The sequence below is a fragment of the Saccharopolyspora sp. NPDC045941 genome (genome assembly GCF_056431445.1).
Genome location: NZ_JBWKKU010000001.1, coordinates 334,601 through 379,285 on the forward strand (window position 1 = coordinate 334,601; position 44,685 = coordinate 379,285).

General features: G+C 70.7%; 46 protein-coding genes and 1 tRNA gene (1 of these 47 running past the window's edge). 27 read left to right on the forward strand and 20 right to left on the reverse strand.

Translation table 11 applies throughout. The features are described from left to right. From AC07FN_RS01540 to AC07FN_RS01550, 3 genes are all read right to left on the reverse strand, one after another. A protein-coding gene (locus AC07FN_RS01540) for a DJ-1/PfpI family protein (protein WP_478393877.1) crosses the window boundary here: on the reverse strand, window positions 1–301 show its 5' end (the start). It extends 329 nt beyond the left edge of the window; 301 of the gene's 630 nt are visible here — the first part of the coding sequence; the start codon lies at window positions 299–301; the stop codon falls past the left edge of the window. Beyond that, window positions 301–1,374 (reverse strand): hypothetical protein, encoded by a 1,074-nt coding sequence (locus tag AC07FN_RS01545; RefSeq protein WP_478393831.1) that lies wholly within the window; start codon window positions 1,372–1,374, stop codon window positions 301–303. Before AC07FN_RS01545 ends, AC07FN_RS01540 begins: the two co-directional genes overlap by 1 nt. A gap of 84 nt (window positions 1,375–1,458) precedes the next feature. Next, window positions 1,459–2,463 (reverse strand): Gfo/Idh/MocA family protein, encoded by a 1,005-nt coding sequence (locus AC07FN_RS01550; protein ID WP_478393832.1) that lies wholly within the window; start codon window positions 2,461–2,463, stop codon window positions 1,459–1,461. A gap of 821 nt (window positions 2,464–3,284) precedes the next feature. Here AC07FN_RS01550 and AC07FN_RS01555 point away from each other — a divergent pair. Genes AC07FN_RS01555 through AC07FN_RS01575 form a run of 5 tightly spaced genes read left to right on the forward strand, consistent with a single transcriptional unit; the run spans window position 3,285 to window position 7,367 of the window. Further along, entirely contained in the window at window positions 3,285–4,091 is an 807-nt protein-coding gene (locus AC07FN_RS01555; protein WP_165968501.1) for an MTAP family purine nucleoside phosphorylase, read from the forward strand. A gap of 34 nt (window positions 4,092–4,125) precedes the next feature. Beyond that, window positions 4,126–4,869: a phosphoribosylaminoimidazolesuccinocarboxamide synthase gene (locus AC07FN_RS01560; RefSeq protein ID WP_478393833.1), complete on the forward strand. Its 744-nt coding sequence runs from the start codon at window positions 4,126–4,128 to the stop codon at window positions 4,867–4,869. Continuing rightward, the gene (locus AC07FN_RS01565) at window positions 4,850–5,557 is read left to right on the forward strand and encodes an SDR family oxidoreductase (protein WP_452611855.1); all 708 of its coding nucleotides are present in this window, start codon (window positions 4,850–4,852) and stop codon (window positions 5,555–5,557) included. The genes AC07FN_RS01560 and AC07FN_RS01565 overlap by 20 nt, the downstream gene beginning before the upstream one ends. Continuing rightward, entirely contained in the window at window positions 5,554–6,486 is a 933-nt protein-coding gene (locus AC07FN_RS01570) for a hypothetical protein (protein ID WP_478393834.1), read from the forward strand. The genes AC07FN_RS01565 and AC07FN_RS01570 overlap by 4 nt, the downstream gene beginning before the upstream one ends. A 23-nt stretch (window positions 6,487–6,509) precedes the next feature. Next, entirely contained in the window at window positions 6,510–7,367 is an 858-nt protein-coding gene (locus tag AC07FN_RS01575) for a Cof-type HAD-IIB family hydrolase (protein ID WP_478393835.1), read from the forward strand. A 201-nt stretch (window positions 7,368–7,568) separates the two neighbouring features. On the opposite strand, the gene AC07FN_RS01580 is transcribed toward AC07FN_RS01575, so the two are convergent. Next, entirely contained in the window at window positions 7,569–8,762 is a 1,194-nt protein-coding gene (locus AC07FN_RS01580; RefSeq protein WP_478393878.1) for an MFS transporter, read from the reverse strand. Between the two features lie 774 nt (window positions 8,763–9,536). Between AC07FN_RS01580 and AC07FN_RS01585 the strand changes: the two genes are divergently transcribed. From AC07FN_RS01585 to AC07FN_RS01610, 6 genes are all read left to right on the forward strand, one after another. Then, window positions 9,537–10,790, forward strand: a complete 1,254-nt coding sequence (locus AC07FN_RS01585) for an adenosylhomocysteinase (RefSeq protein WP_478393836.1) — start codon at window positions 9,537–9,539, stop codon at window positions 10,788–10,790. A gap of 384 nt (window positions 10,791–11,174) precedes the next feature. Next, on the forward strand, window positions 11,175–11,384 hold the full coding sequence (locus tag AC07FN_RS01590) for a hypothetical protein (protein WP_478393837.1): 210 nt from the start codon (window positions 11,175–11,177) through the stop codon (window positions 11,382–11,384). 453 nt (window positions 11,385–11,837) lie between these two features. Further along, complete coding sequence (locus tag AC07FN_RS01595; RefSeq protein ID WP_478393838.1) at window positions 11,838–12,044, forward strand: hypothetical protein; 207 nt, start codon at window positions 11,838–11,840, stop codon at window positions 12,042–12,044. A 211-nt stretch (window positions 12,045–12,255) separates the two neighbouring features. Continuing rightward, window positions 12,256–12,330 (forward strand) — tRNA-Ile (locus AC07FN_RS01600). Between the two features lie 196 nt (window positions 12,331–12,526). After that, window positions 12,527–13,195: a YdcF family protein gene (locus tag AC07FN_RS01605; protein ID WP_478393839.1), complete on the forward strand. Its 669-nt coding sequence runs from the start codon at window positions 12,527–12,529 to the stop codon at window positions 13,193–13,195. Window positions 13,196–13,277: 82 nt separating this feature from the next. Next, window positions 13,278–14,069, forward strand: coding sequence for a hypothetical protein (locus AC07FN_RS01610; RefSeq protein ID WP_478393840.1), 792 nt, complete (start codon window positions 13,278–13,280; stop codon window positions 14,067–14,069). Between the two features lie 367 nt (window positions 14,070–14,436). Here the strand turns inward: AC07FN_RS01610 and AC07FN_RS01615 are convergent, their stop codons facing one another. Both AC07FN_RS01615 and AC07FN_RS01620 read right to left on the reverse strand, forming a co-directional pair. Beyond that, window positions 14,437–15,069 carry an NAD(P)-dependent oxidoreductase gene (locus tag AC07FN_RS01615; protein WP_478393841.1) on the reverse strand — a complete coding sequence of 211 codons (633 nt, stop codon included), beginning with the start codon at window positions 15,067–15,069 and terminating at the stop codon, window positions 14,437–14,439. Beyond that, complete coding sequence (locus AC07FN_RS01620) at window positions 15,066–15,995, reverse strand: EamA family transporter (RefSeq protein ID WP_478393879.1); 930 nt, start codon at window positions 15,993–15,995, stop codon at window positions 15,066–15,068. Before AC07FN_RS01620 ends, AC07FN_RS01615 begins: the two co-directional genes overlap by 4 nt. A gap of 82 nt (window positions 15,996–16,077) precedes the next feature. On the opposite strand from AC07FN_RS01620, the gene AC07FN_RS01625 reads away from it, so the two are divergent. Further along, window positions 16,078–16,971 (forward strand): LysR family transcriptional regulator, encoded by an 894-nt coding sequence (locus AC07FN_RS01625; protein WP_478393842.1) that lies wholly within the window; start codon window positions 16,078–16,080, stop codon window positions 16,969–16,971. Between the two features lie 150 nt (window positions 16,972–17,121). Continuing rightward, window positions 17,122–17,529, forward strand: a complete 408-nt coding sequence (locus tag AC07FN_RS01630) for a RidA family protein (RefSeq protein ID WP_478393843.1) — start codon at window positions 17,122–17,124, stop codon at window positions 17,527–17,529. Between the two features lie 147 nt (window positions 17,530–17,676). On the opposite strand, the gene AC07FN_RS01635 is transcribed toward AC07FN_RS01630, so the two are convergent. Next, window positions 17,677–18,279: a GNAT family N-acetyltransferase gene (locus tag AC07FN_RS01635; protein ID WP_478393844.1), complete on the reverse strand. Its 603-nt coding sequence runs from the start codon at window positions 18,277–18,279 to the stop codon at window positions 17,677–17,679. Window positions 18,280–18,394: 115 nt separating this feature from the next. Here AC07FN_RS01635 and AC07FN_RS01640 point away from each other — a divergent pair, with 115 nt between their 5' ends. Beyond that, window positions 18,395–19,183, forward strand: coding sequence for a TetR/AcrR family transcriptional regulator (locus AC07FN_RS01640; protein ID WP_478393845.1), 789 nt, complete (start codon window positions 18,395–18,397; stop codon window positions 19,181–19,183). Here the strand turns inward: AC07FN_RS01640 and AC07FN_RS01645 are convergent, their stop codons facing one another. The 4 genes from AC07FN_RS01645 to AC07FN_RS01660 form a co-directional block, all read right to left on the reverse strand. Then, on the reverse strand, window positions 19,184–19,972 hold the full coding sequence (locus AC07FN_RS01645; RefSeq protein WP_478393846.1) for a CPBP family intramembrane glutamic endopeptidase: 789 nt from the start codon (window positions 19,970–19,972) through the stop codon (window positions 19,184–19,186). It abuts the gene before it with no gap. Between the two features lie 90 nt (window positions 19,973–20,062). Continuing rightward, on the reverse strand, window positions 20,063–20,884 hold the full coding sequence (locus tag AC07FN_RS01650; protein WP_478393880.1) for an LLM class F420-dependent oxidoreductase: 822 nt from the start codon (window positions 20,882–20,884) through the stop codon (window positions 20,063–20,065). A gap of 54 nt (window positions 20,885–20,938) precedes the next feature. Beyond that, window positions 20,939–21,274 (reverse strand): hypothetical protein, encoded by a 336-nt coding sequence (locus tag AC07FN_RS01655; RefSeq protein WP_478393847.1) that lies wholly within the window; start codon window positions 21,272–21,274, stop codon window positions 20,939–20,941. Between the two features lie 76 nt (window positions 21,275–21,350). Continuing rightward, window positions 21,351–22,049, reverse strand: coding sequence for a class I SAM-dependent DNA methyltransferase (locus tag AC07FN_RS01660; RefSeq protein WP_478393848.1), 699 nt, complete (start codon window positions 22,047–22,049; stop codon window positions 21,351–21,353). A gap of 175 nt (window positions 22,050–22,224) precedes the next feature. Here AC07FN_RS01660 and AC07FN_RS01665 point away from each other — a divergent pair, with 175 nt between their 5' ends. Both AC07FN_RS01665 and AC07FN_RS01670 read left to right on the forward strand, forming a co-directional pair. Continuing rightward, entirely contained in the window at window positions 22,225–23,205 is a 981-nt protein-coding gene (locus AC07FN_RS01665) for a hypothetical protein (RefSeq protein ID WP_478393849.1), read from the forward strand. Beyond that, window positions 23,190–24,383 (forward strand): hypothetical protein, encoded by a 1,194-nt coding sequence (locus tag AC07FN_RS01670; protein ID WP_478393850.1) that lies wholly within the window; start codon window positions 23,190–23,192, stop codon window positions 24,381–24,383. Before AC07FN_RS01665 ends, AC07FN_RS01670 begins: the two co-directional genes overlap by 16 nt. A 4-nt stretch (window positions 24,384–24,387) precedes the next feature. Here AC07FN_RS01670 and pobA read toward each other — a convergent pair whose 3' ends face one another. After that, the gene (pobA, locus tag AC07FN_RS01675; protein WP_478393851.1) at window positions 24,388–25,560 is read right to left on the reverse strand and encodes a 4-hydroxybenzoate 3-monooxygenase; all 1,173 of its coding nucleotides are present in this window, start codon (window positions 25,558–25,560) and stop codon (window positions 24,388–24,390) included. Window positions 25,561–25,732: 172 nt separating this feature from the next. Here pobA and AC07FN_RS01680 point away from each other — a divergent pair, with 172 nt between their 5' ends. The 5 genes from AC07FN_RS01680 (at window position 25,733) to AC07FN_RS01700 (ending at window position 31,709) form a co-directional block, all read left to right on the forward strand. Beyond that, window positions 25,733–26,296, forward strand: a complete 564-nt coding sequence (locus AC07FN_RS01680; protein ID WP_207954888.1) for a TetR/AcrR family transcriptional regulator — start codon at window positions 25,733–25,735, stop codon at window positions 26,294–26,296. An 84-nt stretch (window positions 26,297–26,380) separates the two neighbouring features. Next, on the forward strand, window positions 26,381–28,762 hold the full coding sequence (locus AC07FN_RS01685) for a CaiB/BaiF CoA-transferase family protein (protein ID WP_478393852.1): 2,382 nt from the start codon (window positions 26,381–26,383) through the stop codon (window positions 28,760–28,762). Beyond that, window positions 28,759–29,817 (forward strand): acyl-CoA dehydrogenase family protein, encoded by a 1,059-nt coding sequence (locus AC07FN_RS01690; protein WP_478393853.1) that lies wholly within the window; start codon window positions 28,759–28,761, stop codon window positions 29,815–29,817. The genes AC07FN_RS01685 and AC07FN_RS01690 overlap by 4 nt, the downstream gene beginning before the upstream one ends. Window positions 29,818–29,819: 2 nt before the next feature. Further along, complete coding sequence (locus AC07FN_RS01695) at window positions 29,820–30,986, forward strand: acyl-CoA dehydrogenase family protein (RefSeq protein ID WP_478393854.1); 1,167 nt, start codon at window positions 29,820–29,822, stop codon at window positions 30,984–30,986. A 93-nt stretch (window positions 30,987–31,079) separates the two neighbouring features. Further along, window positions 31,080–31,709, forward strand: coding sequence for a LysE family translocator (locus AC07FN_RS01700; protein WP_478393855.1), 630 nt, complete (start codon window positions 31,080–31,082; stop codon window positions 31,707–31,709). A gap of 237 nt (window positions 31,710–31,946) precedes the next feature. Here AC07FN_RS01700 and AC07FN_RS01705 read toward each other — a convergent pair whose 3' ends face one another. The 5 genes from AC07FN_RS01705 to AC07FN_RS01725 all read right to left on the reverse strand — a co-directional run bounded on the left by AC07FN_RS01705 (window position 31,947) and on the right by AC07FN_RS01725 (window position 36,411). Beyond that, a complete protein-coding gene (locus tag AC07FN_RS01705; RefSeq protein ID WP_478393856.1) occupies window positions 31,947–32,174 on the reverse strand; it encodes a DUF397 domain-containing protein in 228 nt (75 codons plus the stop codon). 24 nt (window positions 32,175–32,198) lie between these two features. Beyond that, on the reverse strand, window positions 32,199–32,771 hold the full coding sequence (locus AC07FN_RS01710; RefSeq protein WP_478393881.1) for a DUF5753 domain-containing protein: 573 nt from the start codon (window positions 32,769–32,771) through the stop codon (window positions 32,199–32,201). Window positions 32,772–32,981: 210 nt separating this feature from the next. Beyond that, entirely contained in the window at window positions 32,982–33,188 is a 207-nt protein-coding gene (locus tag AC07FN_RS01715) for a YbdD/YjiX family protein (protein ID WP_452611825.1), read from the reverse strand. Next, entirely contained in the window at window positions 33,185–35,344 is a 2,160-nt protein-coding gene (locus AC07FN_RS01720) for a carbon starvation CstA family protein (protein WP_478393857.1), read from the reverse strand. Before AC07FN_RS01720 ends, AC07FN_RS01715 begins: the two co-directional genes overlap by 4 nt. Before the next feature lie 242 nt (window positions 35,345–35,586). Beyond that, window positions 35,587–36,411, reverse strand: a complete 825-nt coding sequence (locus AC07FN_RS01725) for an LLM class F420-dependent oxidoreductase (RefSeq protein WP_478393858.1) — start codon at window positions 36,409–36,411, stop codon at window positions 35,587–35,589. A 347-nt stretch (window positions 36,412–36,758) separates the two neighbouring features. On the opposite strand from AC07FN_RS01725, the gene AC07FN_RS01730 reads away from it, so the two are divergent. From AC07FN_RS01730 to AC07FN_RS01740, 3 genes are all read left to right on the forward strand, one after another. After that, window positions 36,759–37,283: a SigE family RNA polymerase sigma factor gene (locus tag AC07FN_RS01730; protein WP_478393859.1), complete on the forward strand. Its 525-nt coding sequence runs from the start codon at window positions 36,759–36,761 to the stop codon at window positions 37,281–37,283. Further along, complete coding sequence (locus AC07FN_RS01735) at window positions 37,280–38,308, forward strand: hypothetical protein (RefSeq protein WP_478393860.1); 1,029 nt, start codon at window positions 37,280–37,282, stop codon at window positions 38,306–38,308. The genes AC07FN_RS01730 and AC07FN_RS01735 overlap by 4 nt, the downstream gene beginning before the upstream one ends. Before the next feature lie 115 nt (window positions 38,309–38,423). After that, entirely contained in the window at window positions 38,424–39,116 is a 693-nt protein-coding gene (locus AC07FN_RS01740) for a hypothetical protein (RefSeq protein WP_478393861.1), read from the forward strand. A 330-nt stretch (window positions 39,117–39,446) separates the two neighbouring features. Here AC07FN_RS01740 and AC07FN_RS01745 read toward each other — a convergent pair whose 3' ends face one another. After that, the gene (locus tag AC07FN_RS01745) at window positions 39,447–40,700 is read right to left on the reverse strand and encodes a hypothetical protein (protein WP_478393862.1); all 1,254 of its coding nucleotides are present in this window, start codon (window positions 40,698–40,700) and stop codon (window positions 39,447–39,449) included. Between the two features lie 411 nt (window positions 40,701–41,111). Here AC07FN_RS01745 and AC07FN_RS01750 point away from each other — a divergent pair, with 411 nt between their 5' ends. Both AC07FN_RS01750 and AC07FN_RS01755 read left to right on the forward strand, forming a co-directional pair. Further along, window positions 41,112–41,588 carry a DUF3145 domain-containing protein gene (locus AC07FN_RS01750; RefSeq protein WP_165968583.1) on the forward strand — a complete coding sequence of 159 codons (477 nt, stop codon included), beginning with the start codon at window positions 41,112–41,114 and terminating at the stop codon, window positions 41,586–41,588. 63 nt (window positions 41,589–41,651) lie between these two features. Then, window positions 41,652–42,224, forward strand: a complete 573-nt coding sequence (locus AC07FN_RS01755; RefSeq protein ID WP_478393863.1) for a hypothetical protein — start codon at window positions 41,652–41,654, stop codon at window positions 42,222–42,224. Between the two features lie 15 nt (window positions 42,225–42,239). On the opposite strand, the gene AC07FN_RS01760 is transcribed toward AC07FN_RS01755, so the two are convergent. Next, the gene (locus AC07FN_RS01760) at window positions 42,240–43,181 is read right to left on the reverse strand and encodes an AraC family transcriptional regulator (RefSeq protein ID WP_478393864.1); all 942 of its coding nucleotides are present in this window, start codon (window positions 43,179–43,181) and stop codon (window positions 42,240–42,242) included. Window positions 43,182–43,261: 80 nt separating this feature from the next. On the opposite strand from AC07FN_RS01760, the gene AC07FN_RS01765 reads away from it, so the two are divergent. After that, complete coding sequence (locus tag AC07FN_RS01765) at window positions 43,262–44,092, forward strand: Rossmann-fold NAD(P)-binding domain-containing protein (RefSeq protein ID WP_478393865.1); 831 nt, start codon at window positions 43,262–43,264, stop codon at window positions 44,090–44,092. Between the two features lie 65 nt (window positions 44,093–44,157). Here the strand turns inward: AC07FN_RS01765 and AC07FN_RS01770 are convergent. Then, a partial coding sequence (locus AC07FN_RS01770; RefSeq protein ID WP_478393866.1) for a carboxyl transferase domain-containing protein occupies window positions 44,158–44,685 on the reverse strand: 528 nt, incomplete at its 5' end.

Sequence of the window (44,685 nt, forward strand, 5' to 3'; positions counted from 1 at the left end):
CATCGCGGAGAGCGGCCAGCAGTTCCTCGTCCAGCGCCGCATCGGCCGCCCCGCGACCGCCCGGGATCACGACCGCGTCGGCAGCGGTGAAGTAGCGCAGATCCGCTGCCACCCCGATCGGCACGCCGCCGGACGTGCTGAGGTGCGGGACCGGGCCGGCCAGCCGAACCTCCAGCTCGTCCGGCGCGACGCTCGCGGCCTTGGCCAGCACCGCGTACGCGCCGAACAGGTCCAGCTCGTTCACGCCGGGGTAGGCCAGAACCGCGATCCGGGCCGGGTGCGCTCCGTCGGCGGACCGCATCACCGACCGGTCGCCACGTCGGCGGCTTCGAGCTTGCGGAAGCCCTCTTCGACCATGTCCGGCGTGTAGCTCGGGTGCCCACCGGCCGGGGACTTCAGCACCCGCACCGCGGCCACCGGGAACCCGGGCAGCTCGGCGCGGCGGCTCGCGGCGGCGACGCGGATCAGGTCGATGATCACCCCGGCCGCGTTGCTGGAGTCCTGCACCTGCAGCTTCAGGTCCAGCGAAATCGGCGTGCCCGCCCACCCGAGGCCCTCGATGTTCAGCACGGCCACCTTGTGGTCCTTGAGGTGCCCGATGTACCCGGCGGACGGGATGACCTCGATCTTGTCCGGGCTGATGTTGTCCTGGGCCAGCGCGTTGATCTTGGAATCCCGCTTGCTCGCGCCGTGGTCGCGCAGGTTGCGGAAGTCCTCGTTGCCGCCGAAGTTCAGCTGGTAGGAGCTGGCCAGGGTGAGGCCGCGCTCGGCGATCAGCCCGAGCAGCGCCCGGTGCACCACCGACGTGCCGAAGTGGCTGGCGAGGTCGTCGCCGACGAGCGGGACGCCGGCGGACTCGTAGGCGGTGAGCATCTCGGGCGACCGCGCGACGATCTCCGGCGTGCAGTTGACGAACGCGACCTTGGCCTCCAGCGCCGCCTTCGCGTACGCGTCGGCCGCCCACTGCAGCCCGGTCGGCAGCGAGTAGAGCAGCACCTCGGCGTCGCTCTCGCGCAGCTCGGTGACGATCCGCCGGAACACCTCGGACTCCGGGTCGGCGTCCGCCTCCGCGAGGCCGGCGGTGACCTCGAACTTCGGGTCGGGCAGGTCGACTTCGAGGCGCGGGTAGTTGTTCGGCTCGGCCAGGACGGCCTCGGCGAACGGCTTGCCGACCTTGTTGGGGTGCAGGTCGAACGCGGCCACGAACTCGATGTCGCTCACCCCGAGGCCACCGATGCGGGCGCGCTTGATCCCCGGGAACTCCGACTCCGGCACGCCCTGGGCGGCCAGCTTCGCGTAGAGCTGGGCGCCCTGGAACAGCGCGGAGATGTTGTTGCCGACACCTGCCACGGCCAGTCGTAGCTTGGCGGTCATTTCTCTCCTGTCTTCAACTGTCGTGCGATTACCGGTCGCCGGCCGCCGGGCGCGGTGCGCCCGGTCGGCCGGCGACCATTCGTTTCACCTCTCGCCGTGCGCGAGCGCCTGGTGCAGGAGCTGTTGGGCGACAAGGGCATCGTCGAATCCGGCGATCAGCCCGGCGTGCTGGCCGTCCACTTCGGACAGTCGGTCGAGGATGGCCGGATACGGGTTCATGTCGTGCGCCGGGAACGCCGTGACGACGGGACCGGCCGTGCCCACGGTGCTCACCAGCAGCCGTGCGCTGCCGTCGTCGGGGGAGGCCTCGACCACCAGGACGGCGCGCGCGGCCTGCACGATCACCTGGAAGCACCGGCGCCCGGCGGCGATCCGGGAGACGAACACCCGCGCGTGCCGGTCGCCCGCGTCGGCGAGCCAGACGTCGGCGACGTCCTCCGTCTCGCACTGCACCGGCCCGGTCGGCCCGCGGCGCTCCTTGCACGCCACCGCCGTCCGCGCTCCGGTGACCTGCCAGTCTCCCGGCGCGATCCAGCGGAGGACGTCGAAGAGGTGCACGCCCTGGTCGGCCAGTGCGCCCGCGCCCGCGTGCTCGCGCCGGTGGCGCCACGGGAAGGCTGTCTCCGGGCCGGCCAGGAAGTCGTGGTGGAAGGTGAGTTCCACGTGGTGCACCTCGCCGAACTCGCCAGCCTGCAGGAGGCGCCGCAGTTCCCGCAGCGCGGGGTTGATGCGCCACTGGAAGACGACGGCGGCCCGCTGCGCGCTCGGGTGGCCGGCCAGCCGGGCGGCCGCGGCGACGTCGTGGGCGAGCGGCTTGTCCGTGATCACCGCCAAGCCGCTGTCGAGCGCGGCTGCCGCCAGCTCCTCGTGCGTGTCGGGCGGCGACGAGATCACCGCGGCGTCCACCCCGCCGTCGGTGATCGCGCCCACCACGTCGGTCGTGACCGTGCCGATCCCGTACCGGGCGGCCAATTCCTCGGCGCGTGCGCGGTTGGAGTGGTAGCCGAGCACGCGCACATCGGCGGCGCATCTGTCGAGCCATTCGAGGTGCTGCTGCCCGAATCCCGCTCCGGCCACGAGGAAACGCACGTGAACTCTCCTTCTGCAACGCCGGCGCAGCGGCCGCATGAGAAATGGGCTGCGGCGATGGGAAAAAGCGTCGCGAGCCCGCGCGGTCGAACTGCAAGAATGTTTGTTCCCATTCGAGAACGATAACCAGTGCACATTTCCGCACTTTTGTTTGAAGTTATCACCGGTGCCCACCGGCCGCAAGGGAGCCGGGGTCCTACCAGGTTTGGGCAAATGCGGTGCTCGGCCCCGCCGAAGGAGTGGTGTTTTTCCCGCACTTCCCGGAACTGGTGATGGCGGCATTCGCGATCGTCCAGTTCGGTCGAACGGGACGCCGTTTGCCGTCGTGCGGGGCGTGCCCGGCCGCGGGGTTAACGCGGCGTGCACGCCCGCGACGCGAATTCGGCGAACACCCTTCGCGGTCGCGGCCTGCGGCCGTTCCGGTGGCGACGCCCCTGTTCGGCCGCGTGCCGGGGGCCTTTCGGTGCCGCAGGGTCACCATTCGGCCACTTGAATATGATGTGGGACACTCTGCGATTTTTGTCCCCGGTTGGTATCCTGCCAGGCTTTCGAGCGGGCGTTCGGCCGCCTTCTGCTGGATGGCCGGATAATGTGTGCTAAACGGGCTCAGTGGTGGCGAACGGACAGTTTCTTGACATCGGATGCGGTGTCGGTAGCATTTGAAAAAGATGCTGGACTGGACCAACTGCGCCCATCGGTCCAACGAGTTTTCGCTCCGCCGCGCGGAGCCGTGCCCGGCTTCCGGAAATACGCGTGATGTTCGGTTCGGCGGCGTGCGCCGACGGCCTGCGCCGCCCCTCCCATTCGAGACAGGAGTGAATGTGATTGACATCGGAATCATCGGTGGGACCGGGTTCTACAAGTTCTTCGACCAGTCGGAGCAGGTGACCGCGACGACGAAGTACGGCGACCCGAGCGCCCCGATCACCATCACGGAATGGGCCGGGAAGACGATCGGCTTCCTGCCCCGGCACGGGCGCAACCACGAGTACCTGCCGCACCGGGTCCCGTACCCGGCGAACCTCGCCGCGCTGCACGACCTCGGCGCGCAGCAGATCCTCGGCTTCAACGTCATCGGCAGCCTCTCGCCGGAGGTGGGCAAGGGCCACTTCGTGCTGATCGACCAGCTCATCGACCTCACCTGGGGCCGCAACTGGACGATCTTCGACGAGCCCGGCGGCGCCCACGCCGACGCCGCGCACCCGTACTGCGAGCGGCTGCGCCGGCAGGCCATCGAGGCGCTGAAGGACACCGACGAGGTCGTGCACCCGCGCGCCACGGCCGCGGTCATCAACGGCCCCCGGTTCCAGACCAAGGCCGAGAGCCGCATGTACCGCAACTGGGGAGCCGACGTCATCAACATGACGCAGTCCACCGAGGCGTCGCTCGCACGCGAGCTGGAGCTCTGCTACGTCAACCTCTCCTACTGCACCGACTACGGCGTCATCTCCGAAGACCTGGCCCCGGAAAGCGGCGACGCGCCGGTGAAGCACGTCGACGTCGTGGCGCAGTTCCAGCGCAACCTCCACCGCGTCGAGCCGGTGGTCCGCACCGTGACGCAAGCGCTCCGGGACGACCCCTCCTGCGGATGCCGCTCGGCTCTGGACGGCTGCTGGGTGCGTGCCTGAGCCCGGCACGGCGCGATCGACGAGGAGAGGACGAATGGGCGACTCAGTGCATGACGTGGCAGTCGAGGACCTCGCGGAGGTCCAGGCCCGGGAGCCGGACGTCGTCGGGCGCAGCAAGCGGGTCTGGCGGATCGGCGAGGACGCCTGCCTCATCGAGCTGGTGCCGAGCCTGCGCAGCTTCACCTACGACCGGGACGAGCTGATCGAGTCGACCGGTTCGCTGCGGATGGACTTCTACGAGCTGGCGGCGCAGCAGTTGGCGGAAGCCGGCGTGCGGACGGCTTTCCGGCGCCGCACCGGCCCGATCGGCTACCTGGCGGACTACCGCCCGGCGCCGCCGTTCGAGGTCATCGTCAAGAACGTGGCCACTGGATCGACCACCAGGAAGTACCCCGGCCTGTTCGCCGAGGGGCACCGGTTCGAGCCGCCGGTGGTGAAGTTCGACTTCCGCATCGACCCGGAGGACCAGCCCATCGGCGAGGACTACCTGCGGGCGGCCGGGGTTCCCGTCGCGGCGTTCCACGACCTGGCCCTGCGGACCAACGCCGCGCTGCGGCGCTGGATGGCGCCGCTGGACCTCTGGGACTTCTGCCTCGTGGTCGCGGTCGACACCGACGGCGAGCCCACGGTGATCTCCGAGGTGTCGCCGGACTGCATGCGGGTTCGCGACCAGCACGGCAACGCGCTGGACAAGGACCTCTTCCGCGCGGGCGACGGCGCCGACGTGATCACGCAACGCTGGCGGGAGTTGATCGCGCATGTCCGAGACGCGCGCTGACCGCCTGCCCCGCGTCGCGCTGGTGACCGGCGCCAACCGCGGCACGGGCAAGGCGATCGCGGAGCGCCTGACGCGGGCCGGCGTGCGGGTGTGGACGCTGAGCAGGCGTCCGGCCCCGGGCCCGCGGTCGCTGCCGTGCGACCTGGCGGACGTCGATGCGGTGCGGGACCGCGTCGCCGAGGTGGTCGAGGCGGAAGGCGACCTGGACCTGGTGGTCGCCAACGCCGTGGACCGCTACTTCGCCACGGTCGCCGAGCTCGACCTCGCCCGCTGGTCGCAGGCGCTCACGGTGAACCTCACCTCCGTGCTCGCCCTCGTGCAGGCGGCGTTGCCGGCGCTGCGCCGCACGAACGGCAGCATCGTGCTGATGGGCAGCCACGCGGGCACGCGGTACTTCGAGGGCGGCGTCTCCTACAGCGCGGCGAAGGCGGCGATGAAGGCGGTGTGCGAGTCGCTGCTGCTGGAGGAGCGGCCGAACGGCGTGCGAACCACGCTGATCAGCCCGGGTGCGATCGCCAACGAGGACGACGACCGCTCGAAGCTGAAGATGACGGTGGAGTCCGTGGCGGAAGTGGTCTGGCAGGCCGCCTGCGTGCCGTCGGACACGGTGATCGGCGAGCTGGAGTGCCGTCCGTCCGCATTGGCCGCGCCCACCGTCAGCGGCATCGACCGACTCCAGGCGGTGTGACCACAGTGGACATCGGATCGAGCGGAGGCGGTGGTGTGCGCCGCCCCGGGACAGGCGTGGGCCCGGATCCCCGGACCTGGGCCCGCGAGGACATCGACGCGATCTCCCGCCGCGCCGCGCTGCTGACCGAGGCCGATCCCGCGCTGATCGGCGCGGTCGTCGAGCTCGCGGCCAGGTGGGGGCGATCGGGAGGCCGCCACCGGCCGTGGGAGGGCGACGCCATCGACGCGCTCCGCGGCCGCGGAGCCGCGGTCGACGAGGAGTCCGTGGCGCTGAGCATGCGGGCCGGGCGCGCGGTCCTGTCCGGGCTGGCGATCGCGCCGTCGCCCTACCCGAGCGGTCCCCTCGCCAGCGCGGCCGACGCGCTGGCCGCCGACGTGCTCGACGCGATCTGCTGCGAGTACGCGGGCCGGCGGTTCCGCGTGGAGGTGGACGCGGAACTCGCCGTGCTGGAGCGCTGTGCGAGCAGATCCGCCGTGCGCAGTGCGATCGCCGGCAAGCGGCAGGTGGTTCAGCGCCTCACCAAGGAGCTGCGCAGGCTTTCCGACGAGGAACCGCAACTGCCGGAAGGCGGCGAGCCGCTCGTGCACGACGACGGGGAGCACGTCTCGGTCCGGTTCGCCCCGGCGGGCTCCACCCGGAACACCGTCGTCAGCTTCACCAGCCCGGTGCGGCTCGACGTGGCGGCGGGCGGCGTGGTGGCGCTGGACCTGCTCGACACGCCGGACCTCCTCGCGACGGTGACGGTGCCGGGATCGGGGCCCGCCAAGGCGGATTACGACTCCGGCTGGCTGTGGATCACGGTCGCGGCGGAGACGGCGACGGCTCGCCGCACCGGGGTCGCCGACGTGGACGCGCTCCTCGACGGGTTCCACCTCACGGCCCTGCACGTCTACCCGCGGGAACCGCTGATCGTGAGCGACTGGTGACGGCGGGCTCGGCGGGGGTGCCGGTGCCCATCGATCTCGTCGCGACCGACCTGGACGGCACGCTGCTCACCGGCGACGGCGAGCTCGGCGACCGCGTCCGGGCGGCTGTCCGGCGCGCGCAGGAGCACGGCGTCCACGTCGCCTTCATCACCGGCCGTCCCTTCCGCGAGACGATCTCGATGCTGGCCCGGGCGGGGCTGCGCGGCTTCACCGCCGCGAGCAACGGCGCCCTGATCAGCGACGAGCGCGGGGAGATCCGGTACGAGCAGGTGCTGACCGAGACCAGCGCGGCCTGGGCCGTCGAACGGCTGCGGGCGGGGATCGGGTCGGTCTCCATCGGCGCGGTCAGCGCCGAGGAACTGGCGCTGGATCCGGACTTCCCGGCCGACCTCGCGAGCAACTGGCGCGATCAGCTGGGTGCCGGGTCCGTGCCGGACCTGGTGCGCGGCGGGCGGGTGCTCAAGCTGCTGGTCGCCCACCCGCACCGGTCGGCGGGTGAGCTGGCGACCGCGACGGCGGAGCTGCTGGGCGGCGGTTTCGCCGTCACCTACTCGACGACGCGCTTCCTGGAGGTCTCGCACCGGTCGGCGGACAAGGGCGTGGCGGTCGAGCTGATCGCCGACGCGCTGCAGGTGGAGCTCAGCCGCGTCGCGTGCGTCGGCGACATGCCCAACGACCTGCCGATGCTGGGCCGCGGCGGCCTCGCGGTCGCGGTGGCCAACGCGGCGGATTCCGTGCTCGCGGCGGCCGACCTCGTCATCCCGACCAACGAGGAGCACGGAGTCGCGACGCTGCTGGACGCGGTGGTCGAGCAGCGGAGGGCCGCCCGCGCCGACGCGCACGAGCGGCCCCCGCCGCCCCAACGGCTGTCATGGATGTGACGGGGTTCGTCGGGTCAGGCCGACCGACGCCGTGGCCCGGATCCACCGCAATTTCCATTGAAATCGAAGGCCCGATGTCCATTGAACTTGCGGGGAGTTATCCACAGGCACCGGCGTGTCGGGGTGCGACACGCCGGTGATCCGCAAGTTCCATTGAAATTGGACCCGCAATTTCAATGGAACTTGCGGGGACCGGCCGCCTCAGCGGGCGGTCGACTGCTCGGATTCCGTTGGGGTGCTTGATGATTCGGAGCCAATCAGCCGCAGGCCGACGACGTAGATCACGAACCCGACCAGCGCGAACAACGCCATGGCACCGAAGGCGAAGTTGATCGGCAGCGAGCTCACCGCCGCGCCCGCCGTCGCCGCGCCCGCCGCGTTGCCGACCAGGAAGATCGTCACCAGCCAGGCGAACGCTTCCGTGACGGTGCCCGGCGGGCAGATCCGGCCCACCAGCACGTACGAACAGGTGAGGGCCGGGGCGAGGAAGAGCCCGCCGGTGAAGGCGAGGACGGTCATCGCGATGGCGCCGGGCGTCAGCATCAGCGGCAGGTACAGCGCGGCCAGCGTGCCGAGCAGCACCAGGAGCCGCTTGCTGTCCCGGCTCTTCCACACCCGGGCCCCGTAGACGATGCCGCCGATCATCGCGCCGACCGCGTTCGCGCTCAGCAGCACGCCGTTCATGCTGGGCAGGGACACGTGCTCGGAGTAGGCGACGGCGAGGATGCTGAACGCCCCCATGGCCGCGCCGACGCCGCAGTTGCACATCAGCACGACCGTCAGCAGCGGCGAGCGGAGCGGGCCGAGCCAGTGCCGTTCGGCGTGCACCGGGCGCCAGCGCCAGACCGGCGGGGCGAGGCAGAAGACCACCACGCCGATCAGGCCGAACATCCCGGTCGCCAGCACGACGTAGGCGGAGGGGGCGATGGCGATGCCGCCGGCCACCAGCAGGGGGCCGCTGATGAAGATGACCTGCTGGGTGGAGGAGTCCAGCGCGTAGCCGGCTTCGAGCTGTTCCTTGGGCAGGATGTCCGCCCACAGGCTGCGCAGGCACGCCTCCAGCGGCGGGGTGAGGGCGCCCGCCAGCACCACCGAGGCGCCGAGCGGCAAATAGTCGTCGACGGGGAGGAACGCGGCCCCGAAGAAACCGATCGCCGAGCCGGCGGCGGAAATGAGCATGACAATCGGTTGGCCGAACCGGTCGACGAGTCTGCCGAGCAGTGGAGAACCGCCCGCGGTGCTCAAGGCGTAAATCGCGGTGAAAAGGCCGGCGACCTCGTAACCGGCCTGCTGCTGCCGGAGATGGATGGCGATCGCGATCGGAGCCATTCCGTTCGGCAATCTGCCGACAATGCTTGATCCGAGCAGGTGAGCGACATACTTCTGCCGAAGCATGGTCACGTACTGCACTGTTTCTACCTCCTGCGAGATCGGCGGCGGGAAACGACCGGCGCTCCGGTCGGCGGCCTTGTCGTGTTCTCGCCCGTTCCTGCCTAGGTGACGGATCAGTCAGGGGTGAGCGTACCGGCGGAGATTTCGCCGACGTTGGCGACCCGGTGGAGATCCTAGTCGCGCGCGAGGGAGCGGGCGAGGTTTCCGGCGGCCTCTCGCGAAATGTGATCATCTCTGCCCGGGCGCGTTCCGCTGGCCGATTCAGCCTTGATGACCTGCGAATAGTGCTGTCTCAGTGGTCTTTACCGGGAATATTCCAAAAGCGCCCTTATACGTCGATTCGGCCCTTCGCGCCACACGTTCTGGCGATTGACGCACATCGGTGTACGCCCTTTCGGCTTCGGTGTGGGGCGTCTGAAAATTCCGCTCGCCCCGACGGCGGACCGCGTAATGCGTTGCAGCGAATGGGTGAACATGGAGTTCGCTTCCGCTAACCGCCCAGCGTGGCGCGGGTGGAAGAACCAGCAGATGTCGGTTTTGTTCGACAACGCGTTCTCGTCCGTCGGGCAAATGGAGCGCTCGACTTCATTGCGGGGCTGCTGTAGGGTCGGCTCCAGTGTTGGGGAAATGTGAATTAGCCCGCTCAATGTTCCGGGAGTCTTCTCCAGCACCGGCGCCCCGTGAAAATTGACGTGGCGGCCTTTCGAAGATGAGTGCACCCCGATCTTTCCGGAGTGCGCTCCAGGCTGACGTGACTGAGGAGAGCAGGGCTTTTCGATGGGTATGGTGCACGATCTGGCGCTGGCCGATCAAGGACAACGCAAGATAGATTTCGCGTCCCGGCGCATGCCGGTTCTGCGCACGCTGACCGAGCAGTTCGCGGAGACGAAGCCGTTCACCGGTCACCGCATCGCGGCTTGCCTGCACGTCACCACGGAGACGGCGAACATGGTGCGCGCGCTGGTCGCGGGCGGGGCCGAGGTCGCGCTGTGCGGATCCAACCCGCTGTCCACCAAGGACGACGTCGCCGCCTCGATCCAGCGCGACCTCGGCGCCGAGGTCTTCGCGGTGTACGGCGCGGACCGCGACACGTTCTACGAGCACGTCCAGGCGGTGCTCAAGACCCGTCCGACCATCGTCGTCGACGACGGCGCGGACCTCACCACCACGATCCACAACGACCACGCCGAGCTCCTCACCGACGTGATCGGCGGCACCGAGGTGACGTCCACGGGCGTCCTCCGGATCAAGAACATGGCCGACGACGGCGCGCTGCGCTACCCGGTGTTCCCGACGAACGACGCGGCCACCAAGCACCTGTTCGACAACCGCTACGGCACCGGCCAGAACACCATCGACGGCATCCTGCGGGCGACCAACATGCTGCTCGCCGGCTCCACCTTCGTCGTCGTCGGCTACGGCTGGTGCGGCCGCGGTGTCGCGATGCGCGCCAGGGGCATGGGCGCCAACGTCATCGTCGTCGAGGTCGACCCGGTGCGGGCGCTGGAGGCCGTCCTCGACGGCCTGACCGTGATGCCGATGTCGCGCGCCGCCGAGCACGGCGACATCTTCGTGACGGTCACCGGGAACCGGGACGTCATCACGATCGAGCACATGCGCAAGATGAAGGACGGCGCGGTCGTCGCGAACTCCGGCCACTTCGACATCGAGATCGGCGTCGAGGACCTGCGCAAGGAGGCCGAAGAGGTCACCGAGCTCCGCCCGAACTGCGTCGAGTACCGACTCCCGGCGGGCAACCGGGTGCTGCTGCTGGCCGAGGGCCGGCTGGTCGGCCAGTCGGCCGCGGAGGCGCACCCGGCCGAGGTGATGGACATGACCTTCGCGACCCAGGCGCTGGCGCTGGAATACCTGGTGGCCAACGCGGAGTCGCTGCCCGCGGGCGTGCACGGCATCCCGAAGGACATCGAGAACCGCGTGGCGAAGGCGAAGCTGGACGCCTACGGCGTCGAGATCGAGCAGCTGTCCGACCAGCAGAAGCGGTACCTGACCGACTGGCGCGTCGGTACCTGATCGTCGCGTCCCGCAGCGGTCCCGCCCCGGTCGTCTCGACGCCCGGGGCGGCGTCGTCCCAGGACCCGCAGCGAAGTCACTGCTGATCATGCTGCTCCGGAAGCCCGAGCCCGGTGCAACTGCCAGTTTCAATGAGCGTTTTTCATCCTGGTCGGCCCGCAGCAGCGGGTCGCAAAGCTGCACGTCGGTGAGGTGTCGCATGCGCCGCAGGCGCATAGCCCACCTACGACACTGGCACCGCCGCGGGTTCTCAGAGGTTTTCCTGGCGAGGACGGCCCTGACGCCGTGTATTGGGCATACATAAGTCAGGGCACCCACAGTCCAGGGAGCCTCTGAGGTTCCGCTACTCGCACCGCCACGCAGAACGAGGTTGGAAAACCTCAATTGAAACCGGCCCACCGCAGCGGCCGGCCCCAGCCGGCCGCGAGCAACGAGACCACGATCACGACGGCGGTGCTGTCGAACGTGGGAGACCTGCCGGATGTCGTGGCCCACGCGTTCGAGCCGGCCTGCGCCGCAGTCGGTCCCGGCTTCGCCGAGCAGGAGTGGAACGTGCGCGCGCCCGGCTTGTCCCGCCGTCGCCGCTGCCCGTGACCGGCCTCTGTGGACGCACGCGGTCGGTGGCACCGGAGTTCACCCGACAAGGTAAGCTTTGAGCAGGAGCGCAACCGCGACGGCAGGCATTCGGCCGGTGGCGGGTGCGAGCAGCGCATGAGCCGGGGAGAGTCCCGCGACTGGATCTTCTGGTAGTGGGGCGGTTCCGCGTTCGTGTCACCTGTCCGAGCGAATTGGACGGCGGGTCGGATAACGATCCGGGAGCACCGCACGATCTCGTCCATGGCCGGCTCGCGGCGGTCGGTTGGAGCACGGATGATTTGTCCGGGCCCGTGAGCCGCGGGCCGGAAAGACCGACTGTGCTGGTTGATCCGCTCGATTGCTGACCGAAACGAACTCGTGATGCGTTGCGCGCAACGGAATCCCGTTGCGCTTCGTCTCTTGAGCAGTGGTGGTTCTCCAAGGGGACTGAAAGAGGACGGGGGAGTCAGTATGTCCGCACCAGGTATCGGCAAGGAATCGCACATCTCGCTGCCGGATTTCGCCTCGGTCACCAAGCTGCCGAAGCCGATCAAGGCGCTCGTCTACTTGATCATGCTCTCGGTGCTGACGGTGGCCGGGATCGGCGCGCTGATGGCCACGATCGCGGTCATCGGCCAGCTGACCGGAGCCTTCGACGTGTTCAGCTTCATCAGCTGAGCAGCAGACCGATCGGGGCCGGCGCACCGCACAGGTGCGCCGGCCCCGTTTTCGTCCGTCCGAAACCCCCGGTAGGCCGCTCGGCGTAACGCCGTGCGCAGCGCGTTCGACCGGTCCGACCAATCGGGTCGTAGGCCGGTCGGCGGGTCCACCCGCCAGCTCCAACCCCCCGCGACATCGCTACGATCGCCGGTATTGCGAAAGCAATCCTGGGGCAGTAGCTCAGCAGGTCAGAGCAGCGGACTCATAATCCGTCAGGTCGTGGGTTCAAGTCCCACCTGCCCCACAAAACACCTGGTGGAACACCGCGGTGGGCAGGCGGGGGAGATCATCTCCGGACCTTTCCCGCGCTTTTTGCGAACCGTGCTGATCCGCGATCTTGCGCTCCCGGGGCGGTCGGCATCGCCGTGCGCGGTCGCCGCCCAGCAGTGAGCATCCTGAAGGCGAGATCCCTGACCGAGCCGAAGGCGCGAAAGGCGGCCATGAACGCACCGACGCCGGCCATCCCCGAACACATCCGAGCGGACGTGCAGCGGCTCTGGGAGTACCACGACCTCCACCACGAGCTGCGGCCCTGCGACGTGGGCGTCGGTCTGGGCGGCCACGACCTCGGCGTGGCGGACCACGTCGTCGACCTCTACCGGGGCGGCTACTTCCCGCTGATCGTGTTCACCGGAGCGAACGCGCCGACAACGGTGGAGCGCTTCCCGAGGGGAGAGGCCGTGCACTACCGCGAACGCGCGCTGGAACGCGGAGTGCCGGACACCGCGATCGCGGTGGAGCCGCGAGCGACGAACACGGCCGAGAACATCGAGTACACGCGAGAACTCCTGGCGGCCAAGGGAATCCGGTGCGAGTCGATGCTGCTGGTGTCGCGCCCGTACCAACAGCGGCGAGCGTTCGCGACGGCCAGGAAGATCTGGCCGGAGGTGGAGATCATGTGCAGCTCCCAGCGCCTGCCCCTGGACGAGTACGTGCGGTCGATCGGCGACGTGAACCGCGTGATCAACATGCTCGTGGGGGACACGCAGCGAGTGGAGCTCTACGCCGAGAAGGGCTTCGCCATCCCCCAAGAAGTCCCACCCGAGGTGAACGAGGCGTACGCCCACCTCGTCGAAGCGGGCTACACGACCAGACTCGTGCACGACTAGTTCCCCTGCCGTTGACCGCCGTGCGGGTCTTGTCGTTGGACTAGCCTTCGCTGGAAGATCAACAGAAGGGGATTCCGGCTCCATGGGCGGTCAGCACTTCCACGGTTACATCGAGGCCGCCGAGGCGAACGATGCCTTACCCGATGACGAGCGGGTCAAGACGCTCGTTCCGGACCGGATCCTCAACACCCCTGTCGAGGCCGCTGACTGGCTGGCCGAGCTCATCCGGCACGTTCTCGGCGACGGCACCGACCTGTCCGGTGATCACGCCCAGTGGGTCTCCAACGCCCGTGACGGGGGGATCACCACCGCGGTGGTCGACGATGCCGCGCTGACCGTGATCCCGGTGCCCAACGGGTTGCCCTGCGTTCACGAGCGCGTCACAGGAGGCCGGAGCCAGAGCGCCGGGCGGATGCGCATCGACCGGGCTGCCGCCGCCGATGACGACTACGTCGTCGTGGCCACCGACGAGGACAAGATCGCGATGATCGACAAGATCTTGGCGGTGCCCGACGACGACCAGGTCTACCTGCTCGTCGAGCCGCCGGGAGCGTGGCGTATCGCCCCGTCCGACGAAGTGCTCGACCAGCACATCTTCGTCACTTTCGGCTACCGAGGCGGATGGGGCGCGGTCATGGCCGAGTTCCCCGAAACCGATCACACCGCCGCGCTGTGCTTCACCACCCGCGGCTCCGGCGGCGACGGCCTGCCCGCCATCACCGTCAACCAGGAGCACAACGCCACGTTCCTGCCCGGCGAGGTGATCCCCGTCGACGACGTGCGCCGGTGCCTGGTCACCCTCGCGCTGTCCGGCGAGATGGACCCCTGCGTCCCCTGGACCTGGACGCGCCAGGACGAACGCCCGACCGTCTGACTCGCGGGGAAGTCCGCAATGCCTCGACGGCCTTCCGGGCGTTGTGGCACGGTGTCGATCTAGCCGCAGAGGGGGAGCCGGTGTCGTCTTCCGGGAGTTCTGCGTCTCGCGTGGAGAAGCGGATCTTCATCAGCTACCGGCGCGAGAACACCAAGTACCCGGCCGGGCTGTGTGGGGGCGGCGAGGTATGGGCGTTGTCGCCTGCCTGGGTTTGGGCTCGTCGAGCATCGCACTGGTGCTGACCATCTTGATCCCCGTCCTGTCCTGGCCCACAGGAGAGGATCCCGGGTCGTCCGCTCCGAAAGCTGCCTAACCGGTCGTCGATCACGTGTGGCACGCAGGGTGCGGTCGGCGCTACCTCGACCGGTCAGTAGCCGACGGTGAAGTGCTTCTCGTCGCGCGGGTTCTCCAGTTCGTCGAGGACCGCCACCGCGAGGTCCTCCGCCGAGATCCGGGACGCGCCTTCCTCGTCGGTGAGCAGCGTGGTACCGCCGCGCCGGTAGGTTCCGGTGCGGTGGCCCGGTTCGAGGACCGCGGGCGGCGACAGGTACACCCAGTCGGCCGGGTGTTCGCGGCAGGCGTCCAGTTGCGCGACGCTGGCCGCGGCGATGACGCGCCACTCCGGGGCCACGTAGTCGGGGTTGTCGACCACGAGCTGCTCGGGGCGTCCCGGGGTCTGCAGCGGTCCGGCGCCTCCGATGACGACGATGCGGGTTCGGGTTTCCACGGCCGCGTCGAGCAATGCCGTGATCGTCGCGGGGACCGTGCCTTCCCGCCCCGGACGGGGGCGGGTCGCCGCCACGATCGCGTCGGCTTCGGTGAACAGCTTGCTCATCTCGTCCCGGTTGGTGGCATCGCCCCGGACGGCGTTCACGCCTCCGGGCAGGGATGCGGGTACTTCTCCGCGGAACACGGCGGTGACGTCGTGTCCTCGGTCGGAGGCTTCGGAGGTGACTCGGGAGCCGACCATGCCGGCGGCTCCGATGACGGCGATCCTCATCGTGCGGTCCTTTCTGCGGTGAAGTTCGGAGTGAGTCGCGGGGAGAACTGGCCCGCGACGATTGCGGCTAGCGAGAGCGCGAAGCCGAGCAGCTGGATCTGGCCCAGCGTCTGGCCGAGCAGCACCGCGCCGAGGAGCGCGGCGACGATCGGGGAGAACAGGCCGAGGACGGCGACCGAGGTGACCGGCAGCGTCTTGATGCCGCGGAACCACAGGACGTATGCGGCCAAACCGCCGACCAGCCCCAGCCAGAGGTAGCCGAGTGCGCCGGGCAGGTCGATCGCCGGCGGGGGCCCCTCGAAGAAGAACGTGACGGGCACGAGGAACAGGCCACCTGCGGTGAGCTGCCACCCCGCGAAAGCGGTGGGCCCGACATTGGCGGGACGTCCCCACCGCTTGGTGAGCGTCACGCCCAGCGCCATCGAAGCCGCGGCGGTGAGGCCGGCCAGGATCCCGGGGCCGTCGAACGCCGCATCCGGGCCGATCACCACCAGGCCGACGCCCACGACGCCGACGACACCCCAGGCGAACCGCCAAGCGGAGGGGCGCTCACCGAGGACCGCGACCGCCAGGACCGCCACGATGAGCGGTTGCGACGCGCCGAGCGTGGCGGCAACACCGCCCGGCAGCCGCTCGGCCGCCACGAACAACATCGCGAAGAGCATCCCGATGTTCAGCACGCCGAGCACCGCGGCCTTCCCCCACCACGTCCCGCGCGGCAGCGTCCGCGTGAGCGCCAACGCGATCAGCCCCGCGGGCAACGCGCGCAGGATCCCCGCGAAGAAGGGGTGGCCTGGCGGGAGGAGTTCGGTGGTGACCACGTAGGTCGTGCCCCACACCATGGGCGCGAGCGCCGTCAACGCGGTGCGGGATGCGATCCCGCTTGCCGCGCCGCTGTCGGCGGTCGCGGAGATCGTCTGGTTCATCACCCGGCAAGTCTCGGTCGACCAGCGTCGATGAGTCCAACACATGTTTGTCACCGGATCCATCTCGATGCACGATAGATCCATGGAGCTCCAGCAGATGCGCTACGTCGTCGCGGTCGCCGAGACGAACAGCTTCACCCGCGCCGCCGAGCGGTGCCTGGTCGTCCAGTCCGCGCTCAGCCACCAGGTGGCGCGCCTGGAACGGGAACTCGGCGGCAAGCTCTTCGAGCGCACCAGCCGCCGGGTGCGGCTGACGCCGGCCGGCGAGGCGTTCCTGCCCGCCGCCCGGCAATGCCTCGACGCCGCCGAGCGTGCCGCGGCCGAGGTCGCCGCGGCCCTCGGCGAGGTGCGCGGGCGGCTGACCGTCGGCGTGATCCCCACCGTCGCCGCAGTGGACATCCCGGCCGCGCTGCACGAATTCCGCAGCCGGTACCCGAACGTGCGCATCGGCCTGCGCGTCGGCGCCAGCGAGGAGCTCGTCGCACAGGTCAGGGATGGCGTCCTCGACGTCGCCTGCCTGGGGCTGCCGGCCACGATCGAGCCGCGCGGGGTCCGCACCCGGGTGACCGCCCGGGATCGGCTCGTCGCCGTCGTCGCGCCCGGGCACCCGCTCGCCGGGGAACCGGAGGTCGACCTCCGCCGGCTTGCCGCCGAGGTGTTCGTGGACTTCCCCCTCGGGTCGGCCGGTCGCGCCCAATCCGATCAGGCCTTCGCCGCGGCGGGCCTGGACCGCGACATCGCCTTCGAGGTGCCCGCCCCGGACCTGATGGTCCGGATCGTCCGGCGGGGCCTCGGCATCGCCATGCTCGCCTCCACCTACGTGCCGCAGCTGACGGGCGTGCAGACCATCGAGGTGTCCGACGCGCCGGCCCGCATCGAGTACCTGGTGTGGAACGACGTCGGCCCGACGCCCGCGGCGAAGGCCTTCCTGGAGATCGCCGGCGTCCCCGCGCACGACCTCGCCGACCGGTCCTGATCCGCCGTCATCGCGCTGAACTGCTCGGTCACCGCGAGGTTCCCGAGTCACCGAAAAGTGCGTTCTTCCATGTCAGCGGCCACTTTCCTACGGTTTGCGAAGAACCGGAGGAGGCGAGCCCCTGGCTCGCACGAGGAGGAAGCAGGCAGCATGGCCATCACCCTGGTGAACCCCAGCGGATTGCCGGAAATCGGCGCCTACCGGCAGGTGTCGATCGCGACCGGCTCGAAGCTGGTCTTCATTGCCGGGCAGGTCGCGTGGGACGCCAACGGGATCACGGTCGGCGAAGGCGATCTCACCGCCCAGGTCGAGCAGTGCTACCTCAACGTCGGCACCGCCCTTGCCGAGGTCGGCGCTTCCTTCGACGACGTGGCGAAGCTGACCGTCTACGTCGCCGACTGGACGCCCGACAAGCTGCCCCTGTTCATGGAAGGCGTCGCGCGGGCGGCGGCGAAGCTGGGCGTCACCCCGGTGCCGCCGGCCACGCTGCTGGGCGTGGCGGCGCTGCACGTGCCCGAGCACCTGGTCGAGGTCGAGGCCACCGCGATCATCGACTGATCAGGTGCGTTGCCGGCGGGTCGCCCGACCGGGCGAGAGCCCGCAACGGGCAAGGGCTTTCGGCCCGCTGCGGAGATCAGCGGGTCCTGTTCTGGCCGCAATTTCCATTGAAATCGAACCTTCGATTTCAATGGAAATTGCGGTGGGTCACCCGCCTGCCGGACGCGGTTCGCGCCACATGGGTTGCAGCCGGGGGCCGTCGTCGGGAAGCTCGATCGGCTCGCCCAGCGGCTCGAAGCCGTGCCGCGCGTAGAGGGCCCGGTTGCGCGGCGTGCTCGCTTCCAGGTACGTCGGCTGGGCCTCGGCGTCGGCTCGGTGGAGCCGGTGCCGCAGGATCGCGCTTCCGACGCCGCTTCCGCGGCTCGCGGCGAGCACGCCCATGGAGGACAGGAAGACGTGCGGCTCGTCCGGGTGCCGCGCCGCGACCAGCGTCAGCACGGTGGCCATGCGGCGCAGCACGGGATCGGCACCGGCCGATTCGGCCAGCGCCACCGCCTCCCGGCGGACCCGCTCCGCCGACCGCAAGGTCAGCCAGACCGACAGTCCCTCGATCGTCCCGTCCGCGCGTTGCGCGACCAGGACTTCGTCCGCGGCCAGCGCTTCGCGGACGGAGTCCCGGAACAGCGCGCCGGGGAGCTCCCGGCCGGACGCGACCCAGCTGGTGACCGCTTCGTCGGTGCAGGCCGCGGCGTAGGCCGGGACGATGCGGTCCAGTTCGGCGGGCGCGGCCCGGCGGACGATCAGCTCCATCGCGGTCCCTTCAATACGTGGTAAACAGCCCTGTTCTCCCGCCATTCTTCGGGCAGTATCGGGTGGTGGCGAGCCTTTTCGTCACGAGAAGTCGTGTGACGAAAAGGAAGATCCCATGCGGTGTGCGCAATGCGGCGTCGAGCTCGCGGCCGCCGAGCGGGGCAGGCCGCGCCGCTACTGCAGCCGGTCCTGCCAGGCGCGCGCGTACCGGGCCAGAAAGGACGGCGGCGGGCTGAACCGCCGTTTCGCGCCCAGGGGCGAACGCGCGTGCGGAGATTTGGACCGCGCGGCGATCGTGCGGAGCGCGATCCGGATCGCCGACGCCGAAGGGCTTTCCGCGGTCTCCATGCGCGCCGTCGCGGCCAGCAACGGCGTTGCGGCGATGGCGTTGTACCGGCACGTGTCCGGAAAGGACGAACTGGTCCGCGCGATGGTGGACGCCGTTGTCGCGGAATACCGGCCAGCAGATCGGGATTCCGCCGATTGGCGCGCAGCGCTGGAGCGTCAGGCGCGGCAGGAATGGGCGCTGTACCAACGACATCCGTGGGTGCTGGCGGTGCTTGCCTCGACGCGCCCGCCGCTGGGCGGCTCCGTGCTCGCGATGGTCGACCGGTCGATGACCGCGCTCGCCGGGCACTTCGACGCCGACACGAGCCTCTCGGTGTACCTGCTCGTCAGCGGCTACGTGCAGGGCATGGCTCTGCTGCTGGCCGCGGAGGAGGAGGCGTTCCGGGACTCCGGGGTCGGCTACGAGCGGTGGTGGTCGGCGCGGCGGGACCACCTGGTCGGCGCCGCAGGCGTCCGCTACCCGTGGCTGGCCGAGGTGTCCTCGGCGGCGCGGCTCGACGACTGGTTCGAGTTCGGCTTGCAACGCGTGCTGGACGGCATCGGCGCTCGTCTGTGATCAGCGGGACGAGAACCGGTACCGGGCAAGGGTTTTCGGTCCCCAGAGGGCCACGACGAGGGCCGCCGCGGCCAGCATGACGGGCGCCGCGAACGCCGGGTCGTAGGCCCAGCCGTCCTCCGACATCGAGTACGTCACGTTCATCGTCATGTGGAACAGGACCGCGGTGAACACGCTGCGCCCCGTGTTGTTGTGCAGCCACACGATGATCACCCTGGCCGCGACGGTGGAGGCGCACTGCCAGAACGCCCACGCGGGCTCGTGGAGCTGCAGGTACGGCACCAGGTGCCAGGCCGCCCACACGGTTCCGACGATGGCGCCGCCGCCGAGCGCTCCCCACCGCTGCTGCATCGGGCCGGTGGCGTAGCCCGTCCAGCCCACTTCCTCCGCGACGCCCGCGATGAAGTAGAGCACGCAGTAGATCAGCACCGCCGTCCACGAGATGCGCGGTTCGGGCAGCGGTTGCCCGGCGAGCAGCATCAGCCAGTACGACACCAGCGTGACCGCGGGCATGATCAGCAGGATCGGCGCGTACCAGATCCGCCGCCTGATGCTCGAAACGTCAACGGCGGCACGGAGAATCCTGCGCACCTCGCCGGCACCGTCGTTGATGCCGACGAGGATCGCAGCGGCCACCAGCGGGACGACGAACTGCAGGGCGCTCAACGGCAGGTTCGCCGGCAGTCGCGCGTCGGAGAACTCGCCGAGGAGCACGAACGGGGCGGCCAGGACGAAGACCAGCGCGAAGAACGTCCACGGCGACCTCGACCAAGCCCCACGCGTCGCCACGAAACCCCCCGATCCTCCACTTCGGACCAGGGAATCCTCCCGCCGCACTGACGACCGCGCATCGGGGAGAACCCCGACCCGCCCCTGACGTCAGCGCAGTGCTTCGGCGAGCGCGCGGAAGGTCGGCAGCGGGTCGCCGCCGAGTGCCTGGATGCCCACGTGGTTCGCGCCCGCCTCCAGGTGCGCGTTGATGCCTTCGGCGATCTGCTCCGCGTTGCCGTGCAGGGCCAGGGCGTCGATCAGGCGGTCGCTGCCGGGCACCGCGACGTCCTCGGCGGTGAAGTCGTACCGGCGCAGGTTCTTGGTGTAGTTGCTCAGGTTCAGGTACATCTCCACCGCCGCGCGGCCGGTGGCGCGGGCGCGCTCCGGGTCGGTGTCGAGCACGACCTTCTGCTCCGGGGCGAGCAGCGGCGCGTCGTCGAGGATCTCCCTGGCGTGCCTGGTGTGCTCGGGAACGGTCAGGTACGGGTGGGCTCCCGCGGCCCGGTCGCCGGCCAGCTGGAGCACCTTCGGGCCGAGCGCGGCGAGCACGCGGCCGGACGCGGGAACCCCGGCGGCGTCCAGCCGGTCGAGGTAGTCGACCAGCGCCTGGTACGGCTTCGTGTAGGTGTCGGTCATCTCGCGGTGGCCGGCGCCGATGCCGAGGACGAACCGGTCCGGGTGCTTCGCGGCGATCCGGTGGTAGGACTCGGCCACGGTCCGGGCGTCGGAGTTCCAGATGTTCACGATCCCGGTGGCGACGGTGATCCCGTCGGTGGCGTCCAGCAGTCGTTCCGCCAGCGCCAGGTCCGCCGGCGGCGAGCCGCCGATCCAGATCGTGCCGTAGCCGAGCCTCTCCACCTCGATCGCCAGTTCGGGGTCGAGCCCGGTGGACAGCCGCCAGATGCCGAGTTTGCCGAGTTCTGCGGTCATGGCCATGGCCAACACGGCGAGCTCTCGCGGCATTCCCGGCATCGCCCGACCGTGTCAGCGGCGGCGGGCCCGCAGGGCGACGGCCAAGCCCCCGTCGACCACCGTCAGCGCGGCCATGCCGAGCATGCCCGCCGAGGCGCGCCGACTCCGGTAGTGGTTGGCGATCACCAGGTTCAGCGCCGCCCGGCCGGCCATCCACGGCCAGCGCGGGCGACCGCGCAGCAGGCCGGGGGTCAGCGCCAGGTCGGCGATCCCGACGGCGCGGGAGAAGCCGACGTCGTCGCCGAGCCCGAGGGCCTTCGACACCGGCCGCGGGGCGACGGTCAGCCCGGCGCCCATCGCCAGGGTCACGACGCCGACGACGTCGGCCAGCTTCTCCACTCGAATCATGATCGTCAGCTTCGCCGGTGGCCCGGCGGAGGACAAGGGCGGAGGTCCGGCTCGCGGCGGGACCAACGTCCGGGCGTCAGCCGTCCTTGCGCCAGACGTAGGCGGCGGAGATCGGGTGGTTGCGGAAGCGCTCCCACTTCGGCTTCACCGCGAGCCATTCGTCGTCGATCACGCCCTCGCGCAGCTCCGCCAGCCGCCAGCCCGCCGCTAGCGCCGCCGCCACGTGGTCGCTGATGAGGTGCACGTTGGTGGTGATGGCCACCGATTCGCCGGCGTCGTTGGTGTAGTGCGTCGGCATGCCCGAGGTCATGATGAAGTGCGGGTGGAACGTCACCAGCACGAACGCGGCCTTCGGCGCGGCCAGCCGCCACGCCTCCCGGTACAGCGGGTTCAGGTCGTCCAGGTGCTCGTCGATCAGCGACGAGATCACCAGGTCGTAGGCCGCATCGGGGAGACCGGTGGCGGCGACGTCGGCCTCCACGAGCCGGTCGTGGGCGCCGCGGCGCTGCGCGAAGGCGAGCATCTCCGGCGTCAGGTCCACCCCGTCGATCGATGGGATTCCCTTGTCCCGCAGCCACTGCCCGGTCCGTCCGGTGCCGCAGCCGAGGTCGGCGGCCCGCGTGACGGCCGCCCAGGACGGCTCCTGGAGCCGGTCGAGCAGCGCGATGTCCATCGCGTCCTCGACGGTCTGCTCGTAGTGCGTGACCCATTCGCCGTATCCGGTGCGGACGTCCACGGTGCGATATCCCCGCGCGTCGAAATCGCTGAACTCCATTGGGCCGATTATTCAGCCCGGTGCTCCTGCCGCGAAACGATTTTTCCGCCGGCCGGCCCAGCGTTGCTCCGTGCGGGATCACAGGTCCGCCCCGGGTTCGGGGAACGGCTTGACTGATCACTTTCCGCGACGACATGGTTGCGGACTGCCTGTTTGTGCGGACGGGGAGGTCGGCATGGGGGAGGACGGCAGGGAGCGGCGACCGTTCCACGTTCCGGTGGTCAGGCGGCGCTGGCCGCAGCTGGGCATCGCCGCGGCCTGCGCGGTGGTGCTGGTGGTCGCCGCCTACTTCGTCGTCACGACGACGAGCGGCTGCGCTTCCGGGCTGCACCGGACGGGGCCGCTGGACGAGTGCATCGGGGTCACCGACGGGCCGGGCGAGTTCGGGCTCAGCGACGGGCGGGGCGGCTTCGACGGCAGCCTGCGGGTCGTGCAGGACAAGATCGCGGCGGAGAACGCCCGGGTGCGGCGGATCAGCCGCGAGCAGAACAAGCCCTACGTGAGCATCGCCTACTTCAGCCCGCTCACCGTCGCCAAGCCGGACACCACCACGATCGAGGCGGTCCGGCGCGGCCTGGAGGGCACCTACGTTTCGCAGCTGCGCGCGAACGCCGACGGCCGGGAGGAATGGGGCGGGAACCTGCCGCTGATCCAGGTGCTGCTGGCCAATCCCGGCAGCCGGAGCGTGCAGTGGGAGCCGGTGGTCGAGCAGCTGCGGCAGCTCGCGGAGCCCGAGGGGAACGGCCGGCTGGTGGCGGTGACCGGGCTCGGGCAGAGCCTCGCGGGCACCCGGGACGCGATAAACCGCCTGTCCCAGCACAGGATTCCGATGGTCGGCGCGATCATCACCGCCGACAAGTTCGCGACCGATCCGGCGGCGCCCGAGGCGAAGGGGCTGCTGCGGGTGGCGCCGCCGAACTCCGCGCAGGCCGGCGCGCTGGTCAGGCGCCTGGAGGAGACGCAGCTCGCGCTGGTCGTCTGGGACCGCAACCAGGACGAGGTCTTCGCCCGGGACCTGGCGAACGCGTACGAGGCCGCGTACCAGCAGCGCGGCGGGAAGCTGGTGCGCGGCGAGCCGTTCGACTCCGCGCAGCTGGCCACCGCCAACACCTTCCCGGCGATGGTGCGGATTCCTGCGCCGTGCTGCTCGCGGTGATCGGTCCGCAGTGGATGGTCATCGCCGACGAGCTCGGACAGCGGCGCCTGGAGAACCCGAACGACGTCGTGGTGCGGGAGATCTCGACGGCGCTGCACAACGGCGTGCGGGTGATCCCGGTGCTGATCGACGACGCGGCGATGCCGAAATCGGCGGAACTGCCGACCGGCCTGCGGCCGCTGACGCAGCACAACGGCGTGGTGCTCAACCCCGGCACCTCCGACTCGGAACTCGGCAGGCTCCTCGCCGCCCTCGACAAGCACCTGGCGAGCCCGAGCGCGCCGCCGGATCCCGAGCCCGAGCCGGAACCGGCGGTCAGGAGCCGGTACGACCTGCTCCACGACCTCGTGCAGGAGTGCATCACGCCGCCGGACGGCCCGGGTCGCGAGCTGCCGGTGATCCGGCTGCTCGGCAGCGGCACCGAGATGCTGGCGTACCTGGCGGAGGATTGCGGGCCGTCCGTGCCGCACACCCGGCTCGACTTCGACGCGGAGGGGCTGACGTCGCTGCGCCGGGCGGTGGTCGAGCTGGCCGTGCGGTTCGGCGGCCGGGGTTCGCCGCAGTTCCGCCACCTGATGCTGTGCATCGTCGCCGCGGGTTCGGGTTTCGGCGCCGGGACGGCGTTGTCCAAGCTGCGCAACGCGGTGCTCGCCGCGGAGCAGCCGGACTTCTCCCGGGTGACGTTCGACGCCGTGGTCGGCGCGTTGCAGGCGTCGGGAGCCCTGCTGAACTGGTCCGGCGTCCTCGCGGACGCGTTGCTCAGCGGCGGCGAGCGGGCGCAGTGGCGCAGGCGGCTGCGGGCGTTGACCGGGTTCCGGGATTCCGCCGGTGTGGCACCGGGTCCGTGGGCGGAGCCGGATGCGGTGGGTTCGCGCGAGTTCGACGAGGTGCTCCTGGCGGCCTTCCTCGCCGACCTGCGCCAGGCCCACGCGGGCCGGCGGCTGGGGCGCGCGATGAACTGCGTGGCCCTGCTGGACAACGCGGATGCGCCGCTCGGCGAGCGGTTCCTGGACCTGCTGCTCGACCTCCGGCGAGGGCTCCCGCCCGATCCGCTCGTGGTCGTCGCGGCGGGCCGGCAGTGGCAGCCGCCGCTGGACGCCCCGGAGGCCGTCGACCTGCCGACCCTGGCGGAGTGGCAGGAGAACCGGGGCTCCGAGTGGCTGCCGGTCGATCTGTGAACCGTCAGCGCAGGGGGAGGCCGACGTAGTTCTCCGCCAGCGTGGTGGCCGCCGCGGTGGAGGTGCGGAGGTAGTCGAACTGGGCGCGCTGCAGGCGCCGTTCGAAGGCCGCGTCCGGGCCGCCGAAGTGGTGCGTCAGCGAGGTCATCCACCACGAGAAGTTCTGCACCCGCCAGACCCGTTGCAGGCAGGCCGCGGAGTAGCCGTCCAGGCCGGTGGTGCTGCCGGTCCGGTGGTAGGTGGCCACCGCGTCGGCGAGCCGGTCCACATCGGACACCGCGAGGTTGAGCCCCTTCGCGCCGGTCGGCGGGACGATGTGGGCGGAATCGCCGGCCAGGAAAAGGCGGCCGTGGCGCAGCGGTTCGGCCACGAAGCTGCGCATCGCGGTGACGGTCTTGTCGATGATCGGGCCGTCGTGCAGCGTCCAGCCCGGCGTGCCCAGCCGGGTCCGCAGCTCCGCCCAGATCCGCTCGTCCGGCCACTCGTCGAGCGGCTCGTCCGGGGCGCATTGCAGGTAGAAGCGGCTCACCTCGGCCGACCGCATGCTGTGCAGCGCGAACCCGTTGGCGTGGTTGGCGTAGATCAGCTCGGCGGAGGACGGCGCGACGGAGGCCAGGACGCCCAGCCAGCCGAAGGGGTAGACGCGCTCGTAGACGGTCCGCGTCCCGGCCGGGATGGTGTCCCGGCAGACGCCGTGGAAGCCGTCGCAGCCCGCGACGAAGTCGGCGTGCAGTTCGTGCTCGACGCCCTCGTGGGTGAAGCGGACGAACGGCCGGTCGGTCGTCACGTCGTGCACGCCGACGTCGGCGACCTCGAACAGCACCTGGCCGTCGTCGCGCCGGCGGCGCTCGGCGAGGTCGCGCACCACCTCCTGCTGGCCGTACACGGTGATCCCGCGGCCGGTGAGCTCCCGGAACGGGATGCGCAGGCGTTCCTCGTCGAACTGCAGGTGCACGCCGTCGTGCACGTCGCCCTCGCGCAGCATCCGGTCGCCGACCCCGGCTTCGCGCAGCAGGTCCGCGGTGCCCTGTTCGAGCACGCCGGCGCGCACGCGGTGCTGGACGTACTCCTGGCTGTGCCGCTCCAGCACGACGGAGTCGATGCCGTGCAGGTGCAGCAGGTGGGACAGCAGCAGCCCGGCGGGGCCGCCGCCGACGATCGCGACCTGGGTGCGCAAGGCGGCTCCTCCCGTCGGGGCTGGCACCACTCCACTTCGGGTTCCCGGAGTCCGCAAGCCGTGCGGGCCGCGCCGCGCGAAAACGAGCCTGGAAGCGTTGCGCCCCCGGATCGGGTGCCAGGATGGCGTGGTGGCGAAGGCACAGCGCGTCGGACGGCCCCGGGATCCAGCGGTGGACACGCGCGCCTTGGAGGCGGCGCGGGCGGTGTACGCCGAGCGCGGCTGGAGCGGCTTCTCGCTCGACGAGGTCGCCCGGCGCTCCGGGATCGGGAAGGGCTCGCTCTACCTGCGCTGGCCGAACAAGGCGGCGTTGCTGGTCGCCGCGGTGCGGGAGCGCACCAGGTTCATCGCCGAGATCGACACCGGCGAGCTGCGGGCCGACCTGGTCGAGTTCGCCCGCGGCTGGATGGAGTACCTGGGTGCCGACGAGGGCGCGCTGACCTCCCGGCTGGGCGTGGACGCGCAGTTCTCGCCGGAGCTCGCCGAGTCGCTGACCGACGACCCGTACCCCGAGCACATCCGGGCGACCCGCGCGATCGTGCGCCGCGGCATCGAGCGCGGCGAACTGCCGCCCGGCGCGTCGGTGGCGCTGATCGCCGACCTGATCGCGGGCGCGGTGTCCAACCACGTCCGCGCCACGCCGCTGCACCTGCGCGGGCAGGTCTGGGCGGAGTCCGCGGGCTACCTGGCCGAGCTGGTCGACACCGTCCTGGCCGGGGTGCACGCCCGGTCCTGAGTCCCCCGAAGGGCTATTGCGGACGGAAGTCGTCGGAAATATGTTCGGGTACGTCGGACTCAGCGCGAAACCAGGAGGTTTCGAATGAGCCACTGCCGCGACGACGATCCGCCCGCTCCGTTGCGGGCCCTGCGCGTGGTCGACACGACCGACGGCCGGGCCGAGATGTGCGGGCGGCACCTGGCCGACCTCGGCGCCGAAGTGATCCGGGTGGAACCACCGGGCGGCGCAGGCACCCGGACCGCCTGGCCCCGGCACGGCGACGTCAGTCTCCGGGAGGCCACCTACAACGCCGGGAAGCTCGGCGTCACCCTCGACCTCGACGATCCGGGCGGGCGCGCCGATCTGGTGCGCCTGCTGTCGACCGCGGACATCTGGCTGACCACGGCGCGGGATCCGGATTTCGCCGACATCCGCCGGCGCGTGCCGACGTTGGTGATCGTGTCCGTCACCGACTTCGGGCTCACCGGGCCGTACCGCGACTTCGTCGCGACCGAGTGGGTGCTCGCGGCGATGGCGGGCGTCCTGTGCCGGTCCGGCGTGCCCGGCCGGCGCCCGCTCCTGCCGCCGCACGAGATCGTGGAGCAGGCCGCGGCGGCGCAGGCGACCTGGTGCGCGCTGGTCGGCCACTACCGGCGGCTGAGCACCGGTCGCGGTGACCACCTGGACGTTTCGCTGTACGAGACGGCGATCCAGGTCTTCGACCCGGCCTTCGGCGCCGGGCCGACCGCCGGCTACGGCCGCCAGTGGTGGGACTTCCCGCACGGGCGGCCGGACGTCGCGCATTACTACCCCGTGTACCCCTGCGCCGACGGGCACGTCCGGGTCTGCCTGCTCAGCGCCGCGCAGTGGCGGGCGATGCGGGCCTGGCTCGGCGAGCCTGCCGGATTCCAGGACCCCAAGTACGACACCATCCTCGAACGGCAGCACGCCGACGACCGGCTGCGTCCGCTGATCACCGAGCTGTTCGCCGGGAAGCGCGCGGTGGACGCGGCGGTGGAGGGGCAGCGGCGCGGGATTCCGGTGGCACCGCTGCTCGACCTCGGCGCGGTCGCGGCGGCCGAGCACTTCCGGGAGCGGGGCGTCTTCGAGACGGCGGAGATCGCCCCCGGCGTGCGCGGAGTGCTGCCGCGGAGCTGCATCGAGCCCGACGGCCGGCGCATCGGGCCCACCCGGCCCAGCCCGGCGCTCGGCGAGCACGACGAGCTCCTCGATTCGCTGCCGCCGCTGCCGCCGCCGCTCGGGTCCGGGAAGGCCGATCGCGGCGCGCCGTTCGCCGGGCTGCGGGTGCTGGATCTCGGCGTGATCGTGGTCGGCGCGGAAGCCGGGCGGCTGTTCGCGGATCTGGGCGCGGACGTGATCAAGGTCGAGAACAGCGCGCACCCCGACGCCGGCCGCGCCCCGTTCGACGGCACCGTCTCCGCAGGCTTCGCCTGGGGACATCGCGGCAAGCGCAGCCTGTCGGTCGACCTGCGCGACCCGCGCGGCCGGGAGCTGTTCGAGCGGCTCGCGGAGACCGCCGACGTGCTGCTGAGCAACTTCAAGCCGGGAACCCTGGAGAAGCTGGGCATCGGCCACCGCAGGCTCGCCGAGGTCAACCCGCGCTTGGTGGTCGTCGAGAGCAGTGCCGTCGGGCACACCGGTCCGTGGAGCGGCTGGATGGGCTACGGGCCGCTGGTGCGAGCCGTGACCGGGTTGACCGCGCTGTGGCGGGACCCCGGGGTGCCCGACGGCTTCGCCGACGGGGTCACCGTCTACCCGGATCACCTCGTCGGCCGCATCGTGGACATCGCCGCGCTGGCCGTGCTGATCGAGCGGGGGGAAACCGGCCGGGGCCGCCGGGTCACCTGCTCGCAGGCGGAGGCGATCCTCAACGCCCTGTCCGCGCAGGTGTTGCGGGAATCGTTGGAGCCGGGATCGGTGCGGCCGCACGGAGATCGGGACGAGGACACCGCGCCTTGCGGCGTGTACCCGTGCGCGGGCGACGACGAATGGTGCGTCATCGCGGTGCGCGGCGACGCCGACTTCCAGCGGCTGCGCGGTGTCATCGAGCTGCCGGACGCGGCGCACCGGGAGGAGATCGACGAACTGGTCGCCGGGTGGACCGCCCGGCGCACACCCGACGAGGTCATGCGCGAGTTGCAGCGGGTCGGCGTGCCGGCCGGGCCGATGCGCCGAATTCGCTCGTACGCAACGGATCCGGCCCTGCGGGAACGCCGGGCGTTCGGCACCCTCTACCAGCCGACCCTCGCCACTCCGCTGCCCACCGAGAACGCCCAGTGCCGGTCGGACACGATCGCCGCGCCCAGCCTGCGCCCCGCGCCGGCGCAGGGCCAGCACACGCGGGAGATCTGCACCGGACTGCTGGGCATGGATGACGCTGCCGTCGACGCGCTCGTCGACGTGGGCGTGCTGGCCGAAACCGATCCGTGGCAACCCCTTCGCACCCCGGGAGCGTCCACATGACCTTCGACTTCACCGATGAGCAGCGCGCGCTGCGCCAGGCGGTGCGCGCGCTGCTCGACGACCACAGTGCGGAACCCGCCGTGCGCGCGGCGGCTGCGAGCGCCACCGGCGTCGACCAGGACCTGTGGAAGCTGCTCGCCGAGCAGCTGGGCCTGGCGGGCCTGGTGGTGCCGGAGAGCTGCGGCGGGGCGGGGGCCGGGCCGGTCGAGCTCGCCATCGTGCTGGAGGAGATGGGCAAGAAGCTGTTCTGCGGCCCGTACCTGTCGAGCTCGGTGCTCGCCGCCACGCTGCTTACCGAACTCTCGTGCGCGGAGTTCCTGCCGGACCTGGCGAGCGGGCAGCGCACCGCGACCGTCGTGTTCGCACAACAGTCGATCGCCGCGGGGGAAAGGCTTTCCGGCGAGCAGCGCTTCGTGCTCGACGGCGCGACGGCCGACCTGCTGCTGGTGGTCGCCGGCGGGCCGCGGGTGTTCGCCGTCGACCCGGCCGCCGGCGGCGTCTCGATCCAGCCTATGTCCACTGTGGATGGTACTCGGCGGCTCGCCGAGATCACCCTCGACGACGTGCCCGCCCGGCCGGTCGGAGACCCCGGCAGCACCGCCGCGGCGGTGGAATGGACGCTGCGCACCGGGGAGGTCGCGCTCGCCGCTGAACAAGCCGGCGGGGCCCGGGCGGCGCTGGACATGGCCGTGGAGCACGCCCGGACCCGGTTCCAGTTCGGTCGCGCCATCGGCGGCTTCCAGGCCATCAAGCACATGTGCGCCGACCTGCTGGTGGAGGTCGAGTCGGCGTACTCCACCGCCTACGCGGCGGCCTGGGCGCTGGCCGAGCGGAGCCCGGAGGCCACCGCGCTGGCCGCGATGGCGCAGGCCTTCTGCTCCGACGCGTTCGTGCGAGTGGCCGCCGACAACATCCAGATCCACGGCGGGATCGGCTTCACCTGGGACCATCCCGCGCACCTCTACCTGCGCCGAGCCCGCAGCAGCGCCCAGCTGCTCGGCGACGCGGCAACGCACCGAGAGCGCTACCTCTCCGCCATCGCCGATCAGGGGTGACCATGAACATCGACTCGTTGCGCAGCGAAGTGCGGCAGTGGCTCGCCGACCACTGGGACCCGGCGACCGACCGCGCCGAATGGCTGGCCGCGGTGGTGGATCGCGGCTACGCGGTGCCGCGCTGGTCGCGCGAGAACTCCGGGCTCGGCCTGGACGAGGAATCGGCCGGTGTCGTGGAGGCGGAGTTCCGCCGGGCCGGCGCGCCGGGCAGCGGCCAGGACCGGACCAACCTGTGGGCGAACACAGTCCTGGCGTACGGCAGCGCGGAGCTGCGGCAGCGGTTCATCCGGCCGCTGCTGCTCGGCGAGATCCGGATGTGCCTGCTCTACAGCGAACCCGGCGCCGGTTCCGACCTGGCGGGCCTGCGCACCACCGCTGTCCCGGACGGCGATTCCTACCGGGTCGACGGGCAGAAGGTGTGGACGTCCAACGCGGCCGAGGCCGACTACGGCATGCTCATCGCCCGCACCGACCCGGAGGCGCCGAAGCACCGCGGCATCAGCTTCTTCTTCCTGCCGATGGACCAGCCGGGCGTGACGGTGCGGCCGCTGCGGCAGATGACTGGAGAGGCGCACTTCAACGAGGTCTTCCTCACCGATGCCCGGGTTCCGGCGGCGAACATGCTCGGCGAACCCGGCCAGGGCTGGCGGGTGCTGCAGACCGCGCTGGCCTACGAGCGGGTGGTGCTCGCGGAGTCCAACCGCGGCGCGAGCACGCGGCACGCGAAGAAGGACGGCGGGGAGGTCGACCTGATCGAGCTGGCCCGCAGGCACGGGCGGCTCGACGATCCGGTGGTGCGCCAGGACATCGCGCGGGTGCTGGCGCTGCGGGCGGCGAACCGCTGGAACAACCAGCGCGCGCAGGCCGAGCTGGAGCAGGGCACCTCGTCGTCGCTGGCATCGCTGGGGAAGCTGCTGATGTCGCGACTGCTGCACGAGACCGGCCGGGTGCAGACGGCGATCGTCGGCGCGGAGGCGATGCTGGAGGGCGCCGACCACCCCGACGGCGACGACGCGAACTTCGCCGCGATGAACGCCTACTTCACCTCGATCGGCGGTGGCACGGACCAGATCCAGCGCAACATCATCGGCGAACGGATCCTCCGCCTGCCCAAGGAACCGGATCGGTTCAGGGACGTACCCTTCCGGGAGATCCCCAAATCAGGCTGATCGCGGTCGCGGTCATGCGCGAGAGGACTTCCCAACTGACTCGGACTCCACTTCCCCGGCCCCGGTCGCACAGCGCTCGGATCGGGGGCTGAGATGGATCTCGGAATCGTGCTTGCGTTCATCGGCGCCGCGGCGGTGATCTCGCTGGTGCCCGGCCCGGACATGATGTTCATCCTGGCCAACGGCATTTCCTCGGGGCCGCGTGGCGGCGTGATCGCAGCCCTGGGCATGTCCAGCGGCATCGTCGTGCACACGGTCGTGGCCGCGCTCGGGCTGACGGCGATGTTCCAGGCGGTGCCCGCGGCGCTGGAGGTCGTGCGGATAGCCGGTGTCGTCTTCCTGCTGTACCTGGCGGTCCAGTCGTGGCGCGCGTCGGCGGTGCCGGAGGTGCAGGCGGCACCGGCGAGGTCGCTGCGGCGCATCTACGCCCTGGCGGTGCTGACGAACGTGTCGAACCCCAAGATGATCCTGTTCTACCTGGCGTTCGTCCCGCAGTTCGTCAGCGCGCAGGCGGCCTGGCCGATCCCGGTGCAGCTGCTGTCCCTCGGCGGCCTGCTGGTCGTGGTGGGCCTCAGCGTGGACGCCTCGGTGGGCCTCGGCTCGGGCTGGCTGTCGAACGTCCTGCTCCGCCGCCGGGCGATCCAACGCTGGCTGGACCGAACGGCGGCCGTGGTCTTCGGAGCCCTCGCCCTGCGAATGACAACCGAAGACCTGAGGTCGTGACACGGCCCTGATCAGCCACGTCAGCACTGTCCGAGGCTGCCCGCCTGTAGTACAACTGCGGCCGGGCAGCCGTACGTCGGTCACAGCTGGGGACTGCTGCCGCCACGCCACCGCCCGTACGCCGCAGCGCCTGGCTCAGGAGTTGGACTCTCTCGGGCGCAAACTGGATGGGCCGACCTAACCTGCGAAGCCCAGCGTCCATGAGTTCATTCGGTGCAACCGACTGCCAGTGCGCGATCAGGCGAGGCGGTCGAACTCGTTGTCCTTGAGTTGTTTCATCCAAGAGTCGACCTGGGCACGGGTGAAGAGCAGGAACCCAGCATCGGGATTCTTGCTGTCGCGGAAGGCGACTCGGCCGTCAGCTACCGTCGCCACCTCGACGCAGTTGCCGCCCCCGACACCACCGCCACCTGAGTAGCTGCTCTTGCGCCAGTTTTCAGGACGTAACGCACTCTGCTCGATCATCTTCGCGCCCTCCTTGACCGCACGTCACCCGTAGCTCTCAGCGGCTTCGGCAAGCTTGTTCACCGAGTCGACCTGCGACAGCGACTGCTCGGTGAGGATACCGAAACGGAGCGTGTAGGCACGGACGAGTTCACGATCCTCGATGTAGACCGCGCGACACGGACCTTCTGAGTACCCCACGTCAGGAATCGGATCGGGTAGCGTCAGGATCGAGAACGGGCCTTCCAATGCCGGACTCGCGCCGACCATCCTGGGCAAGACCTGCACTGTGATGTTGGCTTCTTCCGCCGCTTCGGCGAGGAAACGAAGTTGATTGCGCATCACTCGCGGCGCGCCGACCGGCCGTTGCAGCAGTCCTTCGTCGAGAATCACGTGCAGCTTAGGCGGTTCGGCCTTGCGAAGGATCTGCTGCCGGGCGAGGCGAGCTGCGACTCGTCGGTCGACTTCGTCCTCGGCGATATCCGGGTTGATCCCCCGGATCAAGGCGTGCGCGTAGTCAGCGGTTTGCAGAAGGCCTGGCACTAGGAGGGTTTCGAAGCTCCGCGACGCGACGAGGGCGACCTCCAGGTTCAGGAAAGCGTGGAAGTCCTCGGGCAGGTTCTTCCGGAACGGCGTGGGGCATGGCGTTCGGGGAGCGGTTCGAGATCATCAGCACTGACCGCGGTCTTCGCATGAGCGTGGCGTCGGCGGAGGAAGCCCGGCGTGCCTTCAGCTGGGGCAGTCATATCTCCGGCCGTGTGGTCTGGGTCGGTGAATGAGCGAAGGGCGCCTCCGCCGGTTTTCGGCGGAGGCGCCCTTCGTGTTCCATCAGCAGCAGCGGGAGCCGGGAGTTGCGTCCTGGCGGTCGACGTGGCGTCGCCAGAACTCCCGCTCCGGCAGCGGTTGCTCGTCCGGGTGGTTCCGGCTGTGGTGCTCCAGGTAGCGCTCGTAGGCGTTCTCGCCGACCACGCCGCGCACGATCTGCCAGGCCGTGCGAGCGGACTCGCGCAGCCTGGCCACGATCGTGCCGGTCATGTGCCCGCCCCGGCCTTCTCGGCCCCCGGAGTCCCGGCCGTCTCCAGCTCCTTCTGGATCCGCTTCTCTTCGGCCGTCGGGATCAGCCCGGACGGGGCGAACAGCTGCGACTCCACGTGCGGGACTTCGGTGTCCGGCAGCGGCGCGCCGGCGCGCAGCGCCTTGATCCACACCCGGACCGCGTCCAGCAGCACGATCACGATCAGCAGGGCGAACAGGATGCTCAGCACTCCGTCCACAGTGGAGTTGACCACGACCTTCTGCATCTCCTCGACCGTGTGCGCCGAGCCCTTGCTGGTCTGGCCCGCGTCCAGCGCCGCCTGGTACGCCGCGCGCTGCGCGAAGAAGCCGATCTTGGGGTCGGCGGAGAAGATCTTCTGCCAGCTCGCGACCAGCGTCACCGCCGCGTCCCACGCCAGCGGGATCACCGTCACCCACGCGTACTTCGCCCGGCCCGTCTTGATCAGGATCGTGGTGGCCACCGCCAGCGCCACCGCCGCCAGCAGCTGGTTCGCGATGCCGAACAGCGGGAACAGCTGGTTGATGCCGCCCAGCGGGTCGTTCACCCCGGCCCACAGGAAGTAGCCCCAGGATCCGACGATCACGGCGCTGGCGATCCAGTTGCCCGGCTTCCAGCTGACGTCGCCGAAGCGCTTCCAGACGTTGCCCACGGTGTCCTGCAGCATGAACCGGCCCACCCGGGTTCCGGCGTCCACAGTGGTCAGGATGAACAGCGCCTCGAACATCACCGCGAAGTGGTACCAGAACGCCTTCATCGCGTCGCCGCCGATGACCTGCGAGAACACCTCGGAAAGGCCGACGGCCAGGGTCGGTGCGCCGCCGCTGCGGCCGACCAGCGTGCTCTCGTCCACCGCCGCCGCGGCCGCCGCCAGCTCCTCCGGGGAGATCTGGAAGCCGACTCCGGCAACCGCCTGCGACGCCGACTGCAGCGTGTTGCCGAGCACCGATGCCGGCATGTTCATCGCGTAGAACAGGCCCGGCTCGATGATGCACGCCGCGGCCAGCGCCATGATCGCCACGAACGACTCGGTGAGCATCCCGCCGTAGCCGATGACCCGGACCTGCGACTCCTTCTCCAGCAGCTTCGGCGTGGTGCCCGAGGCCACCAGCGCGTGGAAGCCGGACAGCGCACCGCAGGCGATCGTGATGAACACGAACGGGAACAGCGAGCCGGCGAACACCGGACCCTGCCCGTTGAGCGCGAATTCGGTGATCGCCTCGGTCTTCATCATCGGCATCGCGATCAGGATCGACACCGCGAGCAGTACGATGACGCCGACCTTCATGAAGGTGCTCAGGTAGTCGCGCGGCGCCAGCAGCATCCACACCGGCAGCACCGAGGCGATGAACCCGTACGCGATCAGCGCGAAGGTCAGCTGGTTGCCGGTGAGCGTGAACATCCCGGCCAGCGCCGAATCGGCGACCCAGCTGCCTGCCACGATGCTCAGCAGCAGCAGCGCCACGCCGATCACCGAGACCTCGACGATCTTGCCCGGGCGCAGGTAGCGCAGGTAGAAGCCCATGAACAGGGCGATCGGGATCGTCATGCCGATCGAGAAGGTGCCCCACGGGGAACCCTTCAGCGCGCCGACCACGACCAGCGCCAGCACGGCCAGCAGGATGATCATGATGGCCAGCACGGCGATCAGCGCCGCGATGCCGCCGATCGGCCCGATCTCCTCGCGGGCCATCTGCCCGAGGCTGCGGCCGTCGCGCCGCGTGGAGAAGAACAGCACCACGATGTCCTGCACCGCGCCCGCGAAGATGACGCCGACGATGATCCAGATGGTGCCCGGCAGATAGCCCATCTGCGCGGCCAGCACCGGGCCCACCAGCGGGCCGGCCCCGGCGATCGCCGCGAAGTGGTGGCCGAAGAGCACGCGCCGGTCGGTCGGCTGGAAGTCGGTGCCGTTGTTCAGCCGCTCCGCGGGCGTCGCGCGGGTGTCGTCGACCTTCAGCACCCGGTAGGCGATGAACCGGGCGTAGAAGCGGTAACCGATGGCGTACGAGGCGAGCGCCGCGAACACCAGCCAGGCCGCGGAGATCTCCTCGCCGCGGAACAGCGCGATGACGCCCCACGAAATCGCGCCGACGACCGCCACCAACGTCCAGATGGCGATTTCCTTGGGACTCATCCTGCGTTTCCGAGCCGCCCCACCGCTCGGCGCTGTTTTCGTAGCCACCGTCCCCGGACTCCATTCCCGCGTATGCGCTGTGCAACACGACTGGGCACAGCAGACACGAGGATCTGTGCGCATGTCCCGAATGTCCAGCCCGATGCATGGAAGTAACCAGGATGTAAGCCACGCCTGGTAATCGCGAGACGAAGACCTGTGAACACCGCTGGCCCGCCGCGGCGGGCCAGCGGATTCGCCGATCAGCCGTGGCGTTCGGCGAGTTCCGCCAGCGCGTCGAGCCGGCGCAGCGATTCGTCGCGCTGGTGGGTCGGCAGCAGGAACAGCGCGCGGTCCACCCCGGCCGCCGCGTAGGACTCCAGGACCGCCGGATCGCGCGGCGCCGCGAAGACCGAGACCGGCACCCGCCAACCCGCCCGGTCGCGCACCTTCGGCACCAGGTCGCCGAGGTTCTCGGTGCCACCGCGCGGCAACCAGCCGCCGCCGTACTCGGCGACCCGCGCTATGGCGCGCTCGCCCTCCCCGCCGACGTAGATCGGCGGATGCGGCTGCTGCACCGGCTTCGGCCACGCGTAGATCGGGTCGAAGTCGACGTGCTCGCCGTGGAACTCGGCCGCCTCCTTCGTCCAGATCTCCCGCATCGCCCGGATCCGCTCGTCCATCAGCGCGCCGCGGGTCGCTGGATCGGTGCCGTGGTTGCGCATCTCCTCCCGGTTCCAGCCCGCCCCGAGGCCGAAGATGACGCGCCCACCGGACACCAGGTCGAGGCTGGCGACCTCCTTGGCGGTGGTGATCGGATCACGCTCGATGATCAGCGAGATCCCGGTGGCCACCAGCAGGCGCTCGGTGACCGCCGCGATCGCGGTGAGCGAGACGAACGGATCCAGCGTGCGGTAGTAGACGCGGGGCAGGTCGCCGCCGCCCGGATAGGGCGATTCCCGGCTCACCGGGATGTGCGTGTGCTCGGGGGCGAAGAGCGAGTCGAACCCGCGCTCCTCGACGGCCCTGCCCAGTTCCGCCGGGCCGATCCCCTCATCGGTGATGAACGTGGTGATCCCGAACTTCATCAGCGCCTCCTAGAGCTGCGTCCGGCAAGGTCGCCCGGCCGATCCGGCGGTTCGGCGCCGCGCGGCACCACAGGCCTACCGCGCCGGTTGGCGACCGGCAAGAGCTCCTAACACCCGAACGATGCTTACCCCGGTCGCGCGTGGCGGTAGTGCAGTGGGGCTGACCGGGCATGATCCATCTGGCGGCAGGGCTGGCAGAAGCCGCCACGAGATCATCATCGGCGGACCCGCCGGTAAACTTCGCCGCCGTTGGGTGCAGCCGATTGGTTACAAGTGAAACCCGGCCGCAACCAAGGAGGGGGGCTTGGGCGTCGTGCAGATATGTGACGGTGTCGATCGCATTGCCCGTGACCGCCTGGCCGGGCGACGGGCTGGCGGCAATGGATGAACTGACGAGCAAGCTGACCGACCTCTACCAGGAGCATTACCGGCAACTGCTGCGCATCGCGATCCTGCTGGTGGACGACCGCGCCACCGCGGAGGACATCGTGCAGGACGCCTACGTGCGGGTCTTCGACTCCCGTTCGCGGCTGCGCGATCCGGACAAGGCGCTGGCATTCCTCCGGCAGGCGGTGCTCAACCGGGCCCGCTCGATGCTGCGGCGACGGCTGATCGCCAAGAAGTACCAGCCGAAGCTCGCCGTCGAGGACCGCCAGCCCGACGACACGGGCCGCGGGGTCGATCGCGCGGTGCTGGCCGCGGCGCTGACCAAGCTGCCGCGCCGGCAGCGGGAGGCCGTGGTGCTGCGCTACTACGCCGATCTCAGCGAAGCGCGCACCGCGGAGGTCATGGGCTGCAGCCAGGGCGCGGTGAAGTCGTACTGCTCGCGTGGCGTCTCACGACTGTCGGATCTGCTGGGGGAGCGGGTGTGAAGGACGGGAACAGCACACGGGAAGTGGACCTGCTGCGGGCGCAGCTGCACCACCTGGTCGAAGACGTCGAGCCGAGGCCCGACGCGCTGCCGCGGCTGCTGGCCGGCGTGCACCGCCGGAGATCGCCGCGCCGCCCGCTGATCGTGCTGGTCGGCGCGGCGGCGGTCGCGGCGGCCGCATTCGTCGTGGCCATGTTCGCGCTTCCGGGCCAGCACGACCCGGAACCGGTCAGCGTCCGGCCGGACAGCTACCTCGCATCGCCGGAGCCGGGCGTGATCGCGGCCTTCGACGTGCTGTCGGGCCGGGAGGACCGGGAGGTCGCCCGCGTCGACGGCGCCGAGGCCGGCGTCCTCGCCGCCGACGACGACCGGATCTACACCATGGTGTCCACAGTGGATGGACGCCGGGTCGTCGAGGTGACCCCGCAGGGCGGGCAGCGGGTGCTGCCCGGAGAGGCCGGCGACGGCCGGCTGCTGGCCGCGGGCGGCGGGCGCGTCGCCTACCTGGACGGGAACGCCGTGGTGGTCGTGCGCGGCGAGAACCGGCAGACCATCGCGATCCCGCCCGGGCTGCGGGTGCACGACCTGGCGCTGGCCGACGACGGCCGGCTCGCCGTCCTGGCCGGGGAACAGGGCAGCCGCCGGGCCGCGGTGCTGCTGCTCGCGCCGGACGCGAACTCGCTGGCCGGGCACGTCGAGGCGGCGCCGGACGCGCCCTGCGGGCCGGTGGCGATCGCCTGGTCCGGGCTCGACGTCGCGGCGCTGGAACCGGTGGACTGCGACGGCGGGCAGGCCCGGGTGGCCACCTTCGCGGCGGACACCGGGCGGAAGATCGGCGCCGGGGTGCCGTTCCGGACGCCGCTGCTGACCGCGGGCGAGGCGCGACTGTCCGCGGACCCGCTGGGCCGCTTCCTGGTGTCCACCGGGAAGCAGGGGCAGTGGCTGGTGGACGGCTCGGTGATCCGCTCGATCCCGCCCGCCTGCTCCGGCGCCGGGGAGTGCGCGCCGGACCCCGGCACGTTCTGAGTCCGATCACGCTCCGCAGTGCGGACACGCCCCTGATCTGATCAATGCCAGGCTTGATCATCACAACGGCTGGACGATCGGCAGCGGCTTTCCGACGCCGAGGACAGGGGTGGACGTGCAGGCGCAACCACGGGAACTGCTGCGGCTGTACCGGACCGCGCTGGACCGGCCGAGGTGGCAGCAGGTCCTCGCGTTCGCGGTGTCGCTGTGGACGCTGGCCTGGATCATCGGCCAGTTCGTCACGCCGGAGGACGGCCCGACCGCACTGGACGTGCTGGGAAGGCTCGCCGCGCGGCTCGGCCTCACCGGCGGCGAGTGGGCCGAGCGCATCACCGAAACCTGGCAGAGCAGCGGCGGCGGGTTCGCGCTCCTGGGCGGGCTGCTGTGGGCGGCGACGACCGAGCGCGGCCAGCTGCCGGCGCTGCTCGGCTGGATCGCGGTGATGCTCGGCGCGGAACGGCTCGGCTACCAGCCGGCGGTCCTGCTGGCGGTGGGGACCATGGTGGGCTTCGTGGTCGTGCTGTGGCTGGCGGCGCTGACCAGCGACCGGTTCGTCGACCGGCGGACCACGCTGCTGCCGCGCGACGTGCTGCGTGCGGGCGTCACCGCAGCGGCGCTGTCGGCCGTCGTCCCGCTGTACGCGCCGGCGTTGTTCCTGGCCCGCCTGGGGAATCCGTACCTGACCAAGGCCCCGAGGATCCTCTCCGCGGACCGAGCCCCGGCCCGCGGCGGCTGGTCCAGGATCCCGGAACAGGTCAAACCGGCCGAAGCCCGCAAAACCGAAGCCCGCGAACCGGAGCAGTCATGACCGGATCCACTGCCCCTACCGCAATTTCCATTGAGCGTTTTTCATCCTGGTCGGCCCGCAGCCGCGGGTCGTAAAGCTGCACGTCGATGGGCTGTCGCATGCGCCGCAGGCGCATAGCCCACCTACGACACTGGCACCGCCGCGGGTTCACGGTGCCCACCCCTCCGGGGTTCCCTCGGCGAGGACGGCCCCTCCGCCGTGTATTGGACATACATCAGGAGGGGCACCCACAGACCAGGGAGCCTCTGAGGTTCCGCCACCCGCACCGCCACGCAGAACGAGGTTGGAACAACCTCAAGAAATTGCGGCGGAACGTGACGGGTCGGTGCGTCAGGGTTGAGGTGTGAGGCGGAGGCCGCGTTCGGCCAGCGCGCGAAGGCCCACGTCATCCGGGTTGGAAGTGTGGCCCCGCCACGCGGTTTGCACGATCCGCACCTGGTTGCCGTACTGCTGCACGGCCTGCGCGGCGTTGTCGAACCCGTCGGGACCGCCGGGCCGGCCCAAGCCGTCGGCGATCAGGTCCGTGACGCCGCCGGTGCCCGCGGTGTCGGCGACTTCCCGCAGCTCGCGCGCGGATTGCTCGTCGGGCAGTTCGACGATGGCCACCGAGACCGCGGCCGGTCGCCCCGACACCTGGGTGTCGAACACCGCGCGGGTCAGGCCCCGGCACGGTCGCTGCTCGAACCAGCGCTGCACGTCGCCGAACGAGTGCCGGTCGCAGGAGGCGTCGCGAGCGGCCACCCGCTGCGTGAACTCGACTCCGTCGGCCCGCTGGACGGGCGGGGTCCGCGGCGGCGGGCTGGCGGCGGGCCGGCCGAGCGTCAACCACGTCCCGAGGACGCCGAAGACCAGTACCAGCGCCGCGGCCGCCGCGATCAGCTTGCCGCGCGGCGTGAATCGCCGCACCGCCCCGCCGGCCGCGGGCCGGTCGGTGTACTTCGGGATCAGCATGGTGTCCGCAGTGGCCAGATCGGTGGCCCCGGACTCCGGGAAGCCCTCGGCGATCAGCTCGGCCGGGCCGAGCTCGCAGCTCTCGTCGAGCACCCGCAGCAACCGCTGGGCGGGTTCGACCGGGCAAGGCAGTTCGTAGGTGGCCAGCTCACGGGCGGCGGCGAGGATCGCGGTCGTGTTCGGCGACACCACCCGCACCCCGCGGTGCAGGTCGGTGGTGGGCTGCGTGACCTGCCCGGCGTACGGGCCAACCACCACGATCGCGGCCACCGGCAGCGGCTCCAGCCCGCGCGACTGCAGGCTGCGGGCCAGCGCGGCGGCCGATTCGAGACCTTCCAGCCCGGGGTTGACCGCGCCTTCGGTGCGCACCAGCGGCCAGCCGTCGATCGTCCACGGGGTCTGCAACGGCGCGTCGACCTTCAGCGCGGGTTCGGGGAGGTCGACCCCGAGCACCACGACCACCCCGCGCGGCAGCACGATCACCGCGTCCAGCGGCCGGGGGCTGCCGGGCGGGCGGCAACCGAACACGGCGACCCCGCCCAGCACCGAGCAACCGGCGCCCCACGCGGAAATGGCCGCCCGGATGTCGGCGCCGACCTGGGTCGGTTCCGCACCGAGCCGCACCAGTCGCATGACGACCTCCAAGATCCGGTGGGGACCGCACGTTCGAACAGAGACGTTAGTCGGGGCGTCCGAGTAATGTCGCGGGGTTTCGACTTTCGTCCGATCGAGTGGTGTCCACCACTCGTCCGCCGCCATCGCGTTGGTGCTTTCGAGCTAGCGCGAAAACCCGGGACAACGCCCCGGATCTGCGATTTCCGCTATTCGGGGCAGTCACCGCCGGGCGGGTCCGGCTTCGCCGCGCGCCCGCGGGCCCGCGGCGAATGCCGTCGTTCTGGTGGCGAAGCGCTCCGCCCGCAATGCAGAATGGCGCCGCACCTGTTGATCGCCAAGTACGCGAGGTCGTAGGGGAAGACGTCCCTCGTCGAACAGCGGAGGTCAGCAGTGAGCACCCGTGGCAGCGACCGTGGCCACACCATTGGTGTGGTCTACGTTCACTCGTCGCCGTCTGCGGTCTGCCCGCACGTCGAGTGGGCGATCTCTGGCGCACTCGGCATTCGGACAGAACTCCGCTGGACGGCACAACCGGCAGCACCAGGGCAACTCCGCGCGGAGTGCAACTGGTCGGGCGAGCCGGGCACCGGCGCACGCTTGGTCACGGCGCTGCGCGCGTGGCCGATGCTGCGCTTCGAAGTCACCGAAGACCCCAGTCCCGGGGTGGACGGGCAGCGGTTCTGCCATGCGCCCGGCCTGGGCCTGTGGCGGGCCTGCACGAGCGCCAACGGCGACATCATGGTGAGCGAGGACCAGCTGCGGACGCTCGCGGCCAACGCCAAGGGCCCGGAGGCCTTCGGCCACCGCGTGGACCAGCTGCTCGGCGCCGCATGGGATGACGCCCTCGAGCCGTTCCGCCGCGCCGGTGACGGTGCTCCGGTGACCTGGTTGCACCGGGTGGGCTGACTCGCGCGGGTCTTTCTCCCGGAACCTGTGATCGCCTCGGTGGCGGTGTGAAAGGCTTGGGGCGTGCGTTCCTGGCTGAAGTGGGGTATTCCGCTCGCGATCGTCGTGCTGCTGGGCGCAGCGGGCGGTGGCGCGCTGCTGTCGCAGTACGTCTACCGCGATACGCCCGCCGACCAGCTCTCCAGCACTACGACGGAGCCGGGCGGCGGGATGACGTCGCCGCTGGGCATCGTCTACACCCCCGAAGCCGCGGCTCATCCCGACCGGCGAACCGTGCAGGCCCTGCTGGACAACCACTTCCGCTCCATCAACGACAAGAGCTACGACCTGTGGAAGTCCACAGTGGTCCGCGCGAAGTGGCTGGAGCTGCCGCATGACAAGTGGATGGCCAACTACGACACCACCCGCGACTTCCAATGGACGGTGCACCGGATCGACCCGGGACCGGACGGCTCGTTGCTGGTGATGCTGACCTTCCGGAGCAACCAGACGCTGGAGGACGCGCCGGCGCAGGCCAAGTCGACGTGCGTGACCTGGAACGTGGTCTACCCGCTGGTGCTGGACGAAATGCGCCAGGGGCTGCGGCTGGACACCAGCAAGCTGCCGAACAGCGCGCTGTTCAAGCCCTGCGAGTGATGACCTCGCCCGCGATCACACCGCGGCCTCGGCGCGGCGGTGCTCCTGCGGGCTGACGTCGAACTGCCGCTTGAAAGCGTTGCTGAGCGCGAAGGCGCTGCCGTAGCCGACCTGGCGGGCGACCGAGGCGATCGTCGCGTCGGACTCCCGCAGCAGGTCGGCCGCCATCGCGAGCCGCCAGCCGGTCAGGTACTTCATCGGCGGCTCGCCGACCAGATCGGTGAACCGGCGGGCCAACCCGGCCCGCGACGCGCCGGACCGCGTGGCCAGCGATTCCACCGTCCACGGGAACGCCGGGTCGTGGTGCAGCAGTTGCAGGGCCCGGCCGACCACCGGGTCGCGGTGCGCTTGGTACCAGGCCGGGGCTTGTGCGTCGGGGCTGGCGAACCACGCCCGCAGGCTCGCGATGAGCAGCAGGTCGAGCAGCCGGTCCAGGACCGCTTCCTGGCCCGGTGAATCCTTGCCGATCTCCGCGGCCAGCAGCTCCACGAGCGGAGAATCCAGCGAGCCCTGCCGGACCACGACCAGCGCCGGCAGCGCGGCGAGCAGGCGGCTGCTGATCTCGCCCGTGATCTGGTAGGTGCCGATCAGCATGTTCATCGACGCGCCCAGGTCCGTGCCCCAGGTGCGCACGCCGACATCGGTGAGGTCGCGAAGCGGTTCGCCGGACGGTGTGCTGCAGCCCTGCCCGGGGTGCACGACGACCTGCCACGGGGTGCTCGGGTCGTCGGTGACCGTGTAGGCGTCGGGGCCCCTGGCGATCGCGATGTCGCCGGGTTCGAGCCGCACCGGGTCACCGGCGTCCGGCACCGCCCAGGCCGATCCGCGCACCAGGGTCATCAGGGTCAGTGGCGCCCGGTCCTGGATCCGCAGCGACCACGGCGGATCCAGGACCGCGCGGAGCAGGAAAGCCCCGCGGGCTCGCGGGCCGTCCAGCAGGTTCACGAGTGCGTCCACGAGTCGATCTTAGACGCTGGATTATGGAATCGAGCCAATGAACTATGGGAAGTCTCGAAATTTGCCGCTTGGCTAGTGCCATGACGAACAAGGCGCAGAAAACAGCACTCGTCCTCGGCGGCACCGGCCGGACCGGCCGCCGGGTGGCCGCGGGACTCGCGGCCAAGGACATCCCGGTGCGCATCGGGTCGCGTTCGGCGACGCCGCGGTTCGACTGGGAGGACAGCAGCACCTGGGAGCCGGTGCTGCGCGACGCCGGATCGGCCTACGTGAGCTACCAGCCGGATCTGGCGATCCCGGAGGCCGCCGAGGCGGTCGGCTCGTTCGCCGAGCTGGCGGTGCGCAACGGCGTCCGGCGCTTGGTGCTGCTGTCCGGCCGCGGGGAAATCGGCTCGCAGCGCGCCGAGCAAGCGGTGCGGGAATCCGGTGCGGAGTGGACGGTGGTGCGCGCGAGCTGGTTCCACCAGAACTTCAGCGAGGACTTCCTGGCGGAGTCCGTGCGGGCCGCCGAGGTCGTCCTGCCGGTAGACGGGGTGGCCGAACCGTTCGTCGACGCCGAGGACATCGCCGAGGTCGCGGTCGCGGCGCTGACCGAGGACGGCCACGCCGGTGAGGTGTACGAGGTGACCGGCCCGCGGCTGCTCACCTTCGCCGAAGCGGTCGGCGAGATCGCCGCGGCGACCGGCCGGGACATCGATTACCTGCCGGTGACGGTCGAGCAGTTCTCCGCGGGGATGGTCGAACAGGGCGTCCCGGCCGAGGTCGTGGCGATGCTGGGCCACCTGTTCACCGAGGTGCTCGACGGTCGCAACGCCCACCTCGCCGACGGCGTGCACCGGGCGCTGGGCCGCGAGCCCCGCGACTTCCGGGACTACGCGAAGCGGACCGCTCCCACCGGGGTGTGGTCATAGGTCCACAGAGGACGAAAGGGGCCGCCTCCATCGTGGAGGCGGCCCCTTTCGTCCAGCTCAGCAGGTCAGAGGGGGATGTTGCCGTGGGAGCCTCGCCCGGCGGGGGCCGCGGCGAGCGCTTCGGCGATGCGGCGGCGGGTCGTCTTGGGGTCGATGACCTCGTCGACCACGCCGATCGACATCGCCCGGCCGACGCCGCCTGCCACGCGCTCGTGGTCCTCGATGAGCTTGTCCTGCAGGGCCTCGCGCTCCTCCTCGGGCGCGGCGGCGAGCGCCTTGCGGTGCAGGACGCCGACCGCGGCCTTGGCGCCCATCACCGCGACCTCGGCCTCCGGCCAGGCGAACACGGTGGTCGCGCCCAGCGCGCGGGAGTTCATCGCGATGTACGCGCCGCCGTAGGACTTGCGGGTCACCAGCGTCACCCGCGGCACCACGGCCTCGCCGAAGGCGTGCAGCAGCTTCGCGCCGCGGCGCACCACGCCGCCCCACTCCTGGCCGACGCCGGGCAGGTAGCCCGGCACGTCGACGAGCACCAGCAGCGGCACGCCGAAGGAATCGCACATCCGCACGAAGCGGGCGGCCTTCTCCGCCGA

Coding starts and splice junctions, on each gene's coding strand:
- AC07FN_RS01640 (WP_478393845.1), top strand. CDS start 18,395: ATGCGGTGTGCGCAATGCGGCGTCGAGCTCGCGGCCGCCGAGCGGGGC.
- AC07FN_RS01690 (WP_478393853.1), top strand. CDS start 28,759: ATGACCTTCGACTTCACCGATGAGCAGCGCGCGCTGCGCCAGGCGGTG.
- AC07FN_RS01725 (WP_478393858.1), bottom strand. CDS start 36,411: ATGAAGTTCGGGATCACCACGTTCATCACCGATGAGGGGATCGGCCCG.
- AC07FN_RS01650 (WP_478393880.1), bottom strand. CDS start 20,884: ATGACCGCAGAACTCGGCAAACTCGGCATCTGGCGGCTGTCCACCGGG.
- AC07FN_RS01615 (WP_478393841.1), bottom strand. CDS start 15,069: ATGAGGATCGCCGTCATCGGAGCCGCCGGCATGGTCGGCTCCCGAGTC.
- AC07FN_RS01655 (WP_478393847.1), bottom strand. CDS start 21,274: ATGATTCGAGTGGAGAAGCTGGCCGACGTCGTCGGCGTCGTGACCCTG.
- AC07FN_RS01685 (WP_478393852.1), top strand. CDS start 26,381: ATGAGCCACTGCCGCGACGACGATCCGCCCGCTCCGTTGCGGGCCCTG.
- AC07FN_RS01660 (WP_478393848.1), bottom strand. CDS start 22,049: ATGGAGTTCAGCGATTTCGACGCGCGGGGATATCGCACCGTGGACGTC.
- AC07FN_RS01630 (WP_478393843.1), top strand. CDS start 17,122: ATGGCCATCACCCTGGTGAACCCCAGCGGATTGCCGGAAATCGGCGCC.
- AC07FN_RS01560 (WP_478393833.1), top strand. CDS start 4,126: ATGGGCGACTCAGTGCATGACGTGGCAGTCGAGGACCTCGCGGAGGTC.
- AC07FN_RS01635 (WP_478393844.1), bottom strand. CDS start 18,279: ATGGAGCTGATCGTCCGCCGGGCCGCGCCCGCCGAACTGGACCGCATC.
- AC07FN_RS01620 (WP_478393879.1), bottom strand. CDS start 15,995: ATGAACCAGACGATCTCCGCGACCGCCGACAGCGGCGCGGCAAGCGGG.
- AC07FN_RS01700 (WP_478393855.1), top strand. CDS start 31,080: ATGGATCTCGGAATCGTGCTTGCGTTCATCGGCGCCGCGGCGGTGATC.
- AC07FN_RS01705 (WP_478393856.1), bottom strand. CDS start 32,174: ATGATCGAGCAGAGTGCGTTACGTCCTGAAAACTGGCGCAAGAGCAGC.
- AC07FN_RS01715 (WP_452611825.1), bottom strand. CDS start 33,188: ATGACCGGCACGATCGTGGCCAGGCTGCGCGAGTCCGCTCGCACGGCC.
- AC07FN_RS01765 (WP_478393865.1), top strand. CDS start 43,262: ATGACGAACAAGGCGCAGAAAACAGCACTCGTCCTCGGCGGCACCGGC.
- AC07FN_RS01695 (WP_478393854.1), top strand. CDS start 29,820: ATGAACATCGACTCGTTGCGCAGCGAAGTGCGGCAGTGGCTCGCCGAC.
- AC07FN_RS01595 (WP_478393838.1), top strand. CDS start 11,838: ATGTCCGCACCAGGTATCGGCAAGGAATCGCACATCTCGCTGCCGGAT.
- AC07FN_RS01745 (WP_478393862.1), bottom strand. CDS start 40,700: ATGCGACTGGTGCGGCTCGGTGCGGAACCGACCCAGGTCGGCGCCGAC.
- AC07FN_RS01545 (WP_478393831.1), bottom strand. CDS start 1,374: ATGACCGCCAAGCTACGACTGGCCGTGGCAGGTGTCGGCAACAACATC.
- AC07FN_RS01565 (WP_452611855.1), top strand. CDS start 4,850: ATGTCCGAGACGCGCGCTGACCGCCTGCCCCGCGTCGCGCTGGTGACC.
- AC07FN_RS01665 (WP_478393849.1), top strand. CDS start 22,225: ATGGGGGAGGACGGCAGGGAGCGGCGACCGTTCCACGTTCCGGTGGTC.
- AC07FN_RS01610 (WP_478393840.1), top strand. CDS start 13,278: ATGGGCGGTCAGCACTTCCACGGTTACATCGAGGCCGCCGAGGCGAAC.
- AC07FN_RS01580 (WP_478393878.1), bottom strand. CDS start 8,762: ATGCTTCGGCAGAAGTATGTCGCTCACCTGCTCGGATCAAGCATTGTC.
- AC07FN_RS01720 (WP_478393857.1), bottom strand. CDS start 35,344: ATGAGTCCCAAGGAAATCGCCATCTGGACGTTGGTGGCGGTCGTCGGC.
- AC07FN_RS01605 (WP_478393839.1), top strand. CDS start 12,527: ATGAACGCACCGACGCCGGCCATCCCCGAACACATCCGAGCGGACGTG.
- AC07FN_RS01625 (WP_478393842.1), top strand. CDS start 16,078: ATGGAGCTCCAGCAGATGCGCTACGTCGTCGCGGTCGCCGAGACGAAC.
- AC07FN_RS01585 (WP_478393836.1), top strand. CDS start 9,537: ATGGGTATGGTGCACGATCTGGCGCTGGCCGATCAAGGACAACGCAAG.